Here is a 53870-nt window from a genome sequence, read left to right as displayed (position 1 = left end):
TAACGCATGCTGGCGAAGTCGGGGTTGCCCTCTCGCGCCAGGGAAAGCAGACTTTCAACAGTGCTGCCCGGTTGGACCTGGGCTTGGGCACCCAGGCACCAAGCTGCGGTGAGCGCGACGCACAGGATTTTGCGCGAGGTAGTTATTCGTTTCATCTGTTTGTCCTCGTGATGATTTCCGGTGGCACCGCGTGCCAACATACCCTTACTTTGGCAATTCCAGGCGCACGATGGTCATCGCATCGTTGTTATCGCCCAAAGCGAAGCGGATTTTCTGGCCTTCCTTCACCTTGTCGAGCCAGGATACGTCCTTGACCTTGAAGGCCATGGTCATGGCCGGCATGCCGTTGGGCAAGGCGCCATGGGAGACGGTCATCTTGCCGCCGGCCCTGTCGACCTTTTTCACCAGGCCGTCGATGAGTGCGGATTGTGATGCGTCCGAGTGCATGGCGCCGTGACCGGCATGCATATCATGGTCAGCGGCCATTGCGAAGGCGGGAGCCAGAGTGGCGACGAAAGCAAAGGATGCAATCAACTTCTTCATGAGGGTTTCTCCGAGAGATAAAGGTTAGTGTTTAGCGAAAACTTTGGAGCTGCCGTCTGCCTGAACGAGCAGCGTGTCGTAGGCTTGCGGGTGATTGGTTTCCATGCCCGGTGAGCCTTGGGGCATGCCAGGCGCGGCCAGGCCGACGGCCTTGGGCTTTTCCTTAAGCAGGCGCTGGACATCAGCAGCGGGAACATGGCCTTCCACGACATAGCCTCCGACCTTGGCGGTATGGCAGGAACCAAAGCGCTCCGGCATGCCAGCAGCCTTTCGCGCTGCCGGAACATCATTGACGTCCTTCGTAACGACGTCGAAGCCGGCCTTGCGCATGTGCTCGACCCATTTTTCGCAACAGCCGCAGTACGGGCTTTTGAAGACTTCAACGCGCTCCGCCGCCTGGGCCAGGCTGATGCCGGCAAACAGCGACAGGGCAATAATCAGGGAGCTGGTTTTGAACATATCGTCCTTCGTTGAGCAGTGAGGATTAGCGTATCGGCACAGAGTTTAGGTATCTGCACCCAACAGCAAGCTGACCCAAAAATTACATTTCGGTAATCAATGGGGATTAGTGGCTGTGCTTATGCTTACTGTGGGAATGCCCCTCATGGCTATGAGACTTGGGCGAACTCGGTGTTGATGCAGGGGGTTCCATGCCGGCGTGCGAGTGCCCTTCGCTGGCTGCAACGCGGGCCTGATACTCGGTGGCGGAAAGCTTCGGCAATATTTTGATGAATGCCGTCAGGTCCCAAATGGCTTCATCATCCATCCCGCCCTTCGCCCAGGCCGGCATCCCGGAACCCTTGATGCCATGTTTGATAATCCAGAATCGACGGGCATCCTCGACTTGCCCCTCGGTTGCCGAGCCTGCCTGCGACAGGTTTGGCGGATTGGGATATAGCCCCTTGCGTATCTCGCTATCCTCGACGCCAGGTGACAGGTGGCAATTGACACACATCGCATCGTAGTTTCCTGCGCCGCGCCGAATGCGTTCTTCGGATGCCAAATCGGTAGGCGGGATGATGTCCTTGGCCTGCTTGGCTACGGACTTCTCACGCGCCCATTCAATAAGCTTGGTGATGCGGGGCGAGTGGGCTGAATCGGCAGCAAAGTCGATGCTGCCACTCTGAATGAGGCCATAGCCTGAGATAGCCCCTAGTCCAATTGCCGACGCAGCGCCCAATAGAAATTGCTTCATGGATTTCCCCTGATTTCAACATGCACCATTTTGGGGAAGTCGACCTAACCAGATACTGACCGAAAAATTACATTTTCGTAATCTGGGTAGCTAATCAGCCGCCACAGCGCAAAATGAGCAATAACTCAGGCATCACAGGGAGTAGTTCGATGAGGGTACTGGTCGTCGAAGACGAGCCGAAAACAGGTGATTACCTAAAACAAGGGCTATCAGAAGCCGGCTTTATGGTCGACCTGGCCAGAGATGGCCTGGATGGGCTTCACCTGGCCCTCACCGAGGCATACGACTTGGCGGTGCTGGATGTCATGTTGCCGGGGATTGACGGATGGCAGGTGCTTCAGGGGATTCGACGTGCCGGTAAAGAAATACCCGTGCTGTTTCTGACGGCCCGTGATTCAGTGGAGGACCGCGTAAAGGGGCTGGAACTGGGTGCCGATGACTACTTGGTAAAGCCATTCGCGTTTTCGGAGTTGTTGGCCAGGGTGCGTACCTTGCTGCGGCGCGGCGGCAAGGCGAAAGAAGCTGATTTTCTGAAGGCAGGCGACCTGGAACTTGACTTGATGCGCCGCCGTGTAACCCGTGCGGGCAAGAAAATCGACCTGACATCGAAAGAGTTTTCACTGCTTGAGTTGCTGCTACGCCGCCAGGGGGAGGTGCTGCCCCGCTCGTTGATTGCCTCTCAGGTATGGGATATGAATTTCGATAGCGACACCAATGTCATTGAGGTCGCCATTCGCCGTCTCCGTGCCAAAGTCGATGACGGGTTTGAGCAGAAGCTCATTCATACCGCCCGCGGCATGGGATACGTTCTGGAAGCCGAGTAATGAAGTGGGTGGCTGGCTACTCACTTACCACGCGGTTAACGCTGCTTTTCGCGGTCGTCTCGACGTCGGTCCTGCTGCTGCTTGGCCTGGTCATCGGCTCGCTGGTCGAGCGACATTTCGAGGACATGGACCTTGAGCTTCTTGAAGGCAAGTTAGAGCTTATTCAGCATGCCCTCGCTGCGACTCGCAGCCGGGGTGATTTGGAAACTATCCCCGACCAGCTGGACGCTGCACTTATTGGTCATCATGGCTTGGCCGTTGGCGTTTGGGATGGAGCCGGAAAATCACTGTACCTATCCGAAGACGCCTCCTTTCCGGAGGTAAGGCCGGCTCAAGGCCTGGGGGCACAATTCCCTCGTACCTGGACAGGGTCCGACCAACATCTTTATCGAGGGATTGTTGGAACGGCGCCAACTGGCATTCCGGGTGGTACCCCAACTACCGTTGCCCTATCGACTGATTTGACGCATCACGAGCACTTCATGCAGTCATTCAGACTCACGATGTGGGCCGTCGTCGCACTGGCTGCCACGCTCTCGGGATTCTTGGGGGGATTAGCAGCACGTCGCGGTCTGGCGCCATTGCATGACATTGTTCGTCATGCAGCGGATATTACGGCGGAGAGCCTGGACCAGCGACTCGAGGCAGGCAGCATCCCGCTTGAGCTTGCCGAAGTTGTACGGACGCTCAATGACATGCTGGCCCGGCTAGAGGGCTCCTTTCGGCGACTCTCGGATTTTTCGTCGGACCTTGCCCATGAACTGCGTACCCCCGTCAGTAATCTGCTGACCCAGACCCAGGTCACGCTATCCAAAGCACGAACACTCGATGAATACCAGGACGTATTGGCGTCAAATGCCGAGGAGTTTGAGCGCCTGTCGAGAACCATTGCTGATATGTTGTTCCTTGCGAAGGCCGACAACAATCTCCTGATTCCGCTCCGTGAAGAAGTGGACCTGGGGGCCGAAGTCTCCAGTCTGTTGGAGTTCTACGAGGCTTACGCCGACGAGAAGGAATTGCGGCTCTCGTGTTCAGGAGAGGCATCCATTGCAGGTGACCGGTTAATGCTACGCCGGGCCATAGGCAATCTTTTGTCGAATGCCGTCCGCCACACCCCAAAACTTGGTCATATCTCTATTGCACTCGAGGAAACTCAGGCGGGGGAGACCGTCGTTTCCGTAGAAAACACAGGGGAAACCATTGCGCCCGAACATCTGCCAAGGTTGTTTGACCGTTTCTACCGCGCTGATGCATCACGCCAACACTATGGGGAGGGCTCTGGCCTTGGCTTGGCAATCACTCGCTCGATTGTCCAGTCCCATGGCGGCGAGGTCTCGGTCATGTCCGAACGTGGCTTGACCAGGTTTTCAATTCGCATTCCAACTTAGGTAGCAGGCAACACCAGAAAAGTAATGCATCTTGGATTCTCGAGGGCAGGTTTGTTCCTGATTCCAGACTTTCCCGTTGCAATCAACGAATGACAGCAATGGGTCGTCAGCACTCAGTGACGAATGGCTGCTTCGGAGAGTCGAAACTTCAACGACCGCTTTCCGGCAGCGAAGTTGAAAAGTGGGCCGTCGTGTCTCGCCCCATTGCTGACTGATGAATATTTAATAAGCAATGGCAGCAGTGGGGCCTCAAGCTGCCGGACAACCGCAATGGCCTAGCCGGCTTTGTGTTGCCCTTGAGAACTATCCGATTCGCGCTTCCGCCAACCGTATACGGCGGACATCTTGCAGCGGCGGGGCTCCAAATAAGCGACCGTATTCCCGGCTGAACTGCGATGCGCTCTCATAGCCCACCTGTCCGCTAGCATTAGCTGCATCCAAATTTTGATTCAGCATCAGTTGTCTTGCCGCTTGTAGCCGCAATTGCTTTTGGTACTGAAGCGGACTTGTGCTGGTGATGGCGCGAAAGTGCTGCCTGAAGGTGGATGGACTCATGTGAACCCGAGCCGCCAGTTCGTCCACCTGCAATGGCTGGGCAAAGTTCTGCTTGAGCCAGGTAACCGCCTTGGAAATTTGCTGGCTGGGCGAGCCGTCGGCAACCAGGTGCTGTAGTTGCGGACCATGTGGGCCTGCAACAAGCCTGATAATGATTTCGCGCTTGATGAGCGGCGCGAGCAGCGCAACAAGTTCCGGTTGGTCGTGAAGCTCAAGTAGACGAATCAGGTCTCGTGTCAGACGCTCATCCAATCGCTCAATCGACAAAGGTCGAAAGACCGTTCCACGGGCAGGTGCTGGTAGCTTCATCTCGGTTGCCACTTGGAGAATTTCTTGGCTGTCGAGCGTCAGCATGAGTCCAAGCAGCGGCTCCTGTGCGCTGGCTCGGGTAACACGCGAGATGACCGGCAGCTCAATCGAGGTCAGCATGGAGTGCCCCGGTCCATAAGTGATGACCTCGTCGCCCAATAAAGCCTGCTTGTTGCCTTGCACAACCACCCCTAGACCCAAGTTAAAAATGCAATGCAGCGGCTCAGTGGGTGTTTTGCGCCGGTGTAGCGAAAGTCCGGGGATGGCTGTCGTGAAGTCTCCATCGCTTTGGGCATTTTTTTCAATTTCACGAGCGAGGACGCTGATTGCCTGAATCGCTTGGTTAGTAGTATGGACGGTGCTATACATAGCGGCTAGCTTGTCGGATTCGATGGAGTAACTGTATCACTGAGCGTGGTCACGTTCTGTGCTGAGTTATCGAATCCGTTGTTTTAGGCAAGAAGTTCGCTGGTTTCGGCAACCTGGTTTTCTGGCAGGTAGCAATAATTCCCCCAACGCCACTTACTGCTGTTTAACCGTCCAAGGAATATCGCCATGAACGACAACTCATCCAACCAGGTTCCCGCTGACATTGGTCGCCGCCAAGCCATTTTCGGCGGCTCCGCGCTGGCTGCTTCACTTCTGATTCCGAAAGTTGCTTCCGCCGCTGGCGATTCGAAGCTTCGTACTACGGCAACTGGAATCCGCGTACTGACCGTCAGCTTCAAGAACAACAACATCGACATGGCAGGAAATCTTTACCTGCCGAAGAGCTTCAGTGAAGGCAGCAAGTATCCAGCCATCGTCAGCGTGCATCCTGGCGGCGGCGTCAAGGAACAGACAGCTGGTCTGTACGCCCAGAAGCTGGCAGAGCAGGGGTTTGTCACTCTGGCCTTTGACGCATCACACCAGGGAGCCAGTGGAGGCATGCCCCGCCTCCTTGATGACCCGATGCGCCGGGTGGCCGATATTTACAGTGCCGTCGATTATCTGACCACGCTCGGCTACGTTGACGCGAACCGCATCGGCGCCCTGGGCATCTGTGCCGGTAGCGGCACTGCGGTCAAAGCAGCTTCCCTGGAGCGCCGCATCAAGGCCGTGGCGACGGTGAGCGCCGTTGATGTGGGTGCAGCCGTCCGCAAGGGCTGGGATGGCAAGGCAACGAAAGAGGAGCAGCTTGCGCTGCTTGATTCGGTTGCCAAGCAACGCACCGCCGAGGCAGCCGGGACTGCGCCGTTGTATGTGAATTACGTGCCCAAGGTAGGCGATAAGACAGCCCCCCGCGACCTTCAGGAAGCAGCCGACTACTACCTGACACCTCGCGGTCAGCATCCGAATTCATCGAACAAGATGCTCATCACCAGCTTGAGCGCCATGGTGGCATTCACCGGATTTGACCGAGTCGACCTGCTCACACAGCCTCTCATGATTGTTGCAGGTAGCGAGGCAGGCTCGCTGTGGCATAGCCAGGAGCTTCATGCCAAGGCATCCGGACCAAAGGAGCTGTACGTGATTGACGGTGCAGCGCACATGGACCTTTACGATGGTCCTGGGGCCGACACCGCGATGACGAAGCTGACCCCCTTCTTCAAGCAAACCCTTTACCTCAATTGAGGCACCCCATGAGCAACAATAAAGTCTGGTTTATCACTGGCGCGGGCCGCGGCCTTGGCGTCGAACTTGCGAAGGCCCCCCTGGCTGCTGGGCACTCCGTCGTTGCGACAGGCCGTAATCCGGCGAAGGTCGCAGCGGCTAACCCAACCGACAGGATGCCGTTAATCTATCGTTAAACACACTAATAACGGCATGCTGGAGATGGCATGCCGAACTTATTTCAGGAGCCCAGTTTCATGTCTGCTTTGTTTACCAGCTTCAAACTTAAAGATGTCACCCTGCGCAATCGCATCGCCATTCCCCCCATGTGTCAGTACAGCGCAGTAGACGGGCTGACCAACGATTGGCACGCTACCCATTACGCCAGCCTGGCTCGTGGCGGCGCCGGCCTGGTTATCGTTGAAGCCACCGGTGTTGCGCCGGAAGGCCGCATCACGCCAGCCTGTTTGGGGCTGTGGAACGACGAACAAGCGGCCAGACTCGCCAAAATTGCCGCGTCTATCAAGGCCGGCGGTGCGGTGCCGGGCATCCAAATCGGCCACGCCGGCCGCAAAGCCAGCGCCAACCGTCCCTGGGAGGGCGATGACCACATAGCCGAAGGCGACCTGCGTGCTTGGGAAACCCTTTCTCCATCTGCTGTGGCATTTGGCGCGAATTTGCCCAAAGTGCCGAAGGCAATGACGCTCGATGACATTGCTCGAGTTCGCGACGATTTCGTTGCGGCTGCCTGTCGGGCCCGTGATGCAGGATTTGAGTGGCTGGAGCTTCATTTCGCCCATGGCTATCTGGCACAGAGCTTCTTCTCGGTTCATGCCAATCAGCGCACCGACCAGTACGGTGGTGACTTCAAGGGACGTAGCCGCTTTCTTCTAGAAACACTGGCTGCGGTTCGCCAGGTTTGGCCGGAACACTTGCCGCTGACCGCCCGCTTCGGGGTGATTGAATATGATGGCCGGGACGAGGAAACCCTGGCTGAGTCCATCGAACTGACCTGCGCATTCCGCAAAGCTGGCCTGGACATGCTCAATGTCAGTGTCGGGTTCTCCACGCTGACAGCCAATGTGCCATGGGGCCCGGCTTTCCTGGCACCGATTGCCGAGAAAGTACGTAGCGCGACAGGGCTGCCAGTTGCTTCCTCATGGTGTATCGATGTGCCGGCCACCGCCGACCGCGTGGTTGCCGATAAGCAGATGGATTTGGTCATGATTGGCCGTGCCCACCTGGCAAATCCGCATTGGTCGTATCACGCGGCGTTGGCGCTCAAAGAAGAGAAGCCTTCATGGGTATTGCCGGCGCCCTATGCACATTGGTTGGAACGCTACAGTCCAAGCTGATTTTGAACGGATGGTGGCCGCAATAGTTGGTCACCATGCTCGAAAAACAAAGGCAGCTTTGACCTCAATAGCTGAAACCCAGCAAGGTTGTTTTTTGAGGATTTGATGGACCGCAATTGGCCGATTGGGTGAGACCGCCAACGTCCATTTCGGAGGATTCCAGTTCGAAAAACGCTGGTTTGGCTGAGCGGCTGCTATCGGGAAACCGCGATGGCCGCTTTGGGTCGGGACACGACAGCCCACTTTTCAACTTCGCTGCCGGAAAGCGGACGTTGAAGTTTCGCTTCTCAGAAGCAGACGCTCGTCACGGAGTGCTGACGACCCTTTGCAGCCATTCACCCAAAGCGACAAGAAAAGTCTGCAATTAACTCCACTGCCGACAGTTGCACCCCCAATAATACAGTTGGCCGGCACAGCCGATTGTGCAGAAACTTGGCCCATTTAGTTGGGCGGGAGGGGAGGAGGCTCAATCACTTTGCCGCATTTACTGCATGTTGGGGCAGCAAGCCCTTTTGTCTTCGAATAGGCGTATATCCCGGCAATTACTGCCAAGGGCCAGGTGCCACTAATGGCTGTACCAAGTGCGGCAATGCCCACAGATGAACCGACCATGCCGCCTGCAATCGCACAGCCGGCGCCAGCGACGATTGCTACCGTCTTGCCAGTTTCAGGGGCGTAGTGGTTAAGCTGGCCGCAAGAACACTCAAATGTGAACGGAGCCTGTTTTTCTGCGGCGGCTTCTGCTCTATGTCGAGCCCGAGTCTCGCTATAGCCTCTTTGAAACCCCTCAGCTGCCTCACTAACTTCTTTCTCTAGCCGTTCAGCCACTACTCTGGAACCTTGCTCTAAATTCGCCACGAAATCGCCCGCCAGCTTCGTAAGACTAAACGGTTCCTTTTCTTTATGAAGGCCAGCCTCTCTTAGTGCTTTCCTCATTTCATCGGCGGTCATGAAAAATCCTCAAATTGTGCCCGTACAGCTAAGTTAAATAGCATAACACTGATGCTAATGAGTACAACGATTGCATCGTTCGCGCAATAACTGCTTACAGAGCAAAGCACACGTTCATACGGCGACTTTTGTGGTTAGCTGACAGACAGCAACTGGCCGGTATGGCGAGGTCGCCAACGGCGGATTTTAGACAGTCCGTTTCGAAAAACCTGGGTTTGGATGACTGGCAGCTATTGGGAACGTTCTACGACAGCTTTGGGTCGTCTGCCGACTTCTGGACTCGACCAGCAGGCAGAGCAAAGCAATCCACGGCGAACTGCCAAATAGCCATCGGCAAATGCCCGCAGGGCCTTTCAAATCAGTAGGTGCAATACCCAGGAAATCACATTTTCATGGAACAATTGTGGTCCGTAATGCAATTGCGAGTGGGTTTGAAACGCACTGATGACATATTTGAGCCATGTGATTTCCAAATTGTACCGGCCATCCTCTGCTCGCCAAGTGTTTGCTCTGTCGCGCGCAGACGCCGAGCGTCTGCCCTTGTTACCGACTGCCGCGGTTATCTCAATAACCACACCTGAAAGAGGGCCTGCAGCCCTTCCTGACTTTCAGCACATGTTGCGTCTGTCGTTTGAAGACGTCGACCACCAAAGCTCTGACTTATCCGCCCGAGCGAAAGCCAAGCTTTCGCGTTCGTTCACTACACAACATGCAAAGCAAATTCTCCAGTTCGTTACCGAACTTCCCGCCGAGATTCGAACAGTAGTGGTGCACTGCGAAGGTGGTTTTTCTCGCTCTTGTGCTGTCGCAAGCGCACTCCATAACTTGTACGGCTACACCGTAGAGCAGCAGCGCCTGACGCAGGCCAACCCCAGTGTAATCGCCGTCATACTGGATACAGCCCAACCAAAAACGAGAAAGGGAAAGGGAAAATAATCCTCATAGCCTAAGGCCTCCAACGACCGCTTCGGAGCACCTAAGCTCGATGAACCTAGGTTTTCCTGACCGGCTGCTCTGGAAAAAGCTGGATGGCCGGAATGGGTCGTGACTAGTCGGATACCTTGGAAGTCTGAATGGCAGCAAACCTGCCTACAGCCGACGGTGTGAAAATGCTTGCTGTGTAGATAGTGAGGTTATTCTGACGAATTGCCACCGCTTCTGAACCCGGCTGCAATCTCAGCACGAAAACGGCTCTGCCCATCATCGGATTGGGATGCATTAGCAGTCGATGGCTTCTCGGTTGATGCAACAGCGGCGGGGAAGTCTGTAGCGTTACAACCGGATAACAGTACGTAGAGCAACGCAATTGTTCTCATGAGTTTTCACCGTGCTGTTGAATGACAGATAGACCCATAACGGCACAAAAAGCCATTGATTGAGCCGGCATATTCTGAAACAAGACAGAGCCGGCAGATTCATGACAACCCCGCTGACACTCAGCGACGATTAGGAGGGGATTTAGATGAGCATGTTTGACAACATCCGATGCGAGGTGCCTCTGCCAGATGATTTCGAGGGTGACCCGCTATTTCAGACCAAGGATTTCGAACGTGTTTTGGCAACACATGTCATCCGGGGAGACGGCCTATATTTGGATGACGGTCATTACGAAACTGTGCCCAAAGCAGAGAGGCCCAACCCAGATGCAGCGGACGGGACACTAGAAGACTTGAAGGGTAGCCTTCGTTGGGCGCCAAACTTGGTACACCACCCCGAGGCCCACGGGATAGTTAATTTCTACGGCGATGACGCAGCCGGAACTCTGCACGAATACGAAGCTAAATTCATGGACGGGCAACTTATCGGCATTAAGGTCCGGACCGATTTCCCAAAGGCTGATGTAATCGACAGCGAGTAGATTAACCGGCAGTAGACGACCCAAAAGTGCCGTAGCGGTTTCCCGATAGCGGCCAGTCAGCCTATGCCGGGTTTTTCGAACCGGACTGCCACAAAGCCGTTGGCGACCTCACACTACCCACCCAAAATGAGCCGCTCGGGGTTGTCATCCAATTTCGATAGTAGCGGCTTCAACTGCTATGTGCCTGTGCGTCCGGTATCCTCAGGATACCCCTTGATTTCCAGTGGTTTCCTGACCGAGCCTAGCCTGAAGAGCCGCTAGTACGCGGAGTTCCGTAAGTTCCTTGCGGACCGCCTGCTCCATAGCCGCCCGACTGGGTACGGCACCAGTGTCATCGAACAGATGTTCGAGTTCGGCCGACCGAGTGTCCACGCACTCAACGGCATAATCAAGCCATGAGGCAAAGCCGGTCGGGGGCTTAGGGAGGGGCTCGGCGGTGGCACGAGCCAGGGCTTGCCCTTCCTCAACGAACGCTTGCATATCCGCGACAGCCTGGTCGAAGTTTGGCCGCTCCGACTCGTTAACGAGGTGAACGACGCGGCTCACCGGCAGAAGCTCGTCGTAACGCAAGGGCACCTCGCCCGCGGACACGCCATCTTCAGCGGCGAACTCAACGAGACAGGTGTACTCATCCAGGGGCTCGATTACTGTCCCGAGCGTGCCCGCGGCCAAGGTCGTGCCAAGGCCGGATGTGCCCTTGGGAACTTGGGTCAGCGTGACTACAGTGGAGAGCATCGGAATTGGTTGTCCGCTCTCCCCGGCTGAACAGGGCAAGGTACCCCTGGACTTTCGGAGTTCTGGTCGCTGGACAAGCCGCCACTCACCAGCAGCCCGAAGAGCCAAAGCCTCCTCTCTGCTCAGGACCGGCTCGTTGGGGTCCCGCAGACTGGGCTCAGACCACGGCACGCTCTTCTCCGAGAGGCACTCAGGGTCTATGTCCAGGTTTCCCGGCCAACAAACGGTACCGTGCTGGACAAACGCTTGCCGAAAGAGCAGGGGGTCGCGAAGGGCCTGGAACATGCCTTTGGATAGCCAAGGGTCGACGTCGTACTGACGGATTTCACCAGTGGCAAATGTCAGCTTCAACCACCGGTCAAGCATCGGTTCGACAGCGATGACCTCGGGGAGCGAGGGCGAGCTGGTGGGGTGTTCTCTAGGCATTGGTACTCTCTCGCTCTGCTAAGCATTTGTCTGAACAATACGGGAAGAAGTGCCCTCGACCAATCGCTGAAGCGGCATCACAGAATTCTCAGGATAGGGCCTTGGGCAATTTGGGCCATGATTGGGTCAGACTCTATCAGTGCAGCCCATTCAGCAGGCTCGTACAGAGAGAAGTTGAGGGGGCGTAGCATGCCTTGCTCGGCAATGTGCAAGGCCTCGGACAGTTCAAGGAGAGAGGCGATTCCGACGACAATCATATCAATGTCGCTCCGGGAGCTGTCCGAGCCCTTGGCAACGGAGCCAAAAACGAACGCTGAGTTGATGTGACCTGCAAATAGCGCAAGGGCTTCTTTCAACGGCTCCATAATGGCAAATGACTTGCGCGCGATGGCCACTAGCTCTGGATAAAGTGGGAACTCAGTATTTGCTCGGATACTCCGTTGCCTACCTCGGCGCGGGTCTTCTCTAAGTACGCCGGCCTCGACCAAGCGGTCCACCTGTTTTTGAGCACTTCCACGCCCACTGCCCGCCAATTTGAGCAATTCCTGTAGCGTAAAACTGCGCTCAGGCTGCAGCAACGTAGCCGCCAGCACACGCTGCAAGCATGGAGTGAAGAGAAAGTCGGCAAGACTCATGGCAATTCCTTGAATTGGGGATGGTTATCCCTTCTATAGGAGGACTTTTCTGCAAAATCCTCAATAGAGGGATATATATCCCTCTATTGAGGATTAGTCACAACAATCCCTTGGCAGGAAAATCTGGCCCGACGTATCGGATTCAATTTTGGGTCATTCGTGTAGTCACATTCATTTGCTTATCCGGTCAATCCATCTGGTTGCAAAGCAAGATTTGTTTTACTATAAATCACGTGACGAATGAGGCTGGAACCTCCCGCGTCACAGGGTTGCTTAGACCCAAAGCATCAATACGGCAAATACCAGTGCCTTACTGATGTGAAGCCGAGTTTTAGTTGTTTCCTGGATATTTCAAGTGTCACCGGCAGCGCCTGAAGTTTCTCAGGCAGCAGGCGCCGCCTCGGTCGGCCACCAAGGCGACTGCACCAAGAAGCCCCGCTAGCCGGGGCTTTCTTATGCCTGCGGCTCTGCCACCTAGCCATCTACTTATGCCAAAGAACTTATAGTTTGGCTGATAGGTTTCCGTAAATTCGGCTCGCAGCGTGGTTGAAGTACGCGACGGTTCGCGTATTTCAAGGCGGACTGCCAAGTCTTGGCAAGCGGCGGGAGAGGGAGCCGTTCAGCCAGCTGGTCCGCGGCCGGTTCGAGCTTGGTAAGCTGCTTCTAAAGCCACCAGCCGTACCCGCAGCTCCTCGGCTTTTCCCTCTTCGGCCAGCCCCTTCATGTCGTCGGTCTTGACCAGCCGGTGGCGCTCGTCGTCAGGCCAACCATCATCGTCGTTGTCCAACGCCAGCCAGTCCTGGACGCTACGCCTGATGACATAGTGCCTGACTTGCTCGTATCGTGAAAAGGTGTGCCAAACGTGCAGCCAGCCGTCTTCTGCGGCATACCTGCGGTGCCAGCAGCCCCCGACGACCCGGGATTGCAACCATCCTGGCAGCCAAGCCAATGCCTGGCGGTGCCCGAGAGCTCGGCCCCAGGATGTTGAAAGTACAATTTTTATCGAGAGGGCCTCGTACAGGGCGGGCCGCAGGAGCGGAACCCATTCGAACAGGGACGCCCCTTCGGTTTCTTATGAATGAATTGCTCCGCCCCTGGAAGGTTCTTACGCTTGGAATCGGCTTGGGATTGCTTATTGCGGGTTCGTACTATTACGAAGCACCTGACTGGGACATTCCCATCAGCATAATCATGGCGGGGTTTACCTACCTGACTGCAGGATGGTCAATGCACGTCATAGTTGAGCGGCGCTGGAAGGCTCTGCCCTTCATGCTTTTTGCAACGTGGTGGTGCGTTGATGGTTGCTATGCCTTGTATTGGCATTTGGTCAATCCCGAAGCTCTCGCGTTCATGCGCGAGGCCAACTGGCCTGCCTCGTTGTCTCTTTACTGGATGTGTGGCTTGGTATGGTATTTCAACGGGTCAATGAAAGACGCGCGGCGGGTTATCGGACAATAGCGCCAAAAAAGGAGACAGCATCCGGCGAAATGCCGCCGGTCGACATAGCCATCCAATTTCAATACCGAAGGTTTCGTCGAGGCTGACTCAATGTCCGCTATTCGGTGAGCAAATTGACGCCCTAATTGCCTCAGTCCGGCCAGAAGCAGAGACTCTCTTTCCTTTAATTACGCGGCGGCTTTTCCCGTTGAAGCCGACATTCATTTTTCATGTTCAATGTTGTCACCGGGTAAGGGCCTTGGAGATTCACCTCAAGCAGGATGGGGAAAAAAGCCTGCATCTCCAGTCTCACTCCCGAGGAATGGATGCCGCGGCTCGGCGAAATTCTCGCTTTACTAGCAAGCTTTGGTGAAAAATACTCGGTCACAAGCTGACCGAGAGATTATCCGCCAGGATAACGCTCGACCACCCCTGCATCGTAGCTATCGGACATGAAATCTAGGTTCCAGCGCCAATGCTGCTCTATGTCGCTGGCCAACTGCATAATGGTGTCTCGAATTTCCAGCGGAGTTAGCCAACGCTCGGGTATCCCGGCCTCGCCATAGAAAGCACCGAGCAGCTGGCCAACCAGAGAGCCTGTAGTGTCCGAGTCGCCATCATGATTGATGGCCATGAGGACGCCGTGTTGGAAGTTGCTCGCCTTGAGTGTGCAATACACCGCAATTCCCAAGGCTTCTTCGCCAACCCAAGCCTCTCCCAGTTGGCCGATGGCTGCCTCGTGTGCCAGGTCGCCACCCGCTAGGCTGACTGCCTTATCTAGTGCAGCGACGCATTCCTCGTGACCTTCTTCATGACTTAAGCATTGCCTTGCCCGGTCAATGCCCTCAACCAAAGGCTCGTTGCACAAGACTGCATGAAGAATGACCGCAAAGGCGGCCGCGGAAAGAAAGCCTGAGGGATGGCCATGGGTAAGCCAAGCGGTTTCCATCCCCAAATGGAAAACTTCTCTTGTTTCATCGGGCTGACCGGCAAACATCATTGCCACCGGGGCGACGCGCATTATTCCTCCTGCGCCCTTGCTATCGTTGTCGGCTCGTCGGTCGGTTAAGTTTGTGAAGGCCTTCACGGCAGATATGCAAGTTCTACCAGGCGCCCTTTGGCTGTGAAGCTCCTTAATTCCCCACAGCCATCCTCTTACCTGCTCTGGCTGTGGTTTTGTCTCGGACTGAATACCCTGAGTCCAAAGCCAACGAAGGTAAGCATGGCTAACGACAGAGGTGACGGAGACCATGCCCCGGGTACCAGCGCGAACATAGGCACGCAGCAATCCTTCAGCCGTAAACAACGTCATCTGAGTGTCGTCTGTAATAGCACCTAGCCGGCCATAAGCTGGTGCATAGTCTTGGATGCCATCCGGACCAAATCTAGCTTTTATTTCGGCAATAGATAGGAACTCCACGGGTGCTCCAAGTGCGTCACCCACTGCCCCCCCAAGCAAGCAACCGCGAAGCTTTTCGCCCATCGACAATTCTGTTGGTGTGTTCATGCTCAAGTTCGAGACCCTAGGATTCAGCGCATTGCCAAGTTAGCCATATGGGATAGTATTCTGATTAGTTTTCATCATATCGCAATGAAAGGGACGATTATGTCGACAACAACGACTGACCAAGTATCGGGAAAGTTTTATCGACTTCGGGCACCAGATGCCAGCACCTATGAATCTACGACGCCGGGCCAGCTTGGAGGGTATGCGCCAGGCCGAATTTATGGGCGCCTGAATTGTCCATCGGCAAAACGTCACCTAGCCAATGGCAATTATGTAAAAAGCCGAGTATTTTTCGCAGACGAAGCTACGGCGATTGCCAGTGGCTTTCGTCCTTGCTTTTACTGCATGAGGGAACGATACAAGGAATGGAAGGCTGGAGGTATTCCTGGAACGGCTTCTTATCCTTGGATGATAGTTCCCTAGCCCATTTGTCTTGTTATCACCGTCCGGAACCGGCTGTTAAGCTGTCCTACTGAACGAATATCTTGAATGACTCCATTGGGTCGTCAGTATCCTGGGGCGAGAGGCCGGTTTCGGGAATCATAATTTGACTGGCCGCTTTCGAGCTATGAATTCGAAGCGAGGACTGTCGCAAGCCGACCCAAAGCTGCCATAGCGGTTTCCCGATAGCGGCCAGTCAGCCCAAGCCAGGTTTTTCGAACCGGAGTGCCACAAAGCGGCCGTTGCCGACCTCACCAAACCGGCCATGGGCGGCCGGTCGAGTGATATACAGAGAATGTCAGCAATGAGCCCAAAAGTGTTCGTTCACGTTGGGGCCACCCGGTAATATGCCTTCAGACTATTGTTCGCAATCGTTTCGGAGCAAACGGGAAAGGCAACCATATGAACCAAACAATCAACACCAGCACCTCTGAGGTACCTGCTGTTCTGCCAGAGAAGTTCTGTCCTCAATGCGGGAAAAGTACGCTCCCTCTTTCTGTTCCGCACGTGAGTACCGAGTGCAAGGATTGCGGCCGTACTGTGCACTTCGTAAGGCCGGGTGACAATGGCGAAGGTATCCGCGTCGAAGCCGGAGAACAATTCACTATTCCAGCAGGTTGGATAACCCTATCTCTGGAGCCAAAGGCGAATGGAAAGCTATTTCGGTCTGGGCTGCCGTTCCTGCTAAACCAGTTTTTTGTCAGTAACGCGCCTACAGAGGAGAGCATTACTGAGTTTGTAGACAACCTTGAAAAGGAATTCGATAACTATGTTGAGAAGACAGAAGCGGCCAAGGGGCTGAACCTCGCAACCGAAGATGGTACCAAGGAGCTAATTGCTCGGCTTGAAGCGGACAAGCAATCGCGTGACTGGTACATCTTTGCTGCGTCGATGTTCTGTGGTGGTATCAAATGGTCGATTGAGAACGAAAATGCTCAGAGGGCAGCATGGGCTGGCTACATGATGGGTACTTTTCGAGCTCTATCAATCGTGAGCGAACCTGTTTTCGAGGAGACTCTTTGGCGAGGCTACCTTGCCAATGAAGTGGTCTACGAAGCGGCTGCCGCTGCGGGGAACCGCTCACCAGCCGAACTGGAGGCCCTAAAAAAACTAGAACCACTTTTTCAGCGGCTTGATGAAACTGCCTTACATGCGCTGGTCGATAGCGGACTAGCAATTGGGCCGAAAATCAATGTTAAGCACCTGCCAGAGGAACTCTTGAGAGCACTTGCGAAGCACCAGCTTGCAACTCGAGAGCGGGAGCGTCAGGAGATACGGCAGGCGGAAAAGGACAGACGTGAGGACGAGCGAACTACCAGGAAGGATAGACGCGAGGATATCGAACTGCGCATCAAATGGCTGACCATCGGTGCGACACTCGCGGGCATTGTGGCGTCACTCGTAGTGAAATTCGCGTGAGGGAGCAGAGAACGACTGCTTACTAATCTACTAGGGCCCGTCGTTCGGGACGCCATCAATGGCAGCAAAGGGTCGGCTTGCGACAGCCCTCGCTTCGAATTCATAGCCGCAAAGCGGGCAGTGGAATTCCGCTTCCTGGAAGCGGTCAGTCGCCACAGGGGACACAGGTGCCAAAGCGTACGGTCAACTTCGGAGCCAGCCGCTTTGGTAGGTTCCGCAGCTGATGCAGCACCCGGTCGCTTCCAGTGCGACGGCCGGACCCACTGCTCCCAGATGACATCCTGCGCCGAGGCAACCTACTTTATTCGAAACTGCCCTAATACCCAGATGGATGGCGATGGCGACGGAAACCCATGCGAATCTCAGTGGTGCACGGGGCCGTTTGCAAAGTAGCGCTGTTGGGACACACTGCAGACAACCTATCCCTCTAGCGTCTCAATATTACATTTGGCCCGAAACAGCAGGCACCCTCGGGGGTATCTTTGAATAGGGCATGAATGCTTTCTCTTGCCCCAGCCACCCAAGAAAAAACCATCGCCACAAACCGGTCCTGACGGAATGTCGCATTCAGGAAATTGGATAGCGCCTCTTCTCCTGTTGCATCAATGACAAGGTCGAATTCAGCCAGGTTAGCTAGACAACTCCTTCTGTAGAGGCGTGAATCCAGCCACTCAACAATCCCACCGGGCGCAACGACGGTGACTGAAGCGAAATCACGTTGTACCTGCCGCGCTCCGCTACGCTCGCTTGCCTCCTGGCTCGTTCGGCTTCGCCGGCCCGAGCCCAGGTCGAGTTCATTTTGAAACCCGATTGAGATGCTAAGTAAAAAAGCACTTCGCTCACAATGTTACCAATCCGTCCCTCAAGATACCGCCATGGACAACTGGCTAGGAGTTAAACGACTGAAGGGTTAACACCCTCACACGCACGGCTAAATAGGTTTAATAGTTTAGGGGTAAGAACCGGGATGATCCGGTAATGCAGCGGCGACGGATAGAGAAAGAGGCTGGCCCCGGTCAGCACCGGCAGCAGCGCACCGGCGGTCAGGCCGAAGGAATGGAAGATGGGCAGCGCATTGAGCACCTTGTCGTCCACCGAGAAGTCGATCACCGCCCTGATCTGCGCGATGTTGGCAAGAATGGCGCGATGCGGCAGCACGACACCCTTCGGCTTGCCCTCGGAGCCGGAAGTGAACAACACGACCGCAGCCTCCTCGGGCGAGGCGTGCAGCTCGAAAGCGCGCGGCCGGTGGATGGCGTAGAGCATCAGCCACAGCTTGTCGGCCAGCCCGATCTGCTCGCGGATGTCTTCCAGGTAATGCAGTTGCACACCGTTCAGCGCCGCCAGCTTGTCGGTCAGCTTGGCCTGCTCGACGAAGGCGCGCGAGGTGACGATGTGACGGACCTGGGCACCGTCGCAGGCGGCCTGCATGGCATCGACGCCGGCCGTGTAGTTGAGCATGGCCGGCACGCGGCGGCGCGCCGTCAGGCCGAAGATCAGCCCGATGGTCGGCACCAGGTTGGGCAGCAGCAGGCCGACCTTTTCGCCGGGGTCGGAAATCCGCTCGACCTGGCGGCCGAGAATGAGCGCCATCTTGAGCAGGTCGTTGTAGGAATACTCGATCTGCTTGACGTCCTCGAGCAGGCGGCGGCGCTTGCCGAAAATTTCGGCAGCATCGCACAGCGCCGTGTACAACGTCTGCTGCGGCCGCGAGGCGAAGATCATTTCCTGCATCAACTGGCGCATCTGCTCGCCCGCCTTGCGCCGACGCAGCTTGGCGGTAGCCGCCAGCGGCATCGGGAAATGCCGCTCAGGCAGCACGGTCAGGCGAATCTGTGGAAAGAGTTCCTTGGGATACTTGCCGGACAGGCGCGAGAAGTAGCTGCGCGACGCCCCGTCGAGGCGGACTGGCAGCACCGTCGCCCCGGTCTTGGCGGCGACGAAGGCTGGGCCGTCGTACACCTTCATCAGGCTGCCGGTCAGCGTGATCCGCCCTTCCGGGAAGATGACCACCGGCCGGCCGGCCTCGATCAGCCGGATGACCTTCTTCATCGCCATCGGGCTGGTCGGGTCCACCGCCAGATACTCGACCTGCGAGAGCAGGATACGGAACCAGAAATTGTTGGCGATACCGGTATGGACAACGAAAACCGGGTCGATCGGCAGGAATAGGCCGATCAGCAGGCCGTCGAGGAAGGATTCGTGGTTGGCGACGACGAGCAACCGTTGGCGCGCGAAATCGGCCTGCTGCATCCGGACGTCGACACGAAACAACAGGCGGGCCAGGCCGCGCAACAGCGGCCGCAACAATTTGCGCATCAGGTGTTTTCCTTCAGATAGTCGAGAACGTTGCCGAGCGTCAGTTGCAGGGCATCGCGGTTGATCCAGAACCAGACTTCCTTGCCGAGCTTTTCGGAAGCCAGCACACCGGATTCGTGCAGGATTTTCAGGTGGTGCGAGACGGTGGACCGCGCCAGCGTCGACACTTCGGCGATCTGCCCGACATTGAGCCGCTCGCCCGGCTCGAACAGCAGCAGGATGCGCTGCCGGTGCTCGTCGCCGAGCGCGACAAAAATGCGGGACATCGCCTGCCACTCGGCGGGGATCGTTCGGGAGTAGTCATTCTTCATGTCGATAATCTTAGTTATATCGATATGTTTTCGTCAACCCCGTTTTACCCGAACTCTTCTCGTCCGCAGTTTAAGGCTGGCCTCGGATCAAACCCTGGATTGCGAAAATACGCCGGGGGTACAGTTAAATTGGCTTCTGAATGCGGCAATGAAGGCCGACAAGGAGTCATATCCGCAGGCACACGAGACATCGGTCACCCGGTCGCCTCGTTCCAGTGCAGGCAATGCGCTCAGTAGCCGCATGCGCTGGCGCCAGACGCGAAAGCTCAGGCCGGTTTCCTTCAGAAACATTCGACTCAGCGTTTTCTCCGAAACGCCGACCTGGAGTGCCCACTCGGCCAGGCCGTGCTTTTCGTCGGGGCGCTCCTGCAGGCTGCGGCACAATCGGCGAAGAATCGCACTCCGTGGCAGTGGAAGCATCAATTCCACTTCCTGCGCCTCTGCGAGGAGATCCAGCAGAACCGCTGCGAAACGCCCATCCGGGCCAGTTTCATCGTATTCGACGGGGATCGAACTAAACCGTCGGATCATCTCGCGCAGCAAGGTGCTGACCTCGATCACCCGGCAACGCTCAGTTGCCCACCCCTGGATTTCCGGCTCGATGTAGAGGCTGCGAATGCAAGTCGTCGGACCGCTGCGTACCTGATGCGTGATGCCGGCCGGTATCCATATGGCACGTTGCGGCGGCGCCACAAATCGACCGGCATCGGTATGCACTTCGATGACGCCTTCCGCCGCATAGGCCAGTTGCCCCCATGAATGCTTGTGGCGATAGCGCAAGGCTTGGTTTGGCAGCGCCTCGGCGTGTCCGTAAATCGGCCGGGGCAGTTTTCTTAGCGAACGCAGCCCCTGGACCTTGCGGTTACTCGTTTGTCCGTTAAACGACACTTGCTGGCCTTTTGACGTTAGTCGGAATTTTTCGACGATGCTAACGTTGTAACAAGCGATGGCGCAAGAGGCGTTTCGATCGTTTGAGCGGCCGCGCCGAGAAACACTGCGACAACCTGCAAAGATGCGTGAGCGATGCGGTCCGGCAACATAGACGTGCAGAAAGGAAGTCAAATGAGCGAAACCAACCGAGAGTTCATCGCATACATCCTGGACGACGACGTCGATAGTCGAGGTTTGCTGGTTTCACGCCTTCGGTCACATGGCTTATCGGTGGCCGCTTTCAGTTGCGCCGCTGACTTCATCGAAAACCATGACCGCTCCCGGCTTGCTTGCCTGATTCTGGAGTCGAAGCTTCCCGACATGATGGGCCTGGAGTTGCAGGAATTTTTGAACAGCCAGCAAATCTGGCTTCCCCTGATATTTTTCACCGCATCTGGGGATATTTCTTCTGCGGTCAGTGCCATCCAGAATGGTGCCGAGGACTTCATCCGCAAGGTGCAGGGAACCTCGGCCGTGGTCGCCGCGGTAGAAAGAGTCATCCGTGGCTACCGGTCAGGCAAAGGGAGTGGCAAGCCGCGTCACCCGTATGCACCGGTGGGTTATCGTCCGCCGATAAGACAGTAAGCCATTGTCGCTCCCGCCCGGCAGCAATCTGAACTCAGGCTTCGTCGAAGGTAAACTATTGGCCAAACAGCGCTAAAATGCAGTATTAGCTTCAGTTGATCATCACGATGCGTTGGTTATTGGTCGCGGCCCTGGTCGCATTCTCATCCGTAAATGTCCTCGCCGCCGACGCGGAGAGCGAGGAGACGCGGTCGCTCGTCGACGCGTCGGAAGCGACCCCGGGCGTTACCGTTTCGGCCATCCTGGCGCTGCCTCCGGTGATCGAGGTGGTCAAACTAGAGATTCGCTCCGCCAAGAAACAACGGCTGGCCAAGAAAAAAGTCTCGCCGACCATCATGTTGACGCGCACCGAGCGGCGTCAGGTCGCCTTGCTGGCCGCCACCACAAGCGGCAGCCAGCAAAGCCACACCTACTACCCGAATGAAGAGTATGAAGTCGGGATTGACGAACTGGTCTTGCATCGTTCATTCAGCCGCCCCAAGGTGGTGGCCGATCCTGATGACGATGAAACAGATGCACCGGCAATCTCCGACGAAGTCGGGCTGCGCCTGCTGATGGCCCGGCTCAAGGCGGTCGAGGCACACGTACTCAATCAAGTTCCGGATACCGACGAGGCGCTCCCCGAATCAGTCCGCCTTCGCTTGTCCGAGGCACGCCGGAAGGCAGTTCAGGCGCACCAGCAAAAATTTGCCTGACTTTCTGGATTGATTTGAATTCAGTCAATCGGCGCTAGCTGCAGCGCCGAGCCAGGCATCAGGAAGACGCCTTTAACTGCCTCGCAGTCTGGCCGACAGCAGTTTTTTCGCCCCGTCGCTCGGCATGGCGCCCAGAATGGCCCCGGCCGAAACAATGACGATGCCCAGCATGATGGTCAGACTCAATTTTTCATCAAGGATGAAAAAGGCGCCGATCGCGGACACGGCCGGGACCAAAGCCAGCATCATCGAAGCCTGGCAGGCGCCGATCTTTTGATTGGCATAGCTGTACATGCCGGCCGCTACCAGCGCGGCAACGATGCCCTGATAGACGCACTGCAGCACGATGTCGCCCCAACTGGCGTATTGCACCGTTTTCGGCAAATACAGCAGATAAACCGGCATGTAGAAGAGCAGCGCGAAACTGGCAATGCCGAAGATGCCGAGATGCGGCTTGATTTGCCAGCGCCGCATCAGCAGCCCGAAGATGGCCCAGGACAAGGCGGCGGCCAGAAACAGCGCATCACCGATCCATTCGTTCTGTTCATGCGCCGCAAACAAGCTGTCGAAGCCGATCAACAGCAAGCCGCAGGTCGACAGAATCAGCGCCAAGACGGTGTGCCGGGCAATGTGGAAACGCGCCAGCACGGCGACGATGATCACCGTCCAGAACGGGATGCCGCCATTGACGAAGACGCCGGCGTGGGCGCTCGGGGCAAAGGAGAAGCCGGAATAGACGAGCAGGCCATAACCGAGGCCACCGAATACGGCGAGCACCATGTAACGGGGCCACTCCCTCGGCGGCACGTACTTCAGGAAAAAGGGCAGTGTCAGCATGCCCGAGATGCCGTAGCGCATGGCCGCCAGATCAAACGGCGTAAATACCCCCTTGCTGCCGAATCGCGAAACGATGTTGAAACCGGACCAGCAAACCACCACGACCAGGCCGGCCAGCAGGCCTTTCGTCGCATCAGACAACCAGGGGCCTGCAGATCCACCGTCAGAAACATTCATCTCAGTCTTTTCGCTTTCCAAAAAATAATTCAACCAGGCTTGCCGAGCCATTGCGCTCGCCCATCCTGACCGCCTGACGTCGCGCTTGGTTCAACACATTGTCGAGCCCGAGGCCGGCAATGCGCCTTGCCGCCGGAACAATATCGCCAGCGCGCACTCGAAATCCCACTTTGCGCCAAATAAGTTAATCTCAACACAGGCAGCCGCCGATGGCTAGAATCTGCCGGCGCGGCAATTGCTGCGGTCGACCACCTGAAAACCCGAAAATCCATGCGCCCTTCCCGCTCCGAATATCTCGATCTGCCCGACGTCCGCCTGCACATACGCCGCTGGGGTGACCCGCAGGCCCCGCTGCTCTTTCTGCTGCACGGCTGGATGGACGTTTCCGCCTCCTTCCAGTTCGTCGTCGAAGAACTGCAGCGGGATTGGAACATCATCGCCCCCGACTGGCGCGGCTTCGGCAATTCGGAATGGCTGAACCGCCCCTATTTCTTCGCCGAACACCTTGGCGACCTTGAAGCCATTCTCGACCGCTACGCCCCCGAGGGCCAGGTCAGGCTGGCCGGCCACAGCATGGGCGGCATTCTCGCCTGCCTCTACGCCGGCATCCGGCCGCAACGGGTGGCCGGCGTAATCTCGCTGGAGGGCTTCGGCATCGCACCGACGACGCCCGAGATGGCGCCGGAACGCTACCAGCAATGGCTCGGCACACTAATGCAGCCGCCGCGCATGCACGTCTATGCCGACCGTGCCGCTTTCGCCCGCCGCCTGCAGCACACCGACCGTTTCCTGACGCCGGAACGGGCCGATTTCCTGTCCCGCCACCTGGCCCGCATCGGCGACGGCGAAACCAAGGGCGGCCAGCGCCGCCACGGCATCATCTGGAATGGCGACCCGTGGCACAAGGCGACCTCGCCCTACCTGTTCCGCCTGGAAGAGTCGATGGCGATCTGGAAGAAAATCACCTGCCCGGTGCGCTGGGTGGCCGGCCGCCAGTCCTGGGTGATCCGCGATTTCGCCATGCGTCCGGGCGACTGGGAAGCCCGCCAGGCCTGCTTTGCCGATGTCTCGGAAAGCTGGATCGAGGAGGCCGACCACATGCTGCACCACGACCAGCCGGCCGCAGTCGCCCACAGTATCGAAGCCTTCTTTGCCTGACCGGGACCGGCGAATGCGGCACAGTGTCGCAACATTGCGTTTGCATAGCAGGCGATGCCATTGCAAAATCATCTGACTGCACACCATCAAGGCCGCCATGGATAGCCCCGTCAAACTCAGCATCGAAGCCGCACTGTCGAAAACACTGCTCTGCGCCGACCTGAATTCAACCGAACTGCGCCGGATTGCTCACTCAACCCGTGAGATCTACGCCAAAAAAGGCGAAATACTGTTTCACAAAGGTGAGCCCTGCACCGGCGTGCATCTGGTGGTCAGCGGCCAGCTCAAACTGGCGCTGGTCTCCAGCGTCGGCAAGGAAAAAATCGTCGAGTTGCTCGGCGCCGGGCAGAGCTACGGCGAGGATCTGCTGCTCGCCGAGCGGCCCTATGGCGTTTATGGCGAGGCACTGAGCGATTCGCTGCTACTCCATGTGTCACGCCAGGCCCTACTCCCGGAAATCGAGGCGATCCCGGCACTGGCCCGCAAGATGCTGAACAATGCGGCCAACCGCACCCACACCCTGGTCGATGACGTCGAGGCCTACTCGCTGCACTCCGGCAAACAACGCATCGTCGGCTTCCTGATGCACGAACTCGATAACGAACAAGCCTCGGCCGCCGATGCCGTCCTCCACCTGCCGGCTCACAAGGGAGTGATTGCTTCACGGCTGAACCTGACGCAGGAACACTTTTCCCGCCTGCTGCATGAATTGCAAGACCTCGGCCTGATCGTCGTCGACGGGCCGCTGATCCGCATTCCCTGTCTCGACCGGCTGCGCGCCGCGTTCGTCTGACTCAGGCCTTGAGCAGTTCTTCGCGCGAACCGAGCCAGCGTTCGAGATGGCGCTCGGCCAGTTGCGGATGCCGGGCCAGCATTTCCTCGGCCACCGTGCGCGCCATTTCGACCAGATCGGCATCCAGTTCCAGGTCGGCGTAGCGCAAGAGCGGCACGCCGCTCTGCCGGGCCCCAACAAATTCGCCGGGCCCGCGAATCTGCAGATCCTGGCGGGCGATCTCGAAACCGTCCGTATTCTCGAAAATGATCTTCAGGCGCTGGCGGGCGATTTCGCCGAGCGGCCCGGCGTAAATCAGCACGCAACTCGACTCGTACTGACCGCGCCCGACCCGCCCCCGCAACTGGTGCAGCTGCGACAGGCCGAAACGCTCGGCATGCTCAATCACCATCAGGCTGGCGTTCGGCACATCGACACCGACCTCGATCACCGTCGTCGCCACCAGCACATCGATCTCGCCGGCCGCGAAGGCAGCCATCACCGCCTGCTTCTCGTCCGCCTTCAGCCGGCCATGCACCAGTCCGACGGTCAACCCCGGCAAATCGGCCAAAAGCGTTTCGTAGGTATCCTGTGCCGTCTGCAACTGCAGGGCTTCCGACTCCTCGATCAGTGGGCAAACCCAATAGGCCTGCCGTCCTTCCTCGACCAGCTTCCTGACGAAGCCGACCACGTCGTCGCGCCGGCTGTCGGCGACCAGCCGCGTCTTGATCGGCGTCCGCCCGGGCGGCAGTTCGTCGAGCACGGTGACGTCCAAATCGGCGTAATAGCTCATCGCCAGCGTGCGCGGAATTGGCGTCGCCGACATCATCAACTGGTGCGGATTGCCGCCCTTCTTGCGCAGGGCCAGGCGCTGGGCGACACCGAAACGGTGCTGCTCGTCGACAATGGCCAGGCCGAGCCGGGCGAAATCGACGCCATCCTGGATCAACGCATGCGTGCCGACCACCAGTTGCGCCCCGGCCGCCGTCGCCGCCAGCTGTTCGCGCTTGGCCTTGCTCTTCAGGCTGCCCGACAACCAGGCGACCTCGACGCCGAGCGGCGCCAGCCAGTCCTTCAATTTCAAATAGTGCTGCTCGGCCAGGATTTCGGTCGGCGCCATGAAGGCCGCCTGCCAGCCGGCCGAAATCGCCTGGCAGGCCGCCAGCGCGGCAACGATGGTCTTGCCGGCGCCGACGTCGCCCTGCAGCAGACGCTGCATCGGGTAGGGCTGGGCGAGGTCGTCGGCGATTTCCGCCATCGCCCGCAACTGGGCGCCAGTCAGGCCGAAGGGCAATTGGTCGAGCAGGCGGGCGCCGAGATCGTCCCGCGCCACCAGCACCGGCGCGCCCTGCTCGCGGCGGGCGAGATAGGCGCGGCGCAAGGAGAGTTGCTGAGCCAGCACTTCGTCGAACTTGACCCGGCGCCAGGCCGGATGATTGCGCGCATGCAGGGTATCGAGATCGGTGCCGGGCGGCGGCTGGTGCAGGAAGCGCAGGCTGCGCGCCAGACCGGGCAGTTTCAGGCTCTGGCGGACCTCATCAGGCAGCGTTTCGGCGAGGTCGCCGACCGCCAGCGCCTTGCCGATCAGTTTCTGCAGCGCCGAATTGGCCACCCCGGCGGTCGACGGGTAAACCGGGGTCATTTCCGTCGGCAGCGGCGTCTCTGCGTCGACCTTGCGAAAACGCGGGTGCACCATCTCCGCCCCGAAAAAGCCGCTGCGCACTTCACCGAAGGCACGGACCCGGGCGCCAACGGCAAAGACCGCCTGCTGGCTGGGGTAGAAACTGAAGAAGCGCATGGTCAGCTCGCCGCTGTCGTCGAGCGCCCGCACCACCATCTGCCGGCGCGGCCGGAACTGCACTTCACAGGAACTGACGACGACCTCGACCTGCACCGCCTCGCCCCACGGCGCGCGGGCGACCGGGGTGAGACGGGTTTCGTCCTCGTAGCGCAGCGGCAAATGGACCAGCAAATCGGCCTCGCTATGGAGGCCGATCTTTGCCAGTTTCTTGCGCAGCGCTTCGGGGGCGCGGATCGGGACGGCTGCCCCGCTAGCGCTCATCAGCCGCTTAGTTGCCCAGGCACATTACCGCGTCGGCCTCAACTAGCGCACCGCGCGGCAGTTCCTTGACGCCGACGGCAGCCCGGGCCGGGAAGGGCTCGCTGAAGTAACGGGCCATCGTTTCATTGACCTTGGCGAAGTTGGCCAGATCGGTCAGGAAGACATTGAGCTTGACGACATCGGCCAGCGAACCGCCGGCCGCTTCGGCGACGGCTTTCAGATTTTCGAAGACGCGAACGATTTGCCCGTCGATCCCGTCTACCATCTGCATGGATGCCGGATCGAGCCCGATCTGCCCCGACATGTAAACGGTGTCGCCGACGCGCACGGCTTGCGAATAGGTGCCGATGGCAGCCGGGGCGTTGGGCGTGGCGATGATGGTCTTGGCCATGTGTAGCTTCCTGTATCCAAATTGCGAAAACCCTATTTTAGCCTTGGTCGCCCATGAACCCACGTATCGAATCCCTGGAAAAAATGCTCGATGGCCCGCGCGATGGCGCCCTGCTCCGCTTCTCGCTGGGCAATGAATATCTGAAGGCCGGCGATCCGGCCCAGGCAGCAAAATGCTTCCAGGCCGCCGTCGACCGCGACCACCACTATTCCGCCGCCTGGAAAGCACTCGGCAAAGCCTTGGCCGAAGCCGGCGCGCATCGCGACGCCCTGGCCGCCTACGAACGCGGCATCGCCGTCGCCGAAGCACGCGGCGACATTCAGGCCGCCAAGGAAATGACGGTCTTTGCGCGGCGGATCCGTCGGGCGCTGGAAGAGGCCTGAACAAGAGCGGCCGGCCAAAACATGGCGGCCTGTTCTGAACGGCATGACTAATATCTGGTTACAAAATGACTCAATAGAGACGTCGGCCGGGCGGGGGCTCATGCGTTACTTGTTTACGACCTCACCGGAATTGCCTGCCCCATGAAACTGAAGCAAATGCTCACCCGTCTGACGATTGCCGCCTTGGTGCTCGGCGGCCTGAGTGCCTGCACCATCGTGCCGGCCCAGCCGGGGGCATATGGCTACGGCTACCGGACCACGCCGGTCTATGTCGAAACCTATCCGACCTATCGCTACGGCTATCCGAACACCTATTACTACGGCGGCGGTCATCGCCACTACGATGACCGGAATGACCGGCGCTATCGGGAAGAGCGTCATTATCAGGAGCCGCGGCGCATCGACTCGCCGCTGGAAAGTGCCGCCCGCGCCCACCGTGATGTCCGGCGCAGCCTCGGCCTGCCCCGCCTGCCGGGCATGCCCTGACCCTTGGCTGACGGCTTAGTGCTTGCCCTTGGCCGGCGGCACAAGCACGGTTTCGACGCCCAGCTCCCGCAATCTGACCTGCGCCGCTTCCGCCTCCTGGCGGGTGCGGAAGGGGCCGACCTGAACGCGGGTCTCCAGCGTCGACGGAACGCCACTCAAGGTCAGCTTGGCATGCAGTTCCTCGGCCCGTTGCGGGCTGGCGAAGACGCCGGCCTGCAACAGGAAGCCTGAAAACAGACGTGATACGCCGCTCGGCGCGACGACCGTAACCGGCCGCGCTTCGACCACCCGGGCCGACGGTTTGGCCGACGGGGCCGCTGGCGCCTCTTCCACCACCGAAACACTGGGGGCTGACGTTGCCTCGGGAACCGGGCGCACCGCTCTCGCGACGGGCGCAGGCTGCGGCAGGACGGCCGGTGGTTTGGCGATGACTGCGTTCGACGGGGCCGGCGGACGGATTTCCGGGCGCGGCTCGACTTTGGCTTCCGTCCTGGTTTTTGCCTCGGTTTTGGTGTCGACCGCCGGTGTCGGCGGAGCAACCGTAACCGGGGCCGCCGGCGCTTCGGCGACGACCGGGGCCGGAGGCGGCGGCGGTTCAGGCAGGTCGGTGGTCGGCGTCACCGGCTGCGACACTGCCTTTTTCGGCGGCACCGGGACCGGCTGGGTGTACTCCTCTTCGTCGAGTTCTTCGGGCGGCGTCGACAAGTAGTCGAAGAAGGCCAGCACGCCGAGCAGCACGGCAACCAGGACGCCGGCCATGGCCAGACGCTTGACCAGCTTGTTGCGCAGATCGCCAGCGGTGTCGGCGCTGTCCGTCTTAACTTCGGGATTGTCTGCCATCATCAGCCTCCCCGTTCCTGGCTTTTGGCCAGGGCAACGACCAACTCGGCCTCGGCCCGGGCAATGCCGCAACGCTCGGCGATCATCGCCGGCTCGTAACCGGCGGCCGCCATTTGCATGGCGTCACCGTAGATCGGTGACACCGTTTGCGCCGCCCGCAGGTGGGCCAGTTCCTGCTGCATGTCGGTACGCAGGGCAGCCAGTTCGCCGCGCATCGCGTCGACTTCGTCGCGCAACTGGTCGAACTCCTGCTCCAGGCTATGGCGCAGCATTTCGTCGGCCATCCCGCGCGAGGCGCGTTCCCAGTCATCGCTCGCCGCACGGTCCGGCTCCACGGCAGCAGGCACTTCCGGCGGCACGGCGGGCTCAACCGGCGCGGGTATCGGCTCACGCGGCACGGCGACTTGGCCGGCCCGACTGTGCAGGCGATACATCCGGAGCAGCACGAAAATGATGTAGCAGGCGACCAGCGTGATCAGGCCGATCACGGCTTCACGCAAACCCAGGGTTACGCCGGCCAGCTCCACGCTGAAGAACCTAGAACCCGGCCGAATACTGCACGCCGAGAATGTGCGCGCTGTCGTCGTAGGTGCCGCGCAGCGTCGTGCCGACGCGCGAGGTCTGGTTGATGTTCGGGTCCTTGACGTAGAGGTAGGTGTAGCCGAGATCGAACTTGCCGGCCGTGCCGGCATTCCACTGGCCGCCCAGCGAGAACCAGACGCGGTCGTTGTCGGGGACGCGGGCCGAGCGGTCGCTGTCGCTGACCGGCGTCCGGTCGTAGGCAATACCGAACTTGACCTTCAGCGCATCGGTCGCCTTGTAGGCGGCGCCCCAGGCAAAACGCCAGGCGTTGTCGTAGTTGAAGTTCTCGGTCGACACCAGCGCGCCACTGTTACGGCTGTAGACGTTCAGACTCTTCAGGCTGTTCCAGCGCGTGTAGGAAAGGTCGCCCATCGCTTCCCAGCGGTCGGAAACCTGCTGCCAGACGGAGAGGATGAAGGTGTCGGGCAGCTTGACGTCAGCCCGGATCGGCGTCGAGGAGAGTGCCGTCGAGGCATTGCCTTCGAGGGTGTAGTCCATCGTCGACCGGTAGGAGACACCGACCCGCATGGCCGGCGACAGCGTGAACAGCGCCCCGGCATTCCAGCCCCAGGCGGCATCGTCGCCCTTCAGGCGGGAGTAGCTGCGGGCATCGGGCAGGGCCGAGGTCAGTTCGGCATCGATGGTCTGGTAGTTGATGCCGAGGCCGAGCGAAACCTTGTCATTGACCCGATAGCCGAGCGACGGGTTGTAATTGACCGTCTTTACTTCCGATTTCAGCGACTGGTAGCGCCCGATCCAGTTGCTGTCGTCGTACTCGGTAGCCAGACCGAACGGCGCCGAGATGCCGAAGCCAACGAACCAGTTCGGCGCCAGCTGGGCGGAAAAATAGGCATTGGGTACGGCTGCCCAGCCACCGGCATCGCCGCCGTTGCCGCCGGTCCCGGTCGAGCCGCTGTTCTGGAACTTGTAGCTCGGGCCGACCCCGGTAACGCCGGCCGACAGGTGCAGCCCCGGCAACTGCGTCATACCGGCCGGATTGAAGAAGATGGTGCTGGCGTTGTCGGCCACCGCCGCCGAGCCGGCGTAGGCATTGCCGAGGCCGCTGGCGTTCTGCTCCCAGAGTTGAAAGGCAGCAGCCGAGGCGCCGCCCGCAAAGGCAAGCAACAGCAGGGCGGGGACGGTACGCAGCATCATTTTGTTCATTGCTTCGCTCACTTGAAGTCGGGCCGGATAATTAATGGCGCGATTTTATTCCATTTCCGGTGAATTTTCGGCCGGCACCGCACGCTTGTTGCCAGCGGCATCGATCGCGACATAGGTCAGTTCGGCCTCGGTCACCTTGACGATGACCGGATTGGCGTAATTACGCTCGGCATAGACCTCGACCTTGACGGTGATCGAGGTGTTGCCGACATGCACGATATCGGCATAAAGACTGACGATATCGCCGACCGAGATCGCCTGCTTGAACTGGAAGGAGTTGACCGAAACGGTGGCCACCCGGCCGCGCGCCCGGCGCATGGCGGGAATGGCGCCGGCGACGTCGACCTGGGCCATGACCCAGCCGCCGAAGACATCGCCGTTCTGGTTGAGATCGGCCGGCATCGGGACGACGCGCAGCGTTGAATGTTTTTCCGGAAGAGTCATGCGGTCGACGGCCATAATTTGCCCAAATTCAAATGGAAGCCTGATTTTCGCGGAAAGCGGCGAGTTTTCATATACTGGCGAGCATAACCATATCAACGCTCAGAACAGGCTCCCCATGCGCCGCAGTACCGCCCTTCCCAAACCGCCGGTTGGCCAGCCGCTGGCCGAAACCCATGTCTGGCTGACGCTGCGCACCCTGTTCCCCTACCTCTGGCGCTACCGCCTGCGCGTCCTCGCCGCGCTCGCCTGCCTGGTCGGCGCCAAGGTGGCCAACGTCGGCGTGCCGATCATCTTCAAGGAAATGATCGACGGCTTGTCGACAACGCAACAAGCGCTCGCCCTGCCCATCCTGTTGCTCGTCCTTTATGGCGCCCTGCGCTTTTCAACCTCGCTGTTCACCGAACTGCGCGAAATCCTTTTTGCCCGCGTCACCCAGCGCGCCGTCCGCCAGGTCGCCCTCGAAGTCTTCGGTCACCTGCACTCGCTGAGCCTGCGCTTTCACCTCGAACGACAGACCGGCGGCGTATCGCGCGACATCGAACGCGGCTCGCGCTCGATCTCCAGCCTGATTTCCTACACCCTGTATTCGATCCTGCCGACGCTGGTCGAAATCGGCCTCGTTCTCGCCATCCTGTTCGTCAAGTACGACGCCGGGTACGTGCTGATCACCCTGGTTTCACTGGCCGCCTACATCGTGTTCACGATCAAGGTCAGCAACTGGCGGATCGACATCCGCCGCGCCGTCAATGAGAACGACTCGGCCGCCAACAGCCGCGCCATCGACAGCCTGCTCAACTACGAGACGGTGAAGTATTTCAACAACGAAGCCTGGGAAGCCCGCCGCTACGACGAGCAACTGCTCAAGTGGGAAGAGGCGGCGACGCGCAGCCAGACCACACTGGCCTTCCTCAACCTCGGCCAGCAGGCGATCATCGCCCTCGGCGTCACCGCCATGATGTGGCGCGCGGCGAGCGGCGTCGTCGACGGCACGATGACGATCGGCGACCTCGTGCTGGTCAATGCCTTCCTGATCCAGCTCTACATGCCGCTCAATTTCCTCGGCATCGTCTATCGCGAAATCCGCCAGGCGCTGACCGACATCGAACGGATGTTCAACCTGCTCAAGACGCATCGCGAAATCGCCGACGCACCGGACGCCCGCGATCTGCCGGGCGGCCCGCTGCAGATCAATTTCGATTCGGTGAGCTTCGCCTACGACCCGGAGCGGGTGATCCTGAAAAACATCAGCTTCGCCGTCGCCCCCGGCCGTTCGGTGGCCGTGGTCGGCCATTCCGGAGCCGGCAAGTCGACGCTGTCCCGCCTGCTCTACCGTTTCTACGACGTCACCGGCGGCGCCATCCGGATCAACGGCCACGACCTGCGCGGCCTGAAACAGGGCGCCCTGCGCGCCGCCATCGGCATCGTGCCGCAGGACACCGTGCTCTTCAACGACAGCATCTTCTACAACATCAATTACGGCCGCCCCGAGGCCAGCCGCGAAGAGGTCTATGCCGCCGCCCGCGCCGCCCAGTTGCACGATTTCATCGAATCGCTGCCGCACAAGTACGAAACCAAGGTCGGCGAACGCGGCCTGAAACTGTCCGGTGGCGAAAAGCAGCGCGTCGCGATTGCCCGCACCCTGCTCAAGAACCCGCCCATCCTGATTTTCGACGAGGCGACCTCGGCCCTCGATTCGGCCACCGAGCGCGCCATCCAGGGCCAGCTGGAAATGGCCGCCATCGGCCGGACGACGCTGACCATCGCCCACCGCTTGTCCACCGTGATGAATGCCGACGAAATCCTGGTCATGAGCGACGGCCAGATCATCGAGCGCGGCAGCCATGGCGCGCTGCTCGACGCCGGCGGCACCTACGCCCGGATGTGGACATTGCAACAACAGGAGGACGGCAACAGCGGCGACGGGCGATAATGGCGGATTCAACGTCCGCCGACCGCCCGCGCTCGCCTGTCCATGCCTGAACCCCGCCCGCCATCGACGCTCACCGCACTTCCCGGCTCGCGCTGGCTGCTGCCGGTCCTGGTCTTCGTGCTGCTCGCCGCCGGCACCGTCGGCGCCTGGCGCTGGCAGAGCCTGGCCCAACTCGAGGCGGCCGACTTTGCCGGCCTGCGCGACAGCGCTGCGCATACGGCCGAACTGCGCGACCGCCTGAAACTGCACGCCCAGTTTCTTCGCTCGCTGTCCGCCTTTGCCGCCGCCAACGTCAGCCAGGATCTCAAGGCCTGGCGCCGTTACACCAACGAAATCGACATCTCGCGCAACCTGAACGGCCTGCTCGCCTTCGCCTATGCGCCGGCCGTCGCCTCCAGCCAACGGGCCGCCTTCGTTTTTGGCCAGCGCCAGCAGGTCGACCGCAGCAATTTCACCATTTTCCCGCCGCCCGGCGACAACCTGGCCGTTCCGGTCACTTTTGTTGCACCAGACACCCCGACCTCGCAGCAGGCGCTTGGTTTCAACCTGCTCTCCGAAGCCGTCCGCCGCGAAGCGGTCGACATCGCCATCGCCAGCCGCGACGTTGCGATGTCCGGACGCATCACGCTGCTCTCCGACGAGAAGACCCGCCGCCCCGGTTTCATGCTGCTGCATGCGATCTACCAGCCCGGCATGCCGCTCGGCAATGTCGAGGAACGCCGACGGGCCTTTAGCGGCGTCGTCCTCAACGCCTATCACACCGACGCCTTCCTGGCTTCCCTGAACCTCGGCTTCAACAGCCAGTTTGCCATCCAGATCTTCGACGAAGGCAGCAATAGCCGCTCGGCCATCGCCCAGCCGCCGGCCCTGATTTTCGATTCGGCACCGGATTTGCCCGCCACGGCCAACGCACCGATCTTTCATCACGAAATCGATTTCGGCGGTCGCAACTGGGTGCTGCACTACCGCCCGCGCCCGACGCAGCAAGACAGCAGCGGCTTTGACGCCGCCCGCCTGATCCTGGTCAGCGGCCTGGGTGGTAGCGTCCTGTTCGCCCTGCTCGTCTTTTACCTGACCACCCACCGCGAACGGGCCGAGCATTACGCCCGCCGGATTACGGCCGAGCTGCGCCGTTCCGAGGAGCGCATCCGGCTGGCTACGGCCGGCACCAACGACGGCCTGTGGGACCAGAACCTGCAAACCGGCGAGGAATACATCTCGGACCGGATGGCCGAAATTTTCGGTTTCCCCCGCGACCAGCCGCCCCAGCAGCTCAGCCGCTATACCGAGTGTATTTATCCGGAAGACATCGAGCGCCACAACGCCGCGCTGCGTCGCCACTTGCGGGAAAACGCACCCTTCGACATCGAACTGCGTATCGACAAGACGAACGGTGACAGCGCCTGGATCAGGGCGCGCGGCGAGGCCATCCGCGATCCGGCGGGGCGGGCGATCCGCATCGCCGGCTCGGTTTCCGACATTACTGAGAAGAAGAACGCCGAGGCCCGCCTGGAGCGCCTGCGCCGCCTGCTCGCGACGTCGATCGCGGCGACGCCGCTGCCGCTTTTTGTCCAAGATGAGCGGCGCAAGCTGCAAATGGTCAACGATGCCTTCTGCACCCTGCTCGGCACCCCGGAACGCGACTTGCTGACCCGCTTCTGGCCCGATTTCGCCGGCATTTCGGCCGCCGACCAGCGCCGCCTGCTCGGCGCCAGCGAACGGGCCCTCGCCTCGGGCGCCTGCGAGCCACTCAGCTTCGAATTCGACAGCCCGGATCAAACCCGTCACCGTTTGATTGCCCGCATCGCCCAGGCCCAGAATCCGGAGGGCGAACCTTTCCTGATCACCACGCTGACCGACGTCACCGAATTGCACCGGGCGGAAATGGCAATCAAGGCGGCCGACCAGATGAAACAGGCGGTACTCGATGCGGCGACCGAGGTGGCGATCATTGCCTGCGACCCGGAAGGGCTGATCACCATTTTCAACCGCGGCGCCGAAAAGATGCTGGGCTACACGGCAGACGAAATGGTCGGCCGGCAGACGCCGCAACTGATCCATCTGCCATCGGAAGTCGCTGCCCGGAACAGCGAATTGAGCCGCAAACTGGGCTATCCGGTCAGCGGCTTCGAGACCTTCGTCGCCAAGGCCCGCGACGGCAACCCGGATCAGCACGATTGGACCTATGTCCGCAAGGATGGCCGGCAACTGAGCGTCAATCTAGTGGTTACCACCCAGCGCGATGGTGCCGGAAAGATCATCGGCTACTTGGGCATCGCGGTCGATGTTTCCGAACAGAAACGGGCCGAACAGGAATTGGAACAACATCGCGACCACCTGCAGGAACTGATCGCCGAGCGCACCCAGCAACTCGACGTCGCACTGCATGAAGCGCAGGCGGCCAATGTCGCCAAATCCGAATTCCTCGCCAACATGTCGCACGAACTGCGCACGCCGATGCATGCCATCCTGAGCTTTGCCGAGCTGGGCGAAGATCGGGCCGAGGCCGGCAATCAAACCAAGATGGCCCAGTATTTCAACCGCATCGGCCAAAGTGCCCGGCGGCTGCTTGGCCTGATCAACGAGTTGCTCGATCTGGCCAAACTCGAAGCCGGGCGCATGGCACTGAACGCGGTGCCGATCGACGTCCTTGCCCTGCTCCGCCACACCGCCGCCCATCTTGAATCGCTGATGCAGCCCCGCCAGCTCAGCCTGGAAATCAGCTACGACACGCTGCAGACCGATCTGGTCGGCGACCCGGAACGGATCGCCCAGGTCTTCCACAACCTGCTCTCCAATGCCATCAAGTTCTCGCCCGACCAGGGCACCATCCGGATCCATCTCGCTGCCGCTGAACTGCCCTGCGGTCGACCGACTGAAAATGGCAAAAACCAGCCGGCCCTGGCCATCAGTTTCAGCGACGCCGGCATCGGCATTCCGCAGGACGAATTGCACAGCATTTTCGACAAGTTCGTACAGAGCAGCGCCACCAAGACCGGAGCCGGCGGCACCGGCCTGGGACTGGCAATCAGTCGGGAGATTGTTCTCCAGCACCGTGGTACGATTGCCGCCGAAAACAACGCTGGCAGCGGCGCCTGCTTCACCGTCACCCTGCCACTCAATATCAGGATGGAGTCATCGGACCACGATGAATGAAGCGCGCGTACTGGTTGTAGACGACGAGGGCCTCAACCTCGAAATCCTCGGTGAATACTTCGAAAGCGAACCGTCCTTCACGCTGCGCACGGCCGATGGCGGCGAGGAGGCCTGGCGGATCCTGCGCGATGCCGGCCAACATTTCGATGTCGTGCTGCTCGACCGGATGATGCCGGGACTCGACGGCATCGGCCTGCTCCACCGCATCAAGAGCGATCCCCGCCTGGCCGACATCCCGGTCATCCTGCAGACGGCAGCCAATTCGGCCAGCGAAATCCGCGAAGGGCTGGAAGCCGGGGCCTATTACTACCTGACCAAGCCCTACCAACGCGACGCCCTGTTCGCCATCGTGCATGCCGCCCTGTCCGACGCCAAGACGCGCGACTCGCTACGCCGCCGGCTGCACGAACACATCAATTCGCTGCAGTTTCTCAGTCGTGGCGAATTCACCATCCGCAGCATCGAAGAGGCTGGCCAGCTCGCTTCCTTCCTCGCCCAGGCCTGCCCGAATGCCGAGACCACCGTGCTCGGCATCTCCGAACTGCTGATCAACGCCGTCGAGCATGGCAACCTCGGCCTGAGCTATACCGAGAAATCACAACTCAAACGCGAAGAGCGCTGGCAAGCCGAGATCGACCGGCGCAGCGCGCTGCCGGCCTATCGTGACAAACGGGTCAAGGTCAGCTTCGAGCGCAGCGCTGACCGCATCACCCTGCGCATCGCCGACGAGGGCGATGGCTTTGCCTGGCAGAACTATCTCGAACTCTCCCCCGAGCGTGTCTGCGACCCGAACGGGCGGGGCATCGCGCTGGCCCGGCTGATGAGCTTCGCCAATATTGCCTACGAGGGCTGCGGCAATGTTGCCGTCGCCACCATTGTCACCGCTCCCCACACGCGCTAAGGCCCCCTGCCGAACATGAGTCTGGCCACGAACAAAATGAAGGTGCTGGCGGTCGATGACAACCGCACCAACCTGCACATCCTGCAGGTCTTCCTGAAGAAACTCGGGCATGAAGTGATCCTCGCCGAAAACGGCGAAGAGGCAGTGCGCCGCTTCGAGGCCGACGCCCCGGACCTGATCCTGCTCGACATCATGATGCCGGTCATGGACGGCTTCGAAGCCGCCCGGCGGATCAAGGGCCTGAACAGCGAACGGTGGACGCCGATCATTTTCCTGTCGGCGCTGAACCGCGACGAGAACCTGGTCGAGGGCCTCGATGCCGGGGCCGATGATTACTTGACCAAGCCGGTCAATTTCGTCGTCCTCGAAGCCAAGCTGCGCTCGGTGCAGCGCTCGCTGAACATGCAGCAACAGGCGATCGACTCGCTGCGCCGGGTCCAGGCCATTTCGGACAATGTCCTCGATGCCATCGTCACCATCGACGAACATGGCATCATTGCCACGGTCAACCGTGCTACCGAGCGCATTTTCGGCTGGAGCACGGTCGAGATGGAAGGCAAGGGCATCGAGATGCTGATGCCGGCGCCCTATCAGGCGGGCCACGGCAGCTATATCAGCAACTATCTGAACGGCGGCACCGCCAAGGCCATCGGCCAGGAGCGGGAACTCGAAGGCCTGCGCAAGGATGGCCACCGCTTCCCGGTCACCATCGGCGTCACCGAGATCACCCTCGACAACAAGCGGATGTTCATCGGCGTCCTGCGCGACGTTTCGGCGCAAAAACAGGCCGAGCAGAAGCTGCGCGACAATGCCCGCCAGCTCCAGGCCTATTACGACCAGACGCAAAGTGAACAGCAACTGGCCATGAAGCTGATGGAAAAGCAGTTGCATCGCAGTGGTCTGAAGGACAGCCGCCTGCGTTACAAGGTGATCGCCGCCGAGAACTTCAGTGGCGACATCGTCGCCGCCAGTCGCTCGCCGGAAGGCCGCTGCTTCGCCCTGCTCGCCGACGCCACCGGCCACGGCCTGACGGCGGCGATCAGCGTGCTGCCGGTGCTGGCCATTTTCTATCGGCTCGCCCGGCGCAATCATTCGGTGCGCGAGATCGTGCTCGAACTGAATCAGCAACTCAAGGAATCGATGCCGGTCGGCCGCTTCGTCGCCGCCTCGCTGGTCTGCCTCGACGAAATCACCCGCACCGGCGAAATCTGGGTCGGCGGCACGCCCGAGGCCTTCCTGTTCGACCGCTGGGGACGCAGCGAAAAAGTCTTCCCTTCCGCCAACCTGCCGCTGGGTATCGTCGACAACGCCGAAATGGATTGCCACCCGGTCGCCTTCACCTGGAGCCCGGAAAGCCAGATCGTGCTGTGCTCGGATGGGCTGCTCGAAGCCAACAACCGGCAAGGCATACAGTTCGGGCTCGCCGGCCTGACCACGGCCGCGGCCAATACCTCGCCCAGCAACCGTTTTACCGAAATCGACAACGCCCTCGCCAAGCACCGCGAAGGCACAGTCGCCGCCGACGATATTTCCCTGATGATCATCGATTGCCCCTGACCCCGAAGGAGATTGACCATGCATTTCAGCAAACTTGCCGCCGCCGCCCTCATCGCCGCCACCTTCAGTGCCACGCCGGCCCAGGCGCAGGAGTCGGCCACCCTGAAAAAGATCAAGGACACCGGCACGATCACGCTGGGTCACCGTGAATCCTCGATTCCGTTCTCCTACTACGACGACAAGCAGCAGGTCATCGGCTACTCGCACGAACTGATGCTGAAAGCCGTCGAAGGCATCAAGAACGAACTGAAGCTGGCCAAGATCGACATCAAGCTGATGCCGGTCACCTCGGCCAACCGCATCACACTGGTCCAGAACGGCACGGTCGATATCGAATGCGGCTCGACCACCAACAACCTCGAGCGCCAGAAGCAGGTCGGCTTCTCGACCACCATCTTCGTCATCGGCACCCGCCTGATGACCAAGAAGACGGCCGGCATCAACGACTTCGCCGACCTCGCCGGCAAGAACGTCGTCACCACCGCCGGCACCACCTCCGAGCGTCTGCTGCGCAAGATGAATGAAGAGAAGAAGCTGGGTATGAGCGTCATTTCCGCCAAGGACCACGGCGAAGCCTTCCTGACCCTGGAAACCGGCCGCGCCGTCGCCTTCATGATGGACGATGCGCTGCTCTACGGCGAAATGGCCAAAGCCAAGAAGCCGGCCGACTGGGTCGTGGTAGGCACCGCCCAATCGAAGGAAGCCTACGGCTGCATGCTGCGCAAGGACGACCCGGCCTTCAAGAAGGTGGTCGATGCAGCGCTGACCAAGGCGATGACCTCGGGCGATGCCGAAAAGATCTACGCCAAGTGGTTCATGGCACCGATTCCGCCGAAGGGCCTGAATCTGAACATGCCGCTGTCCGACGAAATGAAGGCGCTATATAGCGCCCCGAACGACAAAGCTTTCGAATAAATCTCAATCCAAAAGAAAAAGGCCGGGAAATCCCGGCCTTTTCTTAAAACGTAAGCAGCTTATTCAGCAGCTTCGTCCACTTCCACAGCCTCGGTAGGCTCCGGACGATCAACCAGTTCGACGAAAGCCATCGGTGCGTTGTCGCCATCGCGGAAGCCACACTTCAGAATGCGAAGGTAGCCACCCGGACGGGCGTTGTAACGCGGACCCAGCTCGGCAAACAGCTTGACGACGATCTCGCGATCGCGCAGGCGGTCAAATGCCAGACGCTTGTTGGCCAGGGTCGGGTTCTTGCCGAGGGTAATCATCGGTTCGACAACACGGCGCAGTTCCTTGGCCTTCGGCACGGTGGTCTTGATGGCCTCGTGACGGAGAAGAGAAACAGTCATGTTGCGCAGCATCGCGAGGCGATGGCTGCTGGTACGGTTCAGTTTGCGAAGTCCATTGCGGTGACGCATGGTTAATCCTTTCTATGTTCTGCAGGCGTCCCTTGACTGCCCGAGCTGAAAAAGGTCCTTAGACCTTTTCCAGACCGGCGGGCGGCCAATTTTCCAGTTTCATGCCGAGCGTCAAACCGCGTGCGGCCAATACTTCCTTGATCTCGTTCAGCGACTTGCGACCCAGGTTCGGGGTCTTGAGAAGTTCATTCTCGGTACGCTGAATCAGATCGCCGATGTAATAGATGTTCTCGGCCTTCAGGCAGTTCGCAGAACGAACCGTCAGTTCAAGGTCATCTACCGGGCGGAGCAGAACCGGGTCTACCTGGGCCGGCTTGGAAGCCTCGGCCACAGGAGCGGTACCCTCCAGGTCGGCGAACACGGAAAGTTGTTCCATCAGTACGCGTGCAGCGTAACGGATGGCTTCTTCCGGCTCGACAACGCCGTTGGTTTCGATGTCGACAATCAGCTTGTCCAGGTCGGTACGTTGCTCAACGCGGGCGCTTTCAACTGCATAAGCGACGCGACGAATCGGGCTGAACGAGGCATCAAGCACGAGCTTACCAATGGTCTTGGAGTCGCCCAGATTGCGCATGTTACCGGGCACGTAACCACGACCCTTCTCAACCTTGATTTCCATGGCGAGCTTGCCGCCAGGAGAGAGGTGAGCGACAACATGTTCCGGATTGATGATTTCAACGTCATGCGGCAATTCAATATCACCGGCACGAACGACGCCTTCACCTTCCTTGACCAGATTGAGCGTTACCACATCGCGGTTATGCAGCTTGAACACAATACCCTTGAGGTTCAAAAGGATGTCGACGACATCTTCCTGAACGCCATCAACGGTGGAGTACTCATGAAGCACACCTTCGATACCGACTTCAGTCGGCGCGTAACCCGGCATTGAAGAGAGCAGAATGCGACGCAGCGCGTTGCCAAGAGTGTGACCATAGCCGCGTTCGAACGGCTCCATGACGACCTTGGCTTGCACGGGCGAAACACTCTGCACATCGATAATGCGGGGTTTCAGAAGTCCACTGTTTTGCATGGGCTAAATTCCTCTGCTCAGTGATTACTTCGAGTAAAGTTCGATGACGAGACCTTCGTTCAGGGTCGACGGCAGCTCGGAGCGCTGCGGCATAGCCTTGAACGTGCCCTTGCCTTCCTTGGTGTCCACAGCAACCCATTCCGGGAAGCCACGCGACTCGGCTGCTTCGAGAGCGGCCTTGCAACGCAGGGATGCGCGGGCGCGATCGGTCAGCTGGACAACATCACCCGGCTTGACGAGGAAGGACGGGATGTTAACGCGCTTGCCGTTAACCAGAACGCCGTTGTGGCGAACCACTTGGCGTGACTCGGTGCGCGAAGCACCAAAACCCATGCGGTAAGCGACGGAGTCCAGACGGGCTTCGAGCAGTTGCAGCAGGTTTTCACCAGTCTGGCCCTTGCGGCGGTCAGCTTCGGCAAAGGTCTTGCGGAACTGGCCTTCGAGAACGCCATAGACGCGACGGATCTTCTGCTTGGCGCGGAGGTGAACGCCGTAGTCGGAAAGACGGGCACCGGACTTCTGGCCATGCTGGCCAGGCGCGTACGAGCGGCGCTCGATGGCGCACTTATCGGTAAAACACTTTTCGCCCTTCAGGAACAGCTTTTCGCCTTCGCGGCGGCACTGACGGCATTTCGGATCGAGATTACGAGCCACTTGTCTTTCTCCTTAGATGCGGCGCTTTTTGGGCGGGCGGCAGCCGTTGTGCGGCACCGGCGTCACGTCGGAAATCGCGGTGATCTTCATGCCCAGCGCGTTGAGTGCGCGGACAGATGATTCACGACCAGGACCGGGGCCCTTGATGCGAACTTCCAGGTTCTTGACGCCACATTCCTGAGCTGCCTTGCCGGCAGCTTCCGCTGCCACCTGAGCGGCGAACGGGGTGGACTTACGCGAACCGCGGAAGCCGGCACCACCGGACGTAGCCCAAGACAGTGCGTTGCCCTGGCGATCAGTAATGGTAATGATGGTGTTATTGAACGAAGCGTGGATGTGGGCGATGCCCTCAGCAACGTTCTTTTTAACCTTTTTGCGAACTTTGGTAGCAGTCTTTGCCATGTTCTGTCCCTATTACTTCTTGCCAGCGATGGCCTTGCGCGGGCCCTTGCGGGTACGTGCATTGGTACGGGTGCGCTGACCACGGCAGGGCAGGCCCTTGCGATGGCGCAGACCACGGTAGCAACCGAGGTCCATCAGACGCTTGATGTTCATCGTGACTTCACGGCGCAAATCACCTTCTACGGTGTATTTGCCCACTTCATCACGCAAACGATCCATGTCCGCATCGGACAGATCTTTCATTTTTTTGGTACGAACGATACCGGCCGCATCACAGATTTTCTGTGCGCGGGTACGGCCGATGCCAAAAATCGCCGTCAGGGCAATTTCTGCATGCTGATGGTTCGGAATGTTTACCCCTGCAATACGGGCCATTGAATCACTCCAATATTTCGAAAATTAACGAATGCCAGACTCGCCAGGAAATTAACCCTGGCGCTGCTTATGACGCGGATCCTTGCAAATGACGCGAACGACACCCTTGCGACGGATTACTTTGCAATTGCGGCACACGCGCTTCACTGAAGGTTGCACTTTCATGTTTCACTCCTCGTCTGCGAGGGCTCGGAAGCAGCCGTGTTTCCTTGCCCTGCGGTTTATTGCGTAGAGAACTTTTTACTTGGCGCGGAAAACAATCCGCGCCTTGCTTAAATCGTATGGGGTCAGTTGCACGGTTACCTTGTCCCCGGGCAGGATGCGAATGTAATGCATCCGCATTTTTCCGGAAATAAACCCGTGCACTATGTGCCCGTTTTCCAACTTGACTTTGAAGGTTGCGTTCGGGAGGTTTTCAACAACCTCTCCCAGCATCTCGATGTAATCTTCTTTAGCCATGACTACAAGTTACTTGATCATCGGGGACCCCTTGAAGTTAGCTTTCTTCAAGAGACTTTCATACTGGTGCGACATAACATAAGCCTGAACCTGCGACATGAAGTCCATGGTTACGACCACGATAATCAACAGCGAGGTACCGCCGAAATAGAAAGGGACATTCCACTTCAGAATCAAGAACTCCGGGAGCAGACAAACCACGGTGATATAGGCCGCACCGATCAGCGTCAAGCGCATCAGAATCTTGTCGATATAGCGTGCAGTCTGCTCACCCGGGCGAATACCCGGCACGAATGCACCGCTCTTTTTCAGGTTATCGGCCGTTTCCTTGGAGTTGAAGACCAGGGCGGTATAAAAGAAACAGAAAAAGACAATCGCTGCTGCGTAGAGCATCACGTAAATCGGCTGCCCTGGAGCAAGGGTACCGGCAACATCCTTCAACCAGCGCATCGATTCACCCGAACCGAACCAGCCAGCCACCGTCGCCGGGAACAGGATGATAGATGACGCAAAAATGGGCGGGATGACGCCTGACATATTCAACTTCAGCGGCAGATGCGAACTCTGCCCGCCATAAATCTTGTTGCCAACCTGGCGCTTGGCGTAATTAACCAGAATCTTGCGCTGACCACGTTCAACGAACACCACAAAAGCGGTAACCAAGGCGACCAGAACACAGATCACCAGAGCCGTCAGCGGATGCATTGCCCCGGTCCGGACCAACTCGAGCAGTCCGCCGATAGCATTCGGTAATCCGGCTGCGATGCCACCAAAGATGATGATCGAAATACCGTTGCCCAGACCACGCTCGGTGATTTGTTCACCCAACCACATCAGGAACATCGTCCCGGTGACAAGCGTAGTGACCGTGGTCAGACGGAACAGAAAGCCGGGGTCCAAAACCAGACCAGGCTGGGCCTCCAGCGCAACGGCGATACCCAACCCTTGAAAGAGGGCCAAGGCAAGCGTGCCGTAACGGGTGTACTGAGTGATCTTGCGCCGTCCTGCTTCGCCCTCTTTCTTGAGAGCCTCAAGCTGCGGACTGGCCACACTCATCAACTGCATGATGATCGATGCCGAAATATAAGGCATGATCCCCAATGCAAAAATCGTGAAACGCGACAGGGCACCACCCGAGAACATGTTGAACATGCCAAGGATGCCACCCTTCTGCGAATTGAACAGATCGGAAAGAACGTTGGGGTCAATCCCGGGAACCGGGATATGCGCGCCAATGCGATAGACGACCAGCGCACCGACAAGGAACCACAAACGGCGTTTCAAATCGCCGAATTTGCCACCTTTGCCAACGGTATTGGGATTAGCTGCCAACGTTCAGACCTTTCGTGTTCTTACTCGGCGATGGAGCCGCCAACGGCTTCAATCGCTGCTTTGGCACCCTTGGTGGCACCAACGCCTTTGAGAACCACCTTGCGGGTGATTGCGCCAGCCAGGATGACCTTGGCGGACAATGCGTCGCCCGGGACAATCCCGGCTGCCTGGAGAGCCAGCAAATCGATTTCATCGATCGGCAGACGATCCAGGTCAGTCAGACGAACTTCGTAGTTACGAGCACGGGTCAGGGAATTGAAACCGCGCTTCGGCAGACGACGCTGCAGCGGCATTTGACCGCCCTCGAAGCCAACCTTGTGGAAGCCGCCGGAACGGGACTTCTGACCCTTGTGGCCGCGACCACAGGTTTTGCCGAGACCGGACCCAATACCGCGACCAACACGCTTGGCAGCCTTCTTGGAGCCTTCAGCCGGCTTAATCGTATTAAGACGCATGGTTTAACCCTCAACCTTAACCAGGTACTGGACCTTCTGGATCATGCCGCGAACAGCCGGCGTATCCAGGAGCTCAGCAGAGCTGTTCAGCTTGCGCAGACCCAGACCACGCACGGTAGCGCGATGATCCTGCTTGGTCCCGATGATGCTCTTGACGAGCTTCACTGTGATTTTCTTGTCAGCCATGACTTACCCCAGGATCTGATCAACCGAAAGACCGCGTTTGGCGGCGATTTCGGCCGGCGTATTCACCTTCGACAAACCGTCGATGGTGGCACGCACGATGTTGTAGGGATTGGTGGAGCCGTGAGCCTTGGCCACCACGTTGGTGACGCCAACAACTTCGAAGACAGCACGCATTGCGCCGCCGGCGATGATGCCAGTACCTTCCGGGGCTGGCTGAATCATCACGGTCGTTGCACCGTGGCGACCCATCACCGTGTGATGCACGGTACCGCTCTTCAGGCTGACCTTGGCCATCTTACGACGAGCCTCTTCCATTGCCTTCTGAACAGCAACCGGCACTTCGCGGGACTTGCCCTTGCCCATGCCGATACCGCCATCACCATCACCAACGACGGTCAATGCAGCGAAACCGAGGATACGGCCGCCCTTAACCACCTTGGTGACGCGATTAACCGCAACCATCTTTTCGCGCATGCCATCATCGCGCTCTTCAGCCTGTTGCGGCTTCTTGTTTCTTTCAGGTTTAGCCATTTTCTAACCTTATCCTTTTCGGCGATCAGAACTTCAGACCGGCTTCACGCGCAGCTTCAGCCAGCGCCTGAACACGACCGTGGTACTGAAGACCGGAACGATCAAAAGCCACCTGCTCAATACCGGCCGCTTTGGCGCGTTCGGCGATCAGCTTGCCAACAGTAGTGGCAGCAGCCTTGTTACCGCCGTTCGGGACATCGCTGCGGATGCCCGTTTCCAGCGTGGAAGCCGAAGCCAGAACCTTGCCGCCACAGGGCGAAATGATCTGGGCGTAAATGTGGCAGTTCGTGCGATTAACGCACAAGCGCACAGCCTTGAGCTCGGCGATTTTGGCCCGGGTTTGGCGGGCGCGGCGCAGACGCGCTTGTTTCTTGTTAAACATATGCCACCCTTACTTCTTCTTGGTTTCCTTGATAACAACCACTTCGTCCGCGTAACGAACGCCCTTGCCCTTATAGGGCTCCGGCTTCCGGTATGCGCGAACTTCGGCTGCAACCTGGCCGACCTGTTGCTTATCCGAACCCTTGATCAGGATTTCGGTTTGGGTCGGACATTCGACTTTCACACCAACAGGCATCTTGTGCGCCACCGGGTGAGAAAAACCGAGCGAGAGATTCAAGGTATCACCTTGAGCCTGGGCGCGGTAACCCACGCCAACTAGCTGCAGCTTCTTCTCAAAACCCTTGGAGACGCCGGTAACCATGTTGTTGAGGTTGGCACGCATGGTGCCCCACATGGCGGACGCGTTGTCAGCACCAGCAACCTTGGAAACCTGAACGTTTTGCCCTTCAACGGCGACCGTAACCGAAGGATGAGCGGCAGTTTTCAAAACACCCAACGGGCCTTTGACAACAATCTGCTCACCAACCGAAACTTCAACGCCAGCCGGAAGAACAACGGGATTCTTACCAATACGAGACATGAATTCCCTCCTTATGCCACGATACACAAGACTTCGCCGCCAACCTTGCTGGCACGAGCCTTGCGATCAGTCATAACGCCCTTGGGAGTGGACACAATCGCCACACCAAGACCATTCATGACACGAGGAATATCTTCACAGCCCTTGTAAATCCGCAGACCAGGCTTCGAAACACGCTCGATGCGCTCAATAACCGGGCGACCGGCGTAATACTTGAGTGCAATTTCGAGGGTCGGCTTGCCATCAGCCTGACGAACTGCGAAATCATCAACGTAACCTTCATCCTTGAGCACGGCAGCGATTGCCACCTTGAGCTTGGAAGACGGCATGGAGACAGACGCCTTCTCGGCGAGCTGGGCGTTGCGCATGCGAGTCAGCATGTCCGCGATCGGATCGCTCATAGCCATTTCTGAATCTCCTCTTACCAGCTGGCCTTAACAATACCCGGGATTTCGCCATTGAATGCGAGCTCACGAATCTTGTTACGGCACAGACCGAACTTACGGAAAACACCACGCGGACGACCGGTCAGCTGGCAACGATTGCGCAGACGGGACGGGCTCGAATTGCGCGGCAGGGCCTGAATCTTCAGACGGGCGTCGTAACGCTCCTGGTCAGAGAGGCTTTCGTCAGTGATGATCGCCTCCAGGGCCGCACGCTTCTTCGCGTACTGCGCGACCATTTTGCGGCGCTTCTCTTCACGGTTGATCAGAGCAAGTTTTGCCATGATTGCCTCAATTCTTGAACGGGAACTTGAACGCGGCCAGCAGAGCTTTCGCTTCGCCATCGGTCTTCGCGGTCGTTGTGATACTGATATTCATACCCCGAAGAGCATCGATCTTGTCGTACTCGATTTCCGGGAAAATGATCTGCTCTTTGACACCCATATTGTAGTTACCCTGGCCATCAAAACCCTTGCCAGAAATACCACGGAAGTCGCGAACACGCGGCAGCGCGACGGTAACCAGGCGATCAAGGAACTCGAACATGCGAGGACCACGCAAGGTAACCATACAACCAATCGGATAGCCATCGCGAATCTTGAAACCAGCGATAGACTTGCGAGCCTTGGTCGTCACCGGCTTTTGACCTGCAATCTTCTGCATGTCGCCAACGGCATTCTCAAGCACTTTCTTGTCAGCCACAGCCTCACCAACACCCATATTCAGAGTGATCTTGGTGATACGCGGCACTTCCATCACCGACTTGTAACCAAACTGCTTGGTCATGTCGCCAACGACGGTTTCTTTGTAAAACTGCTGCAAACGCGCCATGTCTACCCCTTAAGCGTTTACCAGTTCGCCGTTCGACTTGAACACGCGAACCTTGCGACCGTCATCGAGCGCCTTGAAGCCGACACGGTCAGCCTTCTTGGTAGCAGGATTAAACAACGCAACGTTGGAGAGATGAATCGGCATATCCTTATCGACGATGCCACCAGCCACACCCTTTACAGGATTCGGCTTAACGTGCTTCTTGGCACGATTGACACCTTCAACCACAACATGCTCTTCATCAACACGGAGCAGCACAGTGCCGCGCTTGCCCTTGTCTTTACCGGTAATCACGACGACTTCGTCGCCTTTACGAATCTTTTCCATCACGCGTCCCTTACAGCACTTCAGGAGCCAGGGACACGATCTTCATGAAGCGCTCGGTGCGCAATTCGCGGGTCACCGGGCCAAAGATGCGCGTGCCGAGCGGCTCGAGCTTGTTGTTGAGAAGAACTGCGGCATTGCCATCAAAGCGAACCAGCGAACCATCCGGACGACGAACACCCTTGGCAGTACGAACCACCACGGCGTTATATACATCACCCTTCTTAACACGGCCACGCGGCGCAGCATCTTTAATGCTGACCTTGATGATGTCACCAATGCCAGCATAGCGGCGCTTGGAACCACCGAGCACTTTGATACACATTACTGAACGAGCACCGGTGTTATCGGCGACGTCCAGAGTCGTCTGCATCTGAATCATTTAAATTAACTCCAACTTAACCCGCCTAGGCGGTCAGTCTTGGAACCCGTACGGGTCGAACAACTTTGCCGGCCGCCAGGACGACTGCCAACAAAAAAGAAGCCGGATTATACCGGCTTCTTTTTGTGTCACGCAAGTGTTTTCAAAAACTTTCGTTATACAACGATAGCCTTTTGCAGAACGGTGGTGACCGCCCAGGTCTTGGTGCGGGAAACCGGGCGCGTTTCGACGATCTCGACGAGATCACCGGCCTTCGCCGAATTACCTTCATTGTGGGCGTGGTACTTCTTGGAACGAACCATTACCTTGCCGTACATCGGGTGCTTGACCTTACGTTCGACCAGGACGGTAACAGTCTTGTCCATTTTATCGCTCACAACGCGACCGATAAGAGTGCGTTTGATGCTGGTGGTTTCGCTCATTGCTGCACCGCCTTTTCACGGATAAGCGTGCGAACGCGAGCGATGTCACGGCGCACCTTGGACATTTGGCTGGTATTGGACAGTTGCTGGGTAGCAAGCTGCATACGCAGACCGAACTGGGCCTTCAAAAGGTCCAGCAATTCCTTATTGAGCTCGTCCACGCTCTTGGTTCTCAGTTCACTAGCTTTCATGATTACCCCAGATGACGAGTCACGAAGGTGGTGGCAATCGGCAGCTTGGCAGCAGCGAGAGCAAACGCCTCGCGAGCCAGCGCTTCATTAACACCATCCATCTCATACAGGACCTTGCCCGGCTGGATTTCGGCTACCCAATACTCCGGGTTACCTTTACCGTTACCCATACGAACTTCGGCCGGCTTTTTGGAAATCGGCTTGTCCGGGAAGATACGGATCCAGATGCGGCCGCCACGCTTGATGTGACGGGTCATCGCACGACGAGCTGCTTCGATCTGGCGCGCAGTCAAACGACCACGACCGGTGGCCTTGAGACCCCATTCGCCAAACGAAACCTTCGTACCACGGGTCGCCAGACCTTCATTACGGCCCTTATGCTCCTTACGGAACTTGCGACGATTTGGTTGCAACATTTAGGCACCTGCCTTTCTTACTCGCTTGGCCGGAGCGCCCTCGCCTTCCGGCTTTTTCACCGTACGGGTACGCGGACGATCACCCTCGGGCTTACCCGGGGCACGGCGCGGCTTGCGATCATCGCCAGCTGGCTCAACCGCTTCCGGCTGTTCGCCACGATCAAGCATGTCACCCTTGTAAACCCAGACCTTGATACCGATGATGCCGTAGGTGGTCAGAGCTTCAGAGGTTGCATAATCGATGTTCGCACGCAGCGTATGAAGCGGCACGCGACCTTCGCGATACCACTCGCTACGGGCGATTTCAGCACCGTTCAGACGACCGGCGCTCATCACCTTGATACCTTGGGCGCCAAGGCGCATCGCATTCTGCATCGCGCGCTTCATGGCGCGACGGAACATGATCCGCTTTTCGAGTTGCTGAGCGATCGAGTCAGCGATCAGCTGAGCATCGATTTCCGGCTTACGAATTTCTTCGATCGACACATGAACAGGAACGCCCATGATGCGCTGAAGGTCCGTACGCAGCTGTTCGATATCCTCGCCCTTTTTGCCGATTACGACACCCGGACGAGCCGAATAGATCGTAACACGGGCATTCTTGGCCGGACGCTCGATAAGAACGCGACCAACAGAGGCATGCGCCAATTTCCGCTTCAGATACTCGCGGACCTTGACATCTTCATTCAACATGCCGGGGAAGTCCTTGCTGGCAGCATACCAACGCGAACTCCAGTTCTTGGTGACTGCCAGGCGGAAGCCAGTCGGATGAATTTTCTGTCCCATGGCTCTTCCTTAGTTACCAACGGTCAGATAAATATGGCAGGTCGGCTTGATGATCCGATTGCCACGACCCTTGGCGCGCGCCGTAAAGCGCTTCAGCACCATGCCTTTTTCGACGTAAATGATCTTAACTTTCAATTCGTCGATATCAGCACCGTCATTGTGTTCCGCGTTGGCAATTGCCGACTCGAGAACCTTCTTGACGATACCTGCCCCTTTTTTCGGGGAGAAGGCCAGGATGTTTAGAGCCTGACCGACCGGCTTGCCGCGCACCAGATCAGCCACCAGGCGACCTTTTTGCGCAGAGAGGCGTACGCCCCGCAAACTTGCACGAGTTTCCATGTCAGCTCCTTACTTCTTGGCCTTCTTGCCGGCGGTGTGACCCTTGAACGTACGGGTCAGCGAAAACTCGCCAAGCTTGTGACCGACCATATTCTCGGTAACAAAAACCGGAATATGCTGCTTGCCATTGTGAACGGCGATCGTCAAACCGATAAACTCGGGGAGGATCGTCGAACGACGCGACCAGGTCTTGATCGGGCGCTTGTCGCTAGTAGCACGGACCGCTTCGACTTTGTCGATCAGGTACGCATCTACAAACGGGCCCTTTTTCAGAGAACGTCCCATTTCCTACCCCTTAACGCTTATGACGGCGCGACACGATCATGCTATTCGTGCGCTTGTTGCTGCGGGTACGGTAACCCTTGGTCGGCTGCCCCCACGGATTGACAGGTACGCGACCCTCACCAGTACGACCTTCACCACCACCATGCGGGTGATCGATCGGGTTCATGGCAGTACCACGCACGGTCGGGCGAATACCACGCCAACGCATAGCACCTGCCTTGCCGTACTTGCGCAGGTTGTGCTCTTCGTTACCTACCTCGCCGATGGTTGCACGGCATTCGACATGCACACGACGAACTTCACCGGAGCGCAGGCGAACCTGGGCGTAGATACCTTCGCGAGCCAGCAACTGAACAGAAGTACCTGCCGAGCGAGCCAACTGAGCGCCCTTGCCCGGAAGCATTTCAACGCAGCAAATGGTCGTACCGACCGGAATATTGCGGATCGGCAGCGCGTTGCCCGACTTGATCGGCGCTTCGGAACCACTCATCACCTGCTGACCAACCACCATGCCCTTGTTGGCAATGATGTAGCGACGCTCACCATCGGCATAGCAGAGCAATGCAATATTTGCCGTGCGGTTCGGGTCATACTCGAGACGCTCAACCTTGGCCGGAATACCGTCCTTGGTCCGCTTGAAGTCGATGACGCGATAGGACTGCTTATGCCCACCACCTTGGTGACGGACAGTAATGCGACCATTGTTGTTACGGCCAGCGTTACCGGACTTGGCCTCAACCAGCGCCGCAAAAGGCTTGCCCTTGTGCAGATTGGGATTGACGACCTGGACAACGGCACGACGACCCGGGGAAGTCGGCTTGACTTTAACGAGTGCCATTAGGCAGCCCCCCCTTCAACAAAATTGATTTCCTGGCCAGCCTTGAGACAGACATAGGCTTTCTTCCAGCCCTTGCGACGCCCGACCGTACCTTTGAAACGCTTAACCTTGCCCTTGACGTTGGCGACCTGAACAGACTCAACCTCAACCTTGAAGAGCAACTCAACCGCAGCCTTGATTTCCGGCTTGGTAGCATCGGTTGCCACACGGAAGATGACTTGCTCATTCTTCTCGGCGACGTAGGTTGCCTTCTCGGAGATTTGCGGAGCAAGCAGAACTTGCATCAGACGTTGTTGATTCATCCCCACATCTCCTCGAACTTAGCCACCGCGCTCTTGGTAACCAGCACCTTGGCGAAGCGAACCAGCGAAACCGGGTCAGCCTCTTGGGCTTCGAGCACCAGAACATTGGGCAGATTGCGCGACGAGAGATAGAGATTCTCGGTCAGCGCGTCCGTAACAACCAGAAGATTACCTTCCAGACCCATGTTCTTCAGCTTCTGAGAGAACAACTTGGTCTTCGGCGCATCGACAGCCAGATCATCGACCACAACGAGGCGGTCTTGACGGGCCAACTCAGAGAGAATCGCAGCCATGCCGGCGCGGAACATCTTCTTGTTAACCTTTTGGCTGAAATTTTCTTCCGGAGAGTTCGGGAAAGTGCGACCACCCCCACGCCACAACGGGCTGCCATTGCTACCGGCACGAGCACGACCCGTACCCTTCTGGCGCCACGGCTTGGTCGTCGTATGACGAACTTCCGAACGATCTTTTTGCTGACGATCACCGGAACGCGCATTGGCTTGATAAGCCACCACGATCTGATGAACCAGCGCTTCATTAAAGTCACGACCAAACAGCACATCGGACGCCTGCAACTTGGCAGACTCCTGGCCTTGCTCGTTAATTACCTTGAGTTCCATGTCGCCCCCTTAAGCCTTGACTGCCGGACGCACAACTACGTCAGCGCCCTTGGCACCCGGAACGGCGCCACGAACCAGCAGCAATTGACGCTCGGAATCGACACGTACAATTACCAAGCCCTGCGTAGTGGACTGCACATCACCGAGATGGCCAGCCATGCGCTTACCCGGGAAAACACGACCCGGATCCTGCGCCATACCGATAGAGCCCGGTGCGTTATGCGACACCGAGTTACCGTGCGAAGCACGCTGGGAACTAAAATTATGGCGCTTGATGCCACCCTGAAAACCCTTACCGATGGACGTGCCGGTCACGTCGACTTTTTGCCCTTCGGCAAAAATCGTGACAGCAACCTGATCACCCGCCTTGAAAGAGGCCAACTGATCAGCATCGATACGGAATTCCTTGAGGACGTGCCCGGCCTCCACACCCGCCTTGGCCAAATGGCCAGCAATGGGCTTGGAAACACGAGAGGCACGGCGTTTGCCGAATGCGACCTGAATGGCTGCGTAGCCATCGATCTCCGGCGTTTTGACTTGGGTCACGCGGTTGTTTGACACGTCAAGCACAGTTACCGGAATGGACGCGCCATCCTCGGCAAAAATGCGAGTCATGCCAACCTTGCGACCAACAAGGCCTAGACTCATGGTTATTCTCCTCACCGCCGGCTGCGATTGGCCGGTCGATGTAAAACAACAAATGGGCAGCCGTCACCGGCCACCCCCGAAAGGCGCGGATTATATCCGCAACCCTTAATTACTGCAACTTGATTTCGACGTCGACGCCAGCCGGGAGGTCCAGCTTCATCAGGGCATCAACCGTCTTGTCGGTCGGATCAACGATATCCATCAAACGCAGATGGGTACGAATTTCCAACTGATCGCGGGAAGCCTTGTTCACGTGCGGCGAGCGCAGGATATCGAAACGCTGCTTACGCGTCGGCAGAGGCACAGGACCCCGAACGACGGCACCGGTACGCTTGGCGGTTTCAACAATTTCCTGAGCAGATTGATCGATCAGACGATAGTCGAAGGCCTTGAGACGGATACGGATTTTCTGGCTTTGCATTTTTGGCTTCCAAAGAGCGATGGGGTGGAATCAGTCCCACCCCGATTTT

The 53870-nt window shown here is 58.5% G+C and carries 70 protein-coding genes (1 of these 70 running past the window's edge); 20 read left to right on the top strand and 50 right to left on the bottom strand.

Translation table 11 applies throughout. From position 1 onward, the window contains the following. The 4 genes from AT959_RS02175 to AT959_RS02160 form a co-directional block, all read right to left on the bottom strand. Window positions 1–155: the start of a TolC family protein gene (locus AT959_RS02175; protein ID WP_066880267.1), read on the bottom strand. It extends 1117 nt beyond the left edge of the window; 155 of the gene's 1272 nt are visible here — the first part of the coding sequence; its start codon is at window positions 153–155; its stop codon lies off the left edge, out of view. A gap of 49 nt (window positions 156–204) precedes the next feature. Continuing rightward, window positions 205–543, bottom strand: a complete 339-nt coding sequence (locus AT959_RS02170; protein ID WP_066880079.1) for a copper-binding protein — start codon at window positions 541–543, stop codon at window positions 205–207. A 24-nt stretch (window positions 544–567) separates the two neighbouring features. Then, a complete protein-coding gene (locus tag AT959_RS02165) occupies window positions 568–1002 on the bottom strand; it encodes a DUF411 domain-containing protein (RefSeq protein ID WP_066880077.1) in 435 nt (144 codons plus the stop codon). Window positions 1003–1108: 106 nt separating this feature from the next. Further along, window positions 1109–1738 (bottom strand): c-type cytochrome, encoded by a 630-nt coding sequence (locus AT959_RS02160; RefSeq protein WP_066880074.1) that lies wholly within the window; start codon window positions 1736–1738, stop codon window positions 1109–1111. 149 nt (window positions 1739–1887) lie between these two features. On the opposite strand from AT959_RS02160, the gene AT959_RS02155 reads away from it, so the two are divergent. Both AT959_RS02155 and AT959_RS02150 read left to right on the top strand, forming a co-directional pair. Beyond that, window positions 1888–2562: a heavy metal response regulator transcription factor gene (locus AT959_RS02155; RefSeq protein ID WP_066880072.1), complete on the top strand. Its 675-nt coding sequence runs from the start codon at window positions 1888–1890 to the stop codon at window positions 2560–2562. After that, a complete protein-coding gene (locus AT959_RS02150; RefSeq protein ID WP_066880070.1) occupies window positions 2562–3950 on the top strand; it encodes a heavy metal sensor histidine kinase in 1389 nt (462 codons plus the stop codon). The genes AT959_RS02155 and AT959_RS02150 overlap by 1 nt, the downstream gene beginning before the upstream one ends. A gap of 303 nt (window positions 3951–4253) precedes the next feature. On the opposite strand, the gene AT959_RS02145 is transcribed toward AT959_RS02150, so the two are convergent. Next, a complete protein-coding gene (locus AT959_RS02145) occupies window positions 4254–5183 on the bottom strand; it encodes an AraC family transcriptional regulator (RefSeq protein WP_066880068.1) in 930 nt (309 codons plus the stop codon). Between the two features lie 186 nt (window positions 5184–5369). On the opposite strand from AT959_RS02145, the gene AT959_RS02140 reads away from it, so the two are divergent. Both AT959_RS02140 and AT959_RS02135 read left to right on the top strand, forming a co-directional pair. Beyond that, window positions 5370–6428, top strand: a complete 1059-nt coding sequence (locus AT959_RS02140) for an alpha/beta hydrolase (protein WP_066880066.1) — start codon at window positions 5370–5372, stop codon at window positions 6426–6428. A 236-nt stretch (window positions 6429–6664) separates the two neighbouring features. Continuing rightward, window positions 6665–7762 (top strand): NADH:flavin oxidoreductase/NADH oxidase, encoded by a 1098-nt coding sequence (locus AT959_RS02135; protein WP_066880065.1) that lies wholly within the window; start codon window positions 6665–6667, stop codon window positions 7760–7762. Window positions 7763–8203: 441 nt separating this feature from the next. Here the strand turns inward: AT959_RS02135 and AT959_RS20855 are convergent, their stop codons facing one another. Further along, window positions 8204–8713 (bottom strand): hypothetical protein, encoded by a 510-nt coding sequence (locus AT959_RS20855; protein ID WP_157651179.1) that lies wholly within the window; start codon window positions 8711–8713, stop codon window positions 8204–8206. 444 nt (window positions 8714–9157) lie between these two features. On the opposite strand from AT959_RS20855, the gene AT959_RS20220 reads away from it, so the two are divergent. Both AT959_RS20220 and AT959_RS02130 read left to right on the top strand, forming a co-directional pair. Continuing rightward, complete coding sequence (locus AT959_RS20220) at window positions 9158–9649, top strand: hypothetical protein (protein ID WP_083518155.1); 492 nt, start codon at window positions 9158–9160, stop codon at window positions 9647–9649. Window positions 9650–10175: 526 nt separating this feature from the next. Then, entirely contained in the window at window positions 10176–10571 is a 396-nt protein-coding gene (locus tag AT959_RS02130) for a hypothetical protein (protein WP_066880063.1), read from the top strand. 201 nt (window positions 10572–10772) lie between these two features. On the opposite strand, the gene AT959_RS21500 is transcribed toward AT959_RS02130, so the two are convergent. The 3 genes from AT959_RS21500 to AT959_RS21350 form a co-directional block, all read right to left on the bottom strand. Next, on the bottom strand, window positions 10773–11732 hold the full coding sequence (locus AT959_RS21500) for a DUF2442 domain-containing protein (protein WP_083518154.1): 960 nt from the start codon (window positions 11730–11732) through the stop codon (window positions 10773–10775). Window positions 11733–11809: 77 nt separating this feature from the next. Then, window positions 11810–12367, bottom strand: coding sequence for a nucleotidyltransferase domain-containing protein (locus AT959_RS02120; protein WP_066880060.1), 558 nt, complete (start codon window positions 12365–12367; stop codon window positions 11810–11812). A 619-nt stretch (window positions 12368–12986) separates the two neighbouring features. After that, window positions 12987–13421, bottom strand: coding sequence for an HAD domain-containing protein (locus tag AT959_RS21350; RefSeq protein WP_169795438.1), 435 nt, complete (start codon window positions 13419–13421; stop codon window positions 12987–12989). Window positions 13422–13441: 20 nt separating this feature from the next. Here AT959_RS21350 and AT959_RS02110 point away from each other — a divergent pair, with 20 nt between their 5' ends. After that, window positions 13442–13825 carry a hypothetical protein gene (locus AT959_RS02110; protein ID WP_066880056.1) on the top strand — a complete coding sequence of 128 codons (384 nt, stop codon included), beginning with the start codon at window positions 13442–13444 and terminating at the stop codon, window positions 13823–13825. A 382-nt stretch (window positions 13826–14207) separates the two neighbouring features. On the opposite strand, the gene AT959_RS20210 is transcribed toward AT959_RS02110, so the two are convergent. Then, window positions 14208–15287, bottom strand: coding sequence for an ADP-ribosylglycohydrolase family protein (locus AT959_RS20210; RefSeq protein WP_240481681.1), 1080 nt, complete (start codon window positions 15285–15287; stop codon window positions 14208–14210). 867 nt (window positions 15288–16154) lie between these two features. Here AT959_RS20210 and AT959_RS02100 point away from each other — a divergent pair. Together AT959_RS02100 and AT959_RS21950 are read left to right on the top strand one after the other, a co-directional pair. Next, window positions 16155–17171 (top strand): hypothetical protein, encoded by a 1017-nt coding sequence (locus AT959_RS02100; protein WP_157651177.1) that lies wholly within the window; start codon window positions 16155–16157, stop codon window positions 17169–17171. Window positions 17172–17291: 120 nt separating this feature from the next. Further along, window positions 17292–17564: an excalibur calcium-binding domain-containing protein gene (locus AT959_RS21950; protein ID WP_276203654.1), complete on the top strand. Its 273-nt coding sequence runs from the start codon at window positions 17292–17294 to the stop codon at window positions 17562–17564. A gap of 501 nt (window positions 17565–18065) precedes the next feature. Here the strand turns inward: AT959_RS21950 and AT959_RS02095 are convergent. The 3 genes from AT959_RS02095 to AT959_RS02085 form a co-directional block, all read right to left on the bottom strand. After that, entirely contained in the window at window positions 18066–19490 is a 1425-nt protein-coding gene (locus tag AT959_RS02095) for an AMP-binding protein (protein WP_240481665.1), read from the bottom strand. Further along, window positions 19490–19801: an ArsR/SmtB family transcription factor gene (locus AT959_RS02090; protein WP_066880049.1), complete on the bottom strand. Its 312-nt coding sequence runs from the start codon at window positions 19799–19801 to the stop codon at window positions 19490–19492. The genes AT959_RS02095 and AT959_RS02090 overlap by 1 nt, the downstream gene beginning before the upstream one ends. Window positions 19802–19888: 87 nt before the next feature. After that, entirely contained in the window at window positions 19889–20863 is a 975-nt protein-coding gene (locus tag AT959_RS02085; RefSeq protein ID WP_240481663.1) for an AraC family transcriptional regulator, read from the bottom strand. Here AT959_RS02085 and AT959_RS02080 point away from each other — a divergent pair, their 5' ends adjacent. Together AT959_RS02080 and AT959_RS02075 are read left to right on the top strand one after the other, a co-directional pair. Then, window positions 20864–21316, top strand: coding sequence for a response regulator transcription factor (locus AT959_RS02080; protein ID WP_066880045.1), 453 nt, complete (start codon window positions 20864–20866; stop codon window positions 21314–21316). A gap of 95 nt (window positions 21317–21411) precedes the next feature. Next, window positions 21412–22011, top strand: coding sequence for a hypothetical protein (locus AT959_RS02075; protein WP_157651176.1), 600 nt, complete (start codon window positions 21412–21414; stop codon window positions 22009–22011). A gap of 72 nt (window positions 22012–22083) precedes the next feature. Here the strand turns inward: AT959_RS02075 and AT959_RS02070 are convergent, their stop codons facing one another. Continuing rightward, the gene (locus AT959_RS02070) at window positions 22084–23025 is read right to left on the bottom strand and encodes a DMT family transporter (RefSeq protein ID WP_066880265.1); all 942 of its coding nucleotides are present in this window, start codon (window positions 23023–23025) and stop codon (window positions 22084–22086) included. Window position 23026: 1 nt separating this feature from the next. Further along, complete coding sequence (locus tag AT959_RS20845; RefSeq protein ID WP_157651175.1) at window positions 23027–23182, bottom strand: hypothetical protein; 156 nt, start codon at window positions 23180–23182, stop codon at window positions 23027–23029. A 113-nt stretch (window positions 23183–23295) separates the two neighbouring features. Here AT959_RS20845 and AT959_RS02065 point away from each other — a divergent pair, with 113 nt between their 5' ends. Together AT959_RS02065 and AT959_RS02060 are read left to right on the top strand one after the other, a co-directional pair. Next, window positions 23296–24183, top strand: a complete 888-nt coding sequence (locus AT959_RS02065) for an alpha/beta fold hydrolase (protein WP_066880041.1) — start codon at window positions 23296–23298, stop codon at window positions 24181–24183. Between the two features lie 97 nt (window positions 24184–24280). Beyond that, window positions 24281–24976 (top strand): Crp/Fnr family transcriptional regulator, encoded by a 696-nt coding sequence (locus tag AT959_RS02060; protein ID WP_066880039.1) that lies wholly within the window; start codon window positions 24281–24283, stop codon window positions 24974–24976. Between the two features lies 1 nt (window position 24977). On the opposite strand, the gene recG is transcribed toward AT959_RS02060, so the two are convergent. Both recG and AT959_RS02050 read right to left on the bottom strand, forming a co-directional pair. Then, window positions 24978–27017 carry an ATP-dependent DNA helicase RecG gene (gene recG, locus AT959_RS02055; RefSeq protein WP_066880037.1) on the bottom strand — a complete coding sequence of 680 codons (2040 nt, stop codon included), beginning with the start codon at window positions 27015–27017 and terminating at the stop codon, window positions 24978–24980. Between the two features lie 7 nt (window positions 27018–27024). Beyond that, window positions 27025–27408: a RidA family protein gene (locus tag AT959_RS02050; protein ID WP_066880034.1), complete on the bottom strand. Its 384-nt coding sequence runs from the start codon at window positions 27406–27408 to the stop codon at window positions 27025–27027. Between the two features lie 53 nt (window positions 27409–27461). On the opposite strand from AT959_RS02050, the gene AT959_RS02045 reads away from it, so the two are divergent. After that, window positions 27462–27791 carry a tetratricopeptide repeat protein gene (locus tag AT959_RS02045; protein ID WP_066880032.1) on the top strand — a complete coding sequence of 110 codons (330 nt, stop codon included), beginning with the start codon at window positions 27462–27464 and terminating at the stop codon, window positions 27789–27791. 141 nt (window positions 27792–27932) lie between these two features. Then, entirely contained in the window at window positions 27933–28277 is a 345-nt protein-coding gene (locus AT959_RS02040; protein ID WP_066880030.1) for a hypothetical protein, read from the top strand. Window positions 28278–28292: 15 nt separating this feature from the next. On the opposite strand, the gene AT959_RS02035 is transcribed toward AT959_RS02040, so the two are convergent. The 4 genes from AT959_RS02035 to AT959_RS02020 are packed head-to-tail and all read right to left on the bottom strand — an operon-like array spanning window position 28293 to window position 31307. Then, a complete protein-coding gene (locus AT959_RS02035) occupies window positions 28293–29120 on the bottom strand; it encodes an SPOR domain-containing protein (RefSeq protein WP_083518148.1) in 828 nt (275 codons plus the stop codon). Continuing rightward, on the bottom strand, window positions 29120–29644 hold the full coding sequence (locus AT959_RS02030; RefSeq protein ID WP_066880026.1) for a DUF2802 domain-containing protein: 525 nt from the start codon (window positions 29642–29644) through the stop codon (window positions 29120–29122). Before AT959_RS02030 ends, AT959_RS02035 begins: the two co-directional genes overlap by 1 nt. A gap of 10 nt (window positions 29645–29654) precedes the next feature. Beyond that, window positions 29655–30863, bottom strand: coding sequence for an OmpP1/FadL family transporter (locus AT959_RS02025; RefSeq protein WP_066880024.1), 1209 nt, complete (start codon window positions 30861–30863; stop codon window positions 29655–29657). Between the two features lie 45 nt (window positions 30864–30908). After that, window positions 30909–31307, bottom strand: a complete 399-nt coding sequence (locus AT959_RS02020) for an acyl-CoA thioesterase (RefSeq protein WP_240481662.1) — start codon at window positions 31305–31307, stop codon at window positions 30909–30911. A gap of 115 nt (window positions 31308–31422) precedes the next feature. Here AT959_RS02020 and AT959_RS02015 point away from each other — a divergent pair, with 115 nt between their 5' ends. Genes AT959_RS02015 through AT959_RS01995 form a run of 5 tightly spaced genes read left to right on the top strand, consistent with a single transcriptional unit; the run spans window position 31423 to window position 39766 of the window. After that, on the top strand, window positions 31423–33237 hold the full coding sequence (locus tag AT959_RS02015; protein WP_066880017.1) for an ABCB family ABC transporter ATP-binding protein/permease: 1815 nt from the start codon (window positions 31423–31425) through the stop codon (window positions 33235–33237). A gap of 42 nt (window positions 33238–33279) precedes the next feature. Beyond that, window positions 33280–36393 carry a PAS domain S-box protein gene (locus tag AT959_RS02010; RefSeq protein ID WP_066880015.1) on the top strand — a complete coding sequence of 1038 codons (3114 nt, stop codon included), beginning with the start codon at window positions 33280–33282 and terminating at the stop codon, window positions 36391–36393. Next, window positions 36386–37294 (top strand): ATP-binding response regulator, encoded by a 909-nt coding sequence (locus tag AT959_RS02005; RefSeq protein WP_066880013.1) that lies wholly within the window; start codon window positions 36386–36388, stop codon window positions 37292–37294. Before AT959_RS02010 ends, AT959_RS02005 begins: the two co-directional genes overlap by 8 nt. 15 nt (window positions 37295–37309) lie before the next feature. Continuing rightward, window positions 37310–38851, top strand: coding sequence for a SpoIIE family protein phosphatase (locus AT959_RS02000; RefSeq protein WP_066880011.1), 1542 nt, complete (start codon window positions 37310–37312; stop codon window positions 38849–38851). An 18-nt stretch (window positions 38852–38869) separates the two neighbouring features. After that, a complete protein-coding gene (locus AT959_RS01995) occupies window positions 38870–39766 on the top strand; it encodes a glutamate/aspartate ABC transporter substrate-binding protein (RefSeq protein WP_066880009.1) in 897 nt (298 codons plus the stop codon). Between the two features lie 59 nt (window positions 39767–39825). Here AT959_RS01995 and rplQ read toward each other — a convergent pair whose 3' ends face one another. The 29 genes from rplQ to rpsJ form a co-directional block, all read right to left on the bottom strand. Next, window positions 39826–40224: a 50S ribosomal protein L17 gene (rplQ, locus tag AT959_RS01990; protein WP_066880007.1), complete on the bottom strand. Its 399-nt coding sequence runs from the start codon at window positions 40222–40224 to the stop codon at window positions 39826–39828. A 58-nt stretch (window positions 40225–40282) separates the two neighbouring features. Continuing rightward, on the bottom strand, window positions 40283–41257 hold the full coding sequence (locus AT959_RS01985; protein WP_066880005.1) for a DNA-directed RNA polymerase subunit alpha: 975 nt from the start codon (window positions 41255–41257) through the stop codon (window positions 40283–40285). A gap of 24 nt (window positions 41258–41281) precedes the next feature. Continuing rightward, a complete protein-coding gene (rpsD, locus tag AT959_RS01980; protein ID WP_066880004.1) occupies window positions 41282–41911 on the bottom strand; it encodes a 30S ribosomal protein S4 in 630 nt (209 codons plus the stop codon). Between the two features lie 12 nt (window positions 41912–41923). Beyond that, a complete protein-coding gene (gene rpsK, locus AT959_RS01975; protein WP_066880003.1) occupies window positions 41924–42313 on the bottom strand; it encodes a 30S ribosomal protein S11 in 390 nt (129 codons plus the stop codon). A 12-nt stretch (window positions 42314–42325) separates the two neighbouring features. Further along, complete coding sequence (rpsM, locus tag AT959_RS01970) at window positions 42326–42688, bottom strand: 30S ribosomal protein S13 (protein WP_066880002.1); 363 nt, start codon at window positions 42686–42688, stop codon at window positions 42326–42328. Between the two features lie 51 nt (window positions 42689–42739). Next, window positions 42740–42853 carry a 50S ribosomal protein L36 gene (rpmJ, locus tag AT959_RS20195; protein WP_028994206.1) on the bottom strand — a complete coding sequence of 38 codons (114 nt, stop codon included), beginning with the start codon at window positions 42851–42853 and terminating at the stop codon, window positions 42740–42742. A gap of 75 nt (window positions 42854–42928) precedes the next feature. Next, on the bottom strand, window positions 42929–43147 hold the full coding sequence (gene infA, locus AT959_RS01965) for a translation initiation factor IF-1 (RefSeq protein WP_066880001.1): 219 nt from the start codon (window positions 43145–43147) through the stop codon (window positions 42929–42931). Window positions 43148–43156: 9 nt separating this feature from the next. Then, the gene (gene secY / locus AT959_RS01960; RefSeq protein ID WP_066880000.1) at window positions 43157–44479 is read right to left on the bottom strand and encodes a preprotein translocase subunit SecY; all 1323 of its coding nucleotides are present in this window, start codon (window positions 44477–44479) and stop codon (window positions 43157–43159) included. 20 nt (window positions 44480–44499) lie between these two features. Next, on the bottom strand, window positions 44500–44934 hold the full coding sequence (rplO, locus tag AT959_RS01955) for a 50S ribosomal protein L15 (protein WP_066879999.1): 435 nt from the start codon (window positions 44932–44934) through the stop codon (window positions 44500–44502). Between the two features lie 3 nt (window positions 44935–44937). After that, entirely contained in the window at window positions 44938–45120 is a 183-nt protein-coding gene (gene rpmD / locus AT959_RS01950) for a 50S ribosomal protein L30 (protein ID WP_066879998.1), read from the bottom strand. 3 nt (window positions 45121–45123) lie between these two features. After that, window positions 45124–45651, bottom strand: a complete 528-nt coding sequence (rpsE, locus tag AT959_RS01945; RefSeq protein ID WP_066879997.1) for a 30S ribosomal protein S5 — start codon at window positions 45649–45651, stop codon at window positions 45124–45126. A gap of 25 nt (window positions 45652–45676) precedes the next feature. Beyond that, entirely contained in the window at window positions 45677–46033 is a 357-nt protein-coding gene (rplR, locus tag AT959_RS01940; protein ID WP_066879996.1) for a 50S ribosomal protein L18, read from the bottom strand. 9 nt (window positions 46034–46042) lie between these two features. Continuing rightward, window positions 46043–46573: a 50S ribosomal protein L6 gene (gene rplF, locus AT959_RS01935; protein WP_066879995.1), complete on the bottom strand. Its 531-nt coding sequence runs from the start codon at window positions 46571–46573 to the stop codon at window positions 46043–46045. A gap of 11 nt (window positions 46574–46584) precedes the next feature. Then, window positions 46585–46980 carry a 30S ribosomal protein S8 gene (rpsH, locus tag AT959_RS01930; RefSeq protein ID WP_066879994.1) on the bottom strand — a complete coding sequence of 132 codons (396 nt, stop codon included), beginning with the start codon at window positions 46978–46980 and terminating at the stop codon, window positions 46585–46587. A 14-nt stretch (window positions 46981–46994) separates the two neighbouring features. Further along, a complete protein-coding gene (gene rpsN / locus AT959_RS01925; RefSeq protein WP_066879993.1) occupies window positions 46995–47300 on the bottom strand; it encodes a 30S ribosomal protein S14 in 306 nt (101 codons plus the stop codon). Between the two features lie 7 nt (window positions 47301–47307). Beyond that, a complete protein-coding gene (rplE, locus tag AT959_RS01920; protein ID WP_066879992.1) occupies window positions 47308–47847 on the bottom strand; it encodes a 50S ribosomal protein L5 in 540 nt (179 codons plus the stop codon). A gap of 9 nt (window positions 47848–47856) precedes the next feature. Continuing rightward, window positions 47857–48174 (bottom strand): 50S ribosomal protein L24, encoded by a 318-nt coding sequence (gene rplX / locus AT959_RS01915; protein WP_066879991.1) that lies wholly within the window; start codon window positions 48172–48174, stop codon window positions 47857–47859. Window positions 48175–48184: 10 nt separating this feature from the next. Next, window positions 48185–48553, bottom strand: coding sequence for a 50S ribosomal protein L14 (gene rplN / locus AT959_RS01910; protein WP_066879990.1), 369 nt, complete (start codon window positions 48551–48553; stop codon window positions 48185–48187). Window positions 48554–48708: 155 nt separating this feature from the next. Then, the gene (rpsQ, locus tag AT959_RS01905) at window positions 48709–48975 is read right to left on the bottom strand and encodes a 30S ribosomal protein S17 (protein ID WP_066879989.1); all 267 of its coding nucleotides are present in this window, start codon (window positions 48973–48975) and stop codon (window positions 48709–48711) included. Next, window positions 48972–49166, bottom strand: coding sequence for a 50S ribosomal protein L29 (gene rpmC, locus AT959_RS01900; RefSeq protein ID WP_027456670.1), 195 nt, complete (start codon window positions 49164–49166; stop codon window positions 48972–48974). The genes rpsQ and rpmC overlap by 4 nt, the downstream gene beginning before the upstream one ends. 2 nt (window positions 49167–49168) lie before the next feature. Beyond that, window positions 49169–49582 carry a 50S ribosomal protein L16 gene (gene rplP / locus AT959_RS01895; protein WP_028994191.1) on the bottom strand — a complete coding sequence of 138 codons (414 nt, stop codon included), beginning with the start codon at window positions 49580–49582 and terminating at the stop codon, window positions 49169–49171. Beyond that, on the bottom strand, window positions 49583–50368 hold the full coding sequence (gene rpsC, locus AT959_RS01890) for a 30S ribosomal protein S3 (protein WP_066879988.1): 786 nt from the start codon (window positions 50366–50368) through the stop codon (window positions 49583–49585). It abuts the gene before it with no gap. Between the two features lie 9 nt (window positions 50369–50377). Continuing rightward, window positions 50378–50707 carry a 50S ribosomal protein L22 gene (gene rplV, locus AT959_RS01885; RefSeq protein ID WP_066879987.1) on the bottom strand — a complete coding sequence of 110 codons (330 nt, stop codon included), beginning with the start codon at window positions 50705–50707 and terminating at the stop codon, window positions 50378–50380. Between the two features lie 9 nt (window positions 50708–50716). Continuing rightward, entirely contained in the window at window positions 50717–50992 is a 276-nt protein-coding gene (rpsS, locus tag AT959_RS01880; protein ID WP_066879986.1) for a 30S ribosomal protein S19, read from the bottom strand. Window positions 50993–51002: 10 nt separating this feature from the next. After that, window positions 51003–51830, bottom strand: a complete 828-nt coding sequence (rplB, locus tag AT959_RS01875; protein WP_066879985.1) for a 50S ribosomal protein L2 — start codon at window positions 51828–51830, stop codon at window positions 51003–51005. After that, entirely contained in the window at window positions 51830–52132 is a 303-nt protein-coding gene (gene rplW, locus AT959_RS01870; RefSeq protein ID WP_083518147.1) for a 50S ribosomal protein L23, read from the bottom strand. The genes rplB and rplW overlap by 1 nt, the downstream gene beginning before the upstream one ends. Next, a complete protein-coding gene (gene rplD / locus AT959_RS01865; protein WP_066879984.1) occupies window positions 52129–52752 on the bottom strand; it encodes a 50S ribosomal protein L4 in 624 nt (207 codons plus the stop codon). The genes rplW and rplD overlap by 4 nt, the downstream gene beginning before the upstream one ends. Before the next feature lie 9 nt (window positions 52753–52761). Further along, window positions 52762–53400: a 50S ribosomal protein L3 gene (gene rplC, locus AT959_RS01860; protein WP_066879983.1), complete on the bottom strand. Its 639-nt coding sequence runs from the start codon at window positions 53398–53400 to the stop codon at window positions 52762–52764. 109 nt (window positions 53401–53509) lie between these two features. After that, window positions 53510–53821 (bottom strand): 30S ribosomal protein S10, encoded by a 312-nt coding sequence (gene rpsJ, locus AT959_RS01855; RefSeq protein ID WP_028994183.1) that lies wholly within the window; start codon window positions 53819–53821, stop codon window positions 53510–53512. Between the last annotated feature and the right edge of the window lie 49 nt (window positions 53822–53870).

Source organism: Dechloromonas denitrificans, assembly GCF_001551835.1.
Classification (GTDB): Bacteria; Pseudomonadota; Gammaproteobacteria; order Burkholderiales; family Rhodocyclaceae; genus Azonexus; species Azonexus denitrificans.
The sequence above is the reverse complement of the archived record's forward strand: the minus strand, read 5'-3'. Positions and strand labels throughout refer to the sequence as shown.

Excerpts from the sequence above, each read along its gene's own strand:
- AT959_RS02170 (WP_066880079.1), bottom strand. The coding sequence starts at position 543 with ATGAAGAAGTTGATTGCATCCTTTGCTTTCGTCGCCACTCTGGCTCCC.
- AT959_RS02165 (WP_066880077.1), bottom strand. The coding sequence starts at position 1,002 with ATGTTCAAAACCAGCTCCCTGATTATTGCCCTGTCGCTGTTTGCCGGC.
- AT959_RS02160 (WP_066880074.1), bottom strand. The coding sequence starts at position 1,738 with ATGAAGCAATTTCTATTGGGCGCTGCGTCGGCAATTGGACTAGGGGCT.
- AT959_RS02155 (WP_066880072.1), top strand. The coding sequence starts at position 1,888 with ATGAGGGTACTGGTCGTCGAAGACGAGCCGAAAACAGGTGATTACCTA.
- AT959_RS02150 (WP_066880070.1), top strand. The coding sequence starts at position 2,562 with ATGAAGTGGGTGGCTGGCTACTCACTTACCACGCGGTTAACGCTGCTT.
- AT959_RS02145 (WP_066880068.1), bottom strand. The coding sequence starts at position 5,183 with ATGTATAGCACCGTCCATACTACTAACCAAGCGATTCAGGCAATCAGC.
- AT959_RS02140 (WP_066880066.1), top strand. The coding sequence starts at position 5,370 with ATGAACGACAACTCATCCAACCAGGTTCCCGCTGACATTGGTCGCCGC.
- AT959_RS02135 (WP_066880065.1), top strand. The coding sequence starts at position 6,665 with ATGTCTGCTTTGTTTACCAGCTTCAAACTTAAAGATGTCACCCTGCGC.
- AT959_RS20855 (WP_157651179.1), bottom strand. The coding sequence starts at position 8,713 with ATGACCGCCGATGAAATGAGGAAAGCACTAAGAGAGGCTGGCCTTCAT.
- AT959_RS20220 (WP_083518155.1), top strand. The coding sequence starts at position 9,158 with ATGACATATTTGAGCCATGTGATTTCCAAATTGTACCGGCCATCCTCT.
- AT959_RS02130 (WP_066880063.1), top strand. The coding sequence starts at position 10,176 with ATGAGCATGTTTGACAACATCCGATGCGAGGTGCCTCTGCCAGATGAT.
- AT959_RS21500 (WP_083518154.1), bottom strand. The coding sequence starts at position 11,732 with ATGCCTAGAGAACACCCCACCAGCTCGCCCTCGCTCCCCGAGGTCATC.
- AT959_RS02120 (WP_066880060.1), bottom strand. The coding sequence starts at position 12,367 with ATGAGTCTTGCCGACTTTCTCTTCACTCCATGCTTGCAGCGTGTGCTG.
- AT959_RS02110 (WP_066880056.1), top strand. The coding sequence starts at position 13,442 with ATGAATGAATTGCTCCGCCCCTGGAAGGTTCTTACGCTTGGAATCGGC.
- AT959_RS20210 (WP_240481681.1), bottom strand. The coding sequence starts at position 15,287 with ATGGGCGAAAAGCTTCGCGGTTGCTTGCTTGGGGGGGCAGTGGGTGAC.
- AT959_RS02100 (WP_157651177.1), top strand. The coding sequence starts at position 16,155 with ATGAACCAAACAATCAACACCAGCACCTCTGAGGTACCTGCTGTTCTG.
- AT959_RS02095 (WP_240481665.1), bottom strand. The coding sequence starts at position 19,490 with ATGCGCAAATTGTTGCGGCCGCTGTTGCGCGGCCTGGCCCGCCTGTTG.
- AT959_RS02090 (WP_066880049.1), bottom strand. The coding sequence starts at position 19,801 with ATGAAGAATGACTACTCCCGAACGATCCCCGCCGAGTGGCAGGCGATG.
- AT959_RS02080 (WP_066880045.1), top strand. The coding sequence starts at position 20,864 with ATGAGCGAAACCAACCGAGAGTTCATCGCATACATCCTGGACGACGAC.
- AT959_RS02070 (WP_066880265.1), bottom strand. The coding sequence starts at position 23,025 with ATGAATGTTTCTGACGGTGGATCTGCAGGCCCCTGGTTGTCTGATGCG.
- AT959_RS02065 (WP_066880041.1), top strand. The coding sequence starts at position 23,296 with ATGCGCCCTTCCCGCTCCGAATATCTCGATCTGCCCGACGTCCGCCTG.
- AT959_RS02060 (WP_066880039.1), top strand. The coding sequence starts at position 24,281 with ATGGATAGCCCCGTCAAACTCAGCATCGAAGCCGCACTGTCGAAAACA.
- recG (WP_066880037.1), bottom strand. The coding sequence starts at position 27,017 with ATGAGCGCTAGCGGGGCAGCCGTCCCGATCCGCGCCCCCGAAGCGCTG.
- AT959_RS02050 (WP_066880034.1), bottom strand. The coding sequence starts at position 27,408 with ATGGCCAAGACCATCATCGCCACGCCCAACGCCCCGGCTGCCATCGGC.
- AT959_RS02045 (WP_066880032.1), top strand. The coding sequence starts at position 27,462 with ATGAACCCACGTATCGAATCCCTGGAAAAAATGCTCGATGGCCCGCGC.
- AT959_RS02040 (WP_066880030.1), top strand. The coding sequence starts at position 27,933 with ATGAAACTGAAGCAAATGCTCACCCGTCTGACGATTGCCGCCTTGGTG.
- AT959_RS02035 (WP_083518148.1), bottom strand. The coding sequence starts at position 29,120 with ATGATGGCAGACAATCCCGAAGTTAAGACGGACAGCGCCGACACCGCT.
- AT959_RS02025 (WP_066880024.1), bottom strand. The coding sequence starts at position 30,863 with ATGAACAAAATGATGCTGCGTACCGTCCCCGCCCTGCTGTTGCTTGCC.
- AT959_RS02020 (WP_240481662.1), bottom strand. The coding sequence starts at position 31,307 with ATGACTCTTCCGGAAAAACATTCAACGCTGCGCGTCGTCCCGATGCCG.
- AT959_RS02015 (WP_066880017.1), top strand. The coding sequence starts at position 31,423 with ATGCGCCGCAGTACCGCCCTTCCCAAACCGCCGGTTGGCCAGCCGCTG.
- AT959_RS02010 (WP_066880015.1), top strand. The coding sequence starts at position 33,280 with ATGCCTGAACCCCGCCCGCCATCGACGCTCACCGCACTTCCCGGCTCG.
- AT959_RS02005 (WP_066880013.1), top strand. The coding sequence starts at position 36,386 with ATGAATGAAGCGCGCGTACTGGTTGTAGACGACGAGGGCCTCAACCTC.
- AT959_RS02000 (WP_066880011.1), top strand. The coding sequence starts at position 37,310 with ATGAGTCTGGCCACGAACAAAATGAAGGTGCTGGCGGTCGATGACAAC.
- AT959_RS01995 (WP_066880009.1), top strand. The coding sequence starts at position 38,870 with ATGCATTTCAGCAAACTTGCCGCCGCCGCCCTCATCGCCGCCACCTTC.
- rplQ (WP_066880007.1), bottom strand. The coding sequence starts at position 40,224 with ATGCGTCACCGCAATGGACTTCGCAAACTGAACCGTACCAGCAGCCAT.
- AT959_RS01985 (WP_066880005.1), bottom strand. The coding sequence starts at position 41,257 with ATGCAAAACAGTGGACTTCTGAAACCCCGCATTATCGATGTGCAGAGT.
- rpsK (WP_066880003.1), bottom strand. The coding sequence starts at position 42,313 with ATGGCAAAGACTGCTACCAAAGTTCGCAAAAAGGTTAAAAAGAACGTT.
- rpsM (WP_066880002.1), bottom strand. The coding sequence starts at position 42,688 with ATGGCCCGTATTGCAGGGGTAAACATTCCGAACCATCAGCATGCAGAA.
- rpmJ (WP_028994206.1), bottom strand. The coding sequence starts at position 42,853 with ATGAAAGTGCAACCTTCAGTGAAGCGCGTGTGCCGCAATTGCAAAGTA.
- infA (WP_066880001.1), bottom strand. The coding sequence starts at position 43,147 with ATGGCTAAAGAAGATTACATCGAGATGCTGGGAGAGGTTGTTGAAAAC.
- rplO (WP_066879999.1), bottom strand. The coding sequence starts at position 44,934 with ATGCGTCTTAATACGATTAAGCCGGCTGAAGGCTCCAAGAAGGCTGCC.
- rpmD (WP_066879998.1), bottom strand. The coding sequence starts at position 45,120 with ATGGCTGACAAGAAAATCACAGTGAAGCTCGTCAAGAGCATCATCGGG.
- rpsE (WP_066879997.1), bottom strand. The coding sequence starts at position 45,651 with ATGGCTAAACCTGAAAGAAACAAGAAGCCGCAACAGGCTGAAGAGCGC.
- rplR (WP_066879996.1), bottom strand. The coding sequence starts at position 46,033 with ATGTTTAACAAGAAACAAGCGCGTCTGCGCCGCGCCCGCCAAACCCGG.
- rplF (WP_066879995.1), bottom strand. The coding sequence starts at position 46,573 with ATGTCTCGTATTGGTAAGAATCCCGTTGTTCTTCCGGCTGGCGTTGAA.
- rpsH (WP_066879994.1), bottom strand. The coding sequence starts at position 46,980 with ATGGCTATGAGCGATCCGATCGCGGACATGCTGACTCGCATGCGCAAC.
- rpsN (WP_066879993.1), bottom strand. The coding sequence starts at position 47,300 with ATGGCAAAACTTGCTCTGATCAACCGTGAAGAGAAGCGCCGCAAAATG.
- rplE (WP_066879992.1), bottom strand. The coding sequence starts at position 47,847 with ATGGCGCGTTTGCAGCAGTTTTACAAAGAAACCGTCGTTGGCGACATG.
- rplX (WP_066879991.1), bottom strand. The coding sequence starts at position 48,174 with ATGGAAAAGATTCGTAAAGGCGACGAAGTCGTCGTGATTACCGGTAAA.
- rplN (WP_066879990.1), bottom strand. The coding sequence starts at position 48,553 with ATGATTCAGATGCAGACGACTCTGGACGTCGCCGATAACACCGGTGCT.
- rpsQ (WP_066879989.1), bottom strand. The coding sequence starts at position 48,975 with ATGAGCGAAACCACCAGCATCAAACGCACTCTTATCGGTCGCGTTGTG.
- rpmC (WP_027456670.1), bottom strand. The coding sequence starts at position 49,166 with ATGAAAGCTAGTGAACTGAGAACCAAGAGCGTGGACGAGCTCAATAAG.
- rplP (WP_028994191.1), bottom strand. The coding sequence starts at position 49,582 with ATGTTGCAACCAAATCGTCGCAAGTTCCGTAAGGAGCATAAGGGCCGT.
- rpsC (WP_066879988.1), bottom strand. The coding sequence starts at position 50,368 with ATGGGACAGAAAATTCATCCGACTGGCTTCCGCCTGGCAGTCACCAAG.
- rplV (WP_066879987.1), bottom strand. The coding sequence starts at position 50,707 with ATGGAAACTCGTGCAAGTTTGCGGGGCGTACGCCTCTCTGCGCAAAAA.
- rpsS (WP_066879986.1), bottom strand. The coding sequence starts at position 50,992 with ATGGGACGTTCTCTGAAAAAGGGCCCGTTTGTAGATGCGTACCTGATC.
- rplB (WP_066879985.1), bottom strand. The coding sequence starts at position 51,830 with ATGGCACTCGTTAAAGTCAAGCCGACTTCCCCGGGTCGTCGTGCCGTT.
- rplW (WP_083518147.1), bottom strand. The coding sequence starts at position 52,132 with ATGAATCAACAACGTCTGATGCAAGTTCTGCTTGCTCCGCAAATCTCC.
- rplD (WP_066879984.1), bottom strand. The coding sequence starts at position 52,752 with ATGGAACTCAAGGTAATTAACGAGCAAGGCCAGGAGTCTGCCAAGTTG.
- rplC (WP_066879983.1), bottom strand. The coding sequence starts at position 53,400 with ATGAGTCTAGGCCTTGTTGGTCGCAAGGTTGGCATGACTCGCATTTTT.
- rpsJ (WP_028994183.1), bottom strand. The coding sequence starts at position 53,821 with ATGCAAAGCCAGAAAATCCGTATCCGTCTCAAGGCCTTCGACTATCGT.